Origin of the sequence: Streptomyces sp. NPDC053493 (assembly GCF_044544825.1) — a bacterium.
Taxonomy (GTDB): Bacteria; Actinomycetota; Actinomycetes; order Streptomycetales; family Streptomycetaceae; genus Streptomyces.
Genome location: NZ_JBITXS010000016.1, coordinates 1 through 56,995 on the forward strand (window position 1 = coordinate 1; position 56,995 = coordinate 56,995).

A 56,995-nucleotide genomic window follows, 5' to 3' on the forward strand; every position below is an offset into this window, starting at 1 on the left:
TTCAGGACCACCGAGGTGAGGCCCTCGGCGGGCACACCGGCCCGGCCGGCCACCTTCAGCAGCTTGGTGCCGCCGGGGCCGACCTTCCCGGCCGGCGCGCCGAGGCCCGAGCGGGTGTCGAGCAGACGGGACGGCGTGACGGGGGTGAAGGTGCCGGGTGCGGTGGTGAGCGAGCTGCCGCCGACCCGGAAGGCGCCGGAGGATCCCTGTGCGGGGCCGACGCCGTCGAGCGGACGGGTGATCAGTTCCCAGCGGTACTGACCCGACTCGATGCCACGGTCCTTGGCGTCCTTGCCGTCCCAGTGCGCGCGTACGGCGGCGCCGACGCCCTTCGTGCCGGTGAGGGTGCGGACGACTTCTCCGTTGCCCTTGACGATGCGGAGCTCCCAGGAGCCGACCGGCTTGGAGAAGCGCCACACCGGGGACCAGGTGGCCGGCGCGGGCTCGACGCCGCCGCCGGTGAGATCGAGGTCCGGGACGGACTCCTGGAGCCGGGTCATCGGCTGGGCGGCCACGCCGGTCTTCCTGACGTGGATGTTCCGCTCGGCGTCGACGTACGCGACGCCGCCGCCGAACTTGTCGACGGTCCAGGTCGAGCGGCGGCCGGAGCCGGAGGCCGCGGCCGGCAGGTCGGCGAGGTCCGTCGTCCCGCCGGTGGCCGCGTCGGTCACCTTCAGCTTGTCGCCCTCGTGGCGGACGACGAAGCCGTCGCCGAGCAGGGCCTCGCCGACGGGAACGGCGACGCTCTTGTTCGCCGTCCGGTCGTAGACGCCGGCCTTGTCGGTACCGCAGGCCCAGTACAGCCAGCGGTCGACGGCCTGGAGCTCGGTCGGCTTGCAGCCGGAGCCCAGGTCGACGGCCGGCGACGTGGTCCTCGTCCGCAGGTCGTATGCGTTGACCTTGCTGTCGGTCGTGGTGGCGGAGGCGGACTTCCAGACCTGTGCGTCCCACAGGGCGGCGGCCGAGTTGGTGAGGGTCAGCAGCACGTCGGGGGAGCTGGTGCGGTTCTCCAGGTCGACGGCGTACGTGGTGTCGCCGTTCTCGGCCAGGGCGTACCGGCCGGCGGCGTCCAGGACCTTGCTACGCGCCGGGAGTTCGGCGCTGCGCAGGCTCGAGGTGTCGATCGGCGAGTACAGGTGGCCGGATCCGGCGTAGACGGTGTCGCCGTCGCCGCCCGCCACCACGCGGGTCACGCCGGGCGTCAGCCGGTGGCGGAGGGTGGGCTCGCCGGCGGTGGCCGGGGCGGCCGTGAGGTCGGTGTCGACGTCGTAGAGGCCCGGGCCGGTGTACGGAAGGTCGTCGGCGAGGTAGCTGAGCCGGCCGCCGCCGAGGGCGAGGCCCTGGTAGGTGGCGGGCAGGGGCGGGACCTTCGTGACGGTGGTGAGCTTCGGCGTGCCGTCCGCGCCGATGGTGACGCGGCGGACGGCCCAGTCCCGGCCGTCGGTGCCGCCGACGGCGAGGACGCTGCCGTCGGGTGCGCCGGAGAGTTCGGGGGCGGCGTGCGGCAGGAGGTCCTTGACCTCGCCGGTGCCGATGCGGACGGCCTGGAGCTTCGCCCCGAGGCTCGTCGACCTCTCGTCTTCCGTCAGCGGCCGGACGAACACGACCCAGTCGCCGACGGTCTCGTACGCGGCGAGGCCGTAGAGGCCGTTCGCGGGCTTCGGCAGGTCCGTCCTGACCGTCGGAGCCGACGGGTCGCTGCGGAGGTCGGTCCACACGCTGTTGGCGTAGGACGTGTGGGAGACCTCGAGGACGTGCTGGTCGCCGAGGCTGACGGTGGTGCCCTCGCCGGCCGCCGACGCCGGCGAGAGCGTGCCCTTCGCGTAGTCGACCATGTAGCCGACGGGGAACTGGTCGCCCTCGCGGAAGAATCTCAGCAGCGCGCCCTTGGCGTCCTGGTCCAGCACGTCCATGCGGCCCTCGAAGGCCTCGCCGAGCGGGAAGGAGGCGACCTCGGTCGGCTTGTCGTCGACGAGGCGGAGCAGCTGGACCGAGTCGGGGTAGCCGTCGTCGGTCGTCACCACGGTGTCGGCGTTGTACACGCCGGTCCACCGGCGCCCTTCCGGCAGCGTCACGCGGAGGCGCTGCTCGCCGGTGGCGAGGTCCGTGACGGTGGCCTCGCGGGTTGTGGCGTCGTAGGTCGCGTACAGGCCGGAGTGTCCGTGGGCCTGTGCCTCGGTGATCGCCTTGTCGGTGCCGGTGGCGAAGTCGGTCCAGACCCAGCCGGCCGAGCCCTGCCGCTTGTGGGCGTAGCCGGTGGCGCCGACCTGGCCCAGGTCCTCCGAACGCGGCTGGAGGCTGCCCGGGTTCGGGACGACGACCTCGCCGTCGACGGCGGTGGTCAGGTGCGGTGCGGCGGCGAGCGCCGGGCTGGTGATCGCGGCGCAGAGCCCGATCGCGATGCCGAGTACGGTCGTGGCGGCGACCGTGGTGCGTGCGGTGCGTGCACGCGTGTGGCGTTGCATGGGTGTCCCCTCCCAGAGGTAGAGAACGGGCGGTGTCGAGGTTCCCCGCGCGGCCTGGCACGGCCGCCCCCTGCGGAGACCTCCCGCCCGGAACCGCGAGCGTAACAGGATTTTTCGAACCTGTTCAATTTCTTTTACCGCTTCGCCACGGAGGCCGTGTAGTCCTTCAGCGGCACCGCGTTCGCCGCCTTCTGGATCTCCTCCCGGATCTTCTTCGCGATCAGGTTCTTCCAGGGCGTCTTCGGCAGCGTGCGCACCATCAGCATGCGCAGGGCGATCTTCCAGCGGGACGAGACGGTCATCTCCTTGGCGAAGGACGCCGCGAACCGCTGGTTCAGTTCCACACCGGGCCGCATGACGTTCTCGTACGCCACGAACGCGGTCTCGTGGTCGCCGCCGGCCGCCGCGAGTTCGCCCGCGAGGACGTAGGCGCCGGTGAGCGCGAGGCCGGTGCCCTGGCCGGAGGCCGGGGAGGTGCAGTGGGCGGCGTCGCCGAGGAGGACGACGCGGCCCTTGGACCAGCGGTCCATCCGGATGGTGGCGACGGAGTCGAAGTAGAAGTCGTCGGCGCCGGCCGCGTCCGCGATCAGCCGCGGGATCTCCCAGTCGTCGCCCGCGAAGGCGTCGGCGAGGATCCGCTTCTGGGCGGCGACGTCCCGGTGGTCGTAGGGCAGTTCGGCGGGCGCGGCGAAGACGAAGCAGTTCTTCGCGGTGCCGGCCTCCTCGCCGGCCGTCGCGTAGACGGAGATCAGCTTGTTCGGGCGGGCGTGGTACGTCTCCCAGCGGGTCAGGCCGAGCCGGTTGGGCGCCGTGAAGATCGAGATGTAGGCGCCGAGGTGCTGCTTGAACCGCCGCTCGTCGCCGAAGACCAGGCGCCGGGTGTTCGAATGCAGACCGTCCGCGCCGACCACGAGGTCGAAGCGGCGGCGCAGGCCGCTGTCGAAGACGACGTCCACGCCGTCGCCGTCGTCGTGGAGTGCGGCGATCGAGTCGCCGAAGAGGTACTCGACGTCGTCGCGGGTGCGCTCGTAGAGGATGCGGGCGAGGTCGCCGCGCATGATCTCGTCGTCCTGCTCCTCGCGCCCGCCGAAGATCTCGGCCGGCAGCTCGCCGACGGTGCGGCCGCGCGAGTCGACGTACGAGCCGCCGTCCATGTCGGTGGAGTGGGCGCGGACCTCGTCGAGGATGCCCATCCGCGCGCAGATCTCGATGGCGCCGCCGCGCAGGTCGACCTTGTAGCCGCCGGTGCGCAGCTCGGGTGCCTTCTCGACCACGGTGGCGGCGAAGCCGTAGCGGTGCAGCCAGAGGGCGAGGGCGGGGCCGGCGACGGAGGCGCCGGAGATCAGGACGGTGCGGGACGCGCGCATGGCAGGACTCCTTGTCGGGTGGGGCGGGGCCGCTCCGGCCCCGCACCGATGACTATACGGATGTCCTACACGTCTGTCTATGACAGCTGTATAGATTCTTGGCGGGCGGCAGGACCCGCGCGCATTCCTCGCGAACTCCCGGCCCCGCGCGCATTCCTGGCGGCTCTCGCCCCTCCCGCTCAGCCCCGCCCCAGCACCACCGTCCCGGACGAGCAGAACCAGCCTCCCGTCCCCGAGGCCACCGCCAGTTCCGGCAGCGAGCCGTCCGGCCGCCGCACCTGCAGCCCGGGCGCCTCGCCGCGCAGCTGCCGTACCGCCTCCACCAGCAGGAACAGGCCCCGCATGCCCGGATGGCAGGCCGAGAGCCCGCCGCCGTCCGTGTTCACCGGCAGCCGGTCCTTCTCCATGAAGAACGCCCCGCCCTCGCCCTTGGCGCAGAAGCCCAGGTCCTCCAGGGTCACGAGGGTCATGTAGGTGAACGCGTCGTAGATCTCGGCGACCTCGATCTCCTCCGGCCGCACGCCCGCCCGCTCGAAGGCGAGGCGGCCGCTGACCGCCGCCGGCGAGACGGTGAAGTCCTCCCATTCCGACATCGTGGTGTGCGAGACGTGCTCGCCCGTGCCGAGCATCCACACCGGCGCCTTCGCCGTGTCGGGGACGTACTCCTCGGCCGCGAGCAGCACCGCGCAGCCGCCGTCACTGCGGATGCAGCAGTGCAGCTTGGTGAACGGGTCCGCGATCATCGGGCCGCCGAGCACCTCGTCCACCGTGACCGGCTCCCGGAACATCGCCTCCGGATTGAGCGCCGCGTTCGCCCGCGCCTGGACGGCGATCTCGGCGAGCTGCTCGAGCGTCGTGCCGTACTCGTGCATGTGGCGACGCGCGGCCATCGCGTACTTGGCGATCAGGCTGTGCCCGTACGGCACCTCGAACTGCAGCGGGCCGCGCGCGCCGAACGAGAGGTTGCCCGTGCGCCGCCGCGCCTTGATGTCGGCGCGGGCCGTGGAGCCGTAGACGAGGAGGACGGCGTCGGCGTGACCGGCGGCTATCGCGTCGGCCGCGTGCGCCGCCATGACCTCCCAGGTGGCGCCGCCGACGGCGGTGGAGTCCACCCAGCGCGGCCGGAGGCCCAGGTATTCGGCGACCTCGACCGGTGCGAGCGTGCCGAGGCCCGCCGAGGCGAGGCCGTCGATCACGGAGCGGTCCAGGCCGCTGTCCGCGAGGGCACGGCGGGCGGCCTGGGCGTGCAGGGCGTAGGGCGTGGCCTCGTCGACCCGGCCGCAGTCGGAGAGGGACACGCCGACGACGGCGACGCGACGGCGCCGGTCCCGTGTGATGGTGGCCATAAATCTGACGGTACATCAGATTCTTTGTATCTCAAGGCCCGTCGGGCTGTGCAACTGGTCCGGCCGGTCCTAGCATGACGCACCGTCAGATACGGAGGGGAGTCCCCATGCCGAGTCCCATGCGTACCGCCGCCGAGACCGAAGAACACCAGGAGATCCGCCGCACCCTGCGCGAACTCCTCGCCAAACGCGCCGGACCGGCCGGGACCCGCGCCGCCGTCGCCACCCCGGAGGGATACGACACCGGACTCTGGGCCGCCCTCGCCGGCGCCCTCGGCCTGCCCGGCCTCGCGCTCCCCGAGGCGTACGGCGGAGCCGGCTGCGGCCTCGCCGAACTCGCCCTCGCCTGCGAGGAGGCCGGCCGCGTCCTCGCGCCCAGTCCGCTGCTCGCCACCAGCGTCCTCGCCGCCCCCACGATCGCCGCCCTCGGCACCGAGGCCCAGCGCGCCGCGCTCCTGCCCCGGATCGCCGACGGCACCCTGACCTGCGCCCTCGCCCTGCCCGGCGGCTCCCTCCCGCTCGCCCTCGGCCTCACCGGCGACAACACCGCGACACCCTGGGCGGGCGGCGGACGCTCCGGCGGAATCCAGGCCGTCCCACGGCGGGGCGGCGCCGGCTGGTCGCTGTACGGAGAGGCCGGCCACGTCCTCGACGGGCACAGCGCCGGGCTGCTCGTGGTCGCCGCGCACACCGGAGGCTTCCCGCGCAGCCGGACCCTGCTCTTCCTCGTACGGGCGGACGCCGCCGGCCTCGTACGGCGCAAGGAACCCACCCTGGACCTCACCCGCTCCCAGGCGACGGTCGAACTGCGGGACGTGGAGGCGGAGCTGCTGGGCGAGGAGCCGAAAGACGCGACCGGCGGCCCGGGCGGGCACGGCGGGGGCGGTGGAAGCGGTGGAGGCGGTGAGTACGGCGGCCCGGGCGGGAACAGTGCGTATGACGGGCCGGGCGGGCACGGGTCCGGGGCGGACCGGTCGTCCGCCGCGCCCGCACCCTCGTCCTCCGCCCTCGCCGCCCTGGCCGCGACCGGTCGCGCGGCGGCCGTCGCACTCGCCGCCGAAGCCGTCGGCGCCGCCCGCGGCGCCCTCGACCTGACCGTCGAACATGTCACCCGGCGCGAGCAGTTCGGCCGCCCGATCGGCTCCTTCCAGGCGGTCAAGCACCGGCTCGCCGACCTCCTCGTACGGATCGAGTCCGCCCGCTCGCTCATGCTCTGCGCGGCCGGCGAGCCCGAGGACGGCGTCTCGGCGGGACTCGCCCTCGCCCAGGCGCTCGACGCGCAGCGCGCCGCCGCCGCCGAGACCGTGCAGCTGCACGGCGGCCTCGGCATCACCTGGGAACACGACGCCCAGCTCTACTTCAAACGCGCCACCGCCGACGAACTCCTCTTCGGCCCCGCCGCGCGCCTGCGGGACCACGCCGCCGAGCGCGGCGGACTCTTCGGAGAGGTGGCCTAGATGTCCGTCGGGCTGCGCATGATGCAGAAGGTCTCCTCGACCCGCGCCTTCGCGAAGGTCGCCCCGCACTTCATCCCCGCCATGGACCGGGCCGTGCACCGGCTGACCAGGGGAAAGGTGCTGCTCAGCGCCCGGATGCTGCCCGGCGTGGTGCTCACCGCCCAGGGCGCGAAGTCCGGCCGGCCGCGCGTGACGCCGCTCGCCTGCATGCCGCAGGAGGACGGCACCTGGCTGCTGATCGGCTCCAACTTCGGCCGCCCGGGCCACCCGGCCTGGACCGCCAATCTGCTCGCCCACCCGGACGCCTCGATCAGCTGGCGGGGCGAGGACGTTCCCGTACGCGCGCGGCTGCTCACGGGAGAGGAGCGGGCCGCGGCCTGGCGGGCGGTGCTGGCGTTCTGGCCGCCGTACGCCACGTACCAGGCGCGGATCGACCGCGAGATCCGGCTCTTCCGGCTGACGAGGACCGCGACCGAGCCGGGGGAGTGACCGGCGAAGGTGGAAAGCCGGGGGCCGGTCACGCCGGAGGGGTGAAACGAACACCGGCGGCGGTCTTCCGTACGGGATGCGCGACCGCATCCGCGTACGGGGACCGCCGCCGGAGCGACAGGACGGATGAAGGGAGCCGTGGGGCTCGCGGGGCTACCTCGTCGGCTTCTTCCCCGTGATTCCCAGGTGCACCAACAGGGCCAGGTTCGGCTTGAGTTCGGCCTGCTTCACGCCCCAGGTCTGGAAGCCCTTCTGGTGGCCGGCGACCGCCGCCAGCATCGCCACCAGCGAGCCCGCCATCGCCGCGGGGCTGACGTCCTTGTCGACCTTGCCCTTCGACTGGAGCTCCTTCACCGCGTCCGTGAGGGAGTTGGTGACCGAGTTCAGGATCTTCATGCGGATCTTGTAGAACCGCTTGTCGCCCTCCGCGGCCCCGAGGTCCACCACCCGCAGGATCGCGTCGTGCTTGCGCCAGAAGTCCAGGAAGCCCTCGACCAGTTCCTCGGAGGTCTGCCAGCCGGCCTTGCCGACCCAGGAACGGCCCGAGACCAGATCGGTCAACCCGGCGCCCTCCTTGGCCATTTCCTCCGCGATCTCGAGGACGGCGCCCTCGACGTCAGGGAAGTACTGGTAGAACGTCGCCGGTGAAGTACCCGCCTTCCGGGCCACGTCGATCACCTTGACGTCCCGGTAGGGCGAGGAGCTGAGCATCTCGCCGAGGCAGTCCAGCAGCTTCTGCCGCGTCGCCTGGCCGCGTCGTCCGGCCACGCGGCCGTCGACGGTGCGTACTTGTCCTGTCATGCCGTCAGCTTACCGAGGGGTGATCGGCGCGCGATTCGGCCGACTGCAAATGGGGTGCGGGCGCCTTTCCGGGGCTTCCCGCGCCCTTTTCGGCGAGGCGCAAGAGGGCCCGGAAATGCCGTCCACACCTCGATAAGCTTATTAACAGCCTGTGGACAACTTCGGTGGACAACCCGCGTGGAACCCGTGCGGCACAAGGGCTCCCGCCCCCATAAGCGCTCATATGTTCGGTTTTGGAAGGGTGCGGGACGCGGAAGGCGACCCCATCCTGAAGCCATGGCCGTATTCACACAGGGCACCCCGTGCTGGGTGGACGCGCAGCTTCCCGACCTCGAGGCGGGCAAGCGCTTCTACGGCGAGCTCTTCGGCTGGACCTTCGACCCCGACCGCGACGAGGCCCTGCTCCAGGGACGCCGGGTCGCCGGCCTGCTGCCCAAGCGCGACGGACGCATGCCCACCACCTGGACCGTCTACCTCGCCACCGGCGACGCCGGGACCGTCGCCGCCCGCGTCAAGGCGGCCGGCGGCCAGATGGTCATGGACCCCTATCCCGTCGGCCCCTTCGGTGTCCTCGCCCTCGCCGCCGACCCCGGCGGCGCCGTCTTCGGGCTGCGCCAGACCGGTGACGACGACGGCTTCGAGGTCACGAACGAGCCCGGCGCCTTCTGCTGGATGGAGGTCTACACCCGGGACCCGGCCGCGGTGGACACCTTCTACGCCACCGTCTTCGGCTGGCTCGGCCGCCAGGTCGACCCCGCCGCCGAGGGCCGCAGCCGCGACTTCGACTACCGCGTCTGGTCCCCGCCCGGCTCCCGCCCCGGCGACGACACCGCCTTCGGCGGCCGGGCCCTGATCACCGACGCCTTCCCCGCCGAGATGCCCGGCCACGTCCTCGTCTACTTCGCCGTCCGCGACTGCGACGAGACCTGCGCCACCGCCGTCCACCTCGGCGGCCGCGTCACCACCGACCCCTTCGACACGCCGCACGGCCGCATCGCCGTCCTCCACGACAACCAGGGCGCCCGCTTCGCGATCCTCGCCGAACCCACCCACGAGCCCGCCGACCGCCCCACGAACGCCTCCACCCGCCGACCAGCCGACACGCCCGCCCGCGAGCCCGCCGACCGCCCCACGAACGCCTCCCCGCGCGAGTCCGTCGACAGGCCCGCCCGCGAGCCCGCCGACAACCCCGACGAATCGGACCCCGACACGCCCGTCGAACCCGCTGCCTGAAGCGGCGGAAAGCCTTCCGATATGAGCCGGGACACCGTTCCTAGAGACTGAGCGGCAGGAAGTCCTGGAGCCAGGACCTGGGCTCAGCCGGACGCCCCGAGCGGTGTTGGGCGTCCTGGTTCCCCGCTTTCGCTCCGCGTCCGGCCCCGTCGCATCGTGTGCGCGGTCCGAGAACGCGGGGGCGAGGTTCCTCGCGCCCCGAGACACCGAAGCAGGCCTGGGCGGTCCGATGCCCGTGACGATCGCTCTGGTCGTCACGGGGCGGTGCCGCCCGTCGCCGGACACGGTGTCCCAAGGCGCGCCTGCCGATCGCGATGCCGGCGGCATCGTGACGGCTGGGTTTCCTGGTCTTGCTGGTGAGGGGCTTCTGCCAGTGCTCGGCTCCCCATCTGCTGGTGTAGGCGGGATCGACCGCCACCACATGGAGTCCGGCCTCGGCCGCCATCGAGACGACCCGGGCTCGAAGCTTCCCGGTCGGCATGCCGGACACCAGCCGCCGGAAGCGTTTGCGCCGGCCATGGCGCTCCCTGGACTTGTCCGTAGTGAAGTCCAGGTCCTCAATCGCGATGGCCGACACGCCGCCCCGCACGGCCCAGTGGATGAGCCGGGTGAGCGCGTGGCGGATCTGGGCGTCGCGGTGGGCGGCGGTGCCGGAAAGGTCGTAGGGGAATCGTCGGGGCCCACCCAGAGGATTGCCGTGGACGTCGAGGCGCCAGGCGGCGAGATGGTCGGCGTTCATGTCCACGCCGACCACCCCATGGGCCAGCGCGGCCGCCAAAGGCGCGACCGACACCGCGGCGCGCTGCCAGGACGCCGTCACGTACCAGCGCTCACGCGAGACGTCGTAGTGGACGCGGTACGCCACGGCTCGGTCGTTCCCCACCCGGTCAGCCCATTCTTGGCCGCGGTGCGTGAAAACGAGGTGCGCGGCAAGGACATAGCGGCCGTTCTTGTCATTGGCCAGATGAGCAAGCGGGCTGGGCAGTTTGATGCTCACCTCGCCGTCGGGCGAGACGCGGATGGTGTCGTTCCCGAAACGCTTGCCCGTTTCGCCCTCGGCCGTCAGGAACCAGCGCCGCGACTCCCACTGACGACGCCACTCCGCCTCGCTGATCTGTGCGGCGGGGAGGTGGAGCCGAGTGTTCAGCAGGCGCCTGCCACCCCGCACGATGCGCACCCGACCTGCATCGGCGTCTGCTTGTACGGCGGCGAGGCGGTCCGCGAGGAGACGCAGTCGGCGCGACTTGGCATGCCATTCCCGCTTCGACCGGTAGCCGCCGGGCGTGCGCCTCGTGCCGCCGGATCCGACGGGCAGTGACAGCCGGTGGGCGATCATGCGGATCCCCGCCCGCAAGTCCTGGACGTACGAGGCCTGGCAGCGCCGGGCGAGCGCCCATTGAGCATGGGTGGCCTTCGTCACGCTGCCCGCCCATCGCGACGACGACAGGGGAGTCAAATCGCGCTTGCGTGCTGCCCATGTCTTCGCGGAGTGCTTCAGCCCGTCGGCACAGCGCGCCTTCAGGTCGGCTGATGCCAACGCTCCCATGTGCCCGCCGACCAGGCGCAGAAGTGCCTCGTCGGCGTCCGTGAGCTGCTTGAGCCGGCCACGCACGGTCACAGCCGACGGCGCTGGCACAACAGAGGAGGGAGCGATCCGGCGGAGCTCAGTCATGCCCGACGGCCGCTTCCTTGAGCATGCTCCGGTTCTCCGCCGGAAAGGCCGGCTCGCTGACTTTCATACAAGGGACCGTAACGACATCCACTCAAACGTACGATCACTCACAAGGGTGATCTACCGTGGCAACACCCCGATCCGCCCCCGGGTTCGCAACCACCGCCCCGGACAGGAACAATCAGGGTCCACGGGGCCGTAATCTCATGGCCCTACGGGGAGGTGGCAGGCAAGTGGAGCAGCTGACGCAGCACGACCCGAGAAGGATCGGGCCCTTCGAGGTGCTGGGCCGGCTCGGTGCGGGCGGAATGGGTCTCGTGTATCTCGCGCGCTCGGCTTCCGGGCGGCGCGTGGCGATCAAGACCGTGCGGACGGAGCTCGCCGAGGACCAGCTGTTCCGTGTCCGTTTCACCCGTGAGGTGGAGGCCGCACGGGCGGTCTCCGGTTTCTACACGGCGGCCGTCGTCGACGCCGATCCGCGCGCCGCCGTGCCGTGGCTGGCCACGGCGTACGTCCCCGCGCCCTCGCTCGAGGAAATAGTGAACGAGTGCGGGCCGCTCCCGGCCCAGGCGGTGCGCTGGCTCGCGGCCGGCGTCGCCGAGGCCCTGCAGTCCATCCACGGCGCGGGCCTCGTCCACCGCGACCTCAAGCCCTCCAACGTCCTCGTCGTCGAGGACGGCCCCCGGGTGATCGACTTCGGCATCGCGTCGGGCGTCTCCAACACGCGCCTGACCATGACCAACGTCGCCGTCGGCACCCCGGCCTACATGTCGCCCGAGCAGGCCCGCGACTCGCGCAGCGTCACCGGCGCGAGCGACGTGTTCTCGCTGGGCTCCATGCTGGTCTTCGCCGCCACCGGCCACGCCCCCTTCCACGGCGCCAACCCGGTCGAGACGGTCTTCATGCTGCTGCGCGAGGGCCCGGACCTGGAGGGCCTGCCGGACGAGCTGCGGCCGCTGATCGACGCCTGCATGAAGATGGACGTCGCCCAGCGCCCCACCCCGGCCGACCTGCAGGCCATGCTGGCCCCGCACCTCTTCGGCTCCGGCGAGGACGACAGCGGTACGGCGGCGGCGTGGCTGCCCGAGCGGGCGACCGCCATGATCGAGGCCCGGCGCGGCGGCCGGTCCAGCACTCCGCCGCCTCCGCCCGCCCCGCCGATGCCGCCGCGCCCGCCGCGGCCCTCCGGCGAGTGGGCCGATCCGCGGGCCGGCGACCGTCCGGGCGGCGGCCGGCACGCGGGGCCCGCGGCCGAGCCGGTGCCCGACGCCGGTCCCGTACGGCTCGGCGCCGCCGCCGTCCCGATCGGCCCCGGCCCGCGCGTGGCCGACACCCGTGCCGCCGTCGGCGTCGGCCTGGGCGCCGCCGCGGGCACCGCCACCGGCTGGATCCGTCCGCCCGGCGGCGGCCCGACCGGCGCCGAGCCCGGCCCCGCGCCCGGCTCCCGCCCGCTGCCCGGCCCGGCCTCCGCTCCCGACGGGCAGCCGGCCCCGGCCGCCGCGGACGCGCCCGGCCACTGGCGGCCCTGGCGTTTCCGCATGTCCAACGACGTCTGGGGCACTCCCACCGTCGTCGGCGACCTGCTCTACGTCACCTCCTTCGAGGTGCACGCGCTGGACACCGCGAGCGGCCGGCGCCAGTTCAAGACCCGGGACGTGGCCTGGTCCATGGCCGTCTCCGGCGGCCGTATCCACGCCTCCGACGGGCCCACGCTCTACGCGCTGGACGCCCTCGACGGCGGCGAGCGCTGGCGGCTGCACACCGACGCCTGGGTGTACTCGCTCCGGGTGGACCGCGGCACGGTCGTCACCGGCACCCGCGGCGGCGGCGTGCAGGCGTGGGAGGCCTCCAACGGCGCCAAGCTGTGGGAGCTGACCGGCGCGCAGACCGACTTCGAGACGCCCGAGGGCGGGCCGGCGGTGCACGACGACACGGTGTACGTGTGGCGCGACGCCCGGCTGCTCGCCCTCGACGCCCGTACGGGCAGCGAGCGCTGGTCGTACCCGGTCGGCGACGCCGCCTCCTGCGCCCACGTGCCGGTGCGGGTCGCGCCGGCCGAGGACGGCTGTGTGTACGTGGCGGCCGGCACCCGCGTGCTGTCCGTGGACGTCGCGAGCGGGCACGTGCGCTGGCACTTCGAGGCGCCGGCCGTCTTCCTGTCGCCGCCCGCCTTCGCGCCGGGGCCGGCCGTCACCGGCGGCGGCGTGTACCTCGCCGACCACCTGGGCACGGTGTACGCGCTCGACGCGACGACCGGCAAGGACCGCTGGCGGATCGCGACCGAGCCGCGCCAGTCCACCGAGCCGGTGCTGGTGGCCGCGGGCCACATCCACGTGGGCAGCGGCAGCGCGCTCTACACGCTGGACGCGGTCACGGGCACGCCGAAGTGGCGGTTCGCCGCGGGCGGCGAGCTGATCGGCAGCCCGGTCGTCGCGGACGGCCGGGTGCACTTCGGTTCCGCCGACCACGTCCTCTACACGCTGGACGCGAGCGGCGGCCAGCTCCGCTGGAAGCTGGCGACCGGCGGCGAGATCACCGGCTCGCCGGTGGCCAGGAACGGTGTGGTGTACGCGTGCAGCAAGGACCGCTGCGTGTACGCGCTGGACGCGGTGAAGGGCACGGCGACCAACCGCGGCGCGTAGCCGTGGCGGCGCGGTGCCCGTGACCGGGGCCTCAGGGCGGCGGCCGGTGCCCGGGAGGCGGTGACGTCCCGTCCTGCCCGCCGGGTCCGCCGTACCCGTCCTGATCGCCGTACCCGTCCTGATCGCCGTACTCTCCGGGCCTCTCGTGGCCCGGGGACGCCCACGGCGCGTCGTACGTCCGCGTCGGCGCGTCCTGCGGCCCCGTCGGTCCGGCGGCGGGCGGTTGACCGGCCGGACCCGCGGCGGGCGGGGGAGCGCCCGGCTCACGGCCCGCGCCCGGTCCGCGGCCCGGCGCCAGCCGGGTGGCGTGCCGGCGCGGCCGCCCGGACATCACGAGGGCGCCGATCAGCAGCAGCACCCCGCCGCCGATCGCGTTCGCGACGCCGACGCCGAGGCCCTGCCCGTCGGGGCCGACGGTCAGGTTGCCCGCGGCCCGTCCGACCTGGACCATCCACAGGACGGTGAAGCCGAGCACGACCAGGCCGGCGAGGGCGACGAGCGCGCGGGAGCGCAGCACGACGCCGACGAGGGTGAGCAGCGCGGCGAAGAGGAACGGCAGCAGGATCGAGAGGAGGACGTCGGCCTTGGCGTCGGTGATGCCGGTGAACAGGTCGTCGACCGGATAGTCGCGCCCGGGACGGCCGTCGTACCAGGCACGGAAGGGGCTCCATACGGCGGCCGTCGCTCCGGCGAGGGCCAGGACCGAGCCGACGACGTTGCGGATCATCGATCGGCCTCCTCGGGTCCGGCTCCCGCCCTCGACGCTACGCCCGGTGCGGGGCCCGCGCCACGCGGCGCCGCCCGCGCCGCTAGGGTGACGCGCACACGACGAACAGGACGCACGGCACAGGGGAACGGGGGGCGCGGTCATGGTCCGCACCAGACTGAAGCTCGCGGCGACGCTCACGGTGGTCGTGCTCGCGCTGACCGGCTTCCAGACGAGCAGCAGCGGTGGCCACGGCAGCAGCGGCGGCGGCGGAAGCAGCGGCAAGAGCGGCAGCGGCAAGAGCAGCAGCAGGTCCGGTACGAGCAAGAGCAGCGGTGGCGGCGGCGGTGGCTGCTCCAGCTCCAAGAAGAAGAACAACGACTACGACGACTACGACGACGAAGGCTCCGGCAGCTCCGGCGGCTCCTCGTCCACGCCGTCGCCCACCGCCACCGCGACCCCGGACGTCGAGGCCTTCGTCGTCGAGTGCGTCGAGCCCGCCCGGAAGAAGAGCAAGGGCAAGCCGGCCCGGAAGGCCGACACCACCGCCACCCTGAAGATCGTCTCCCGGGCCGCGGCCGCGGGTACGTACACGGTGGCCCTGGAGTTCAAGGCCGCGGACGGCTCGACGGTGGACCGGGCCGAGGCGGTGGTGTCCGTCGACCGCAACGCGTCGAAGGCCTTCGACGTCCCGATGCGGAATCCGAAGGCCGTCGACCGGGTGCGGGAGTGCTCCGTGTACGAGGTACGCGAGGTCCCGCAGCCCACCGCCACGCCCACTGCCCCTGCCTCGACCACGCCCACCCCCACTCCCACACCGAGCGGCTGAGGCGGGGCGGCGGCGGTCAGTTCCAGCGGAGCAGCGACGTCCGGTGCTTCTCGGAGCCGTCGAGCGGCATGTCCACGTTGCCGATCTTCACCGGCTGGCCGCCGGAGTAGTCGCCGCGGAACAGGCCCCACTGGCGGTCGTCGCCCTTGGAGAGGAACGCGAAGCTCTTGCCGTCGGGGGAGGAGACCGGGGAGAGGTTGAGCCGGTCGTTCTCCGGGACCAGGTTCTGGGTCTTGAGCACCGCCTTGTAGTCGGCGCTGAAGGTGAGCTGCTTGAACTCGCAGACCAGGGTGGTGGCGTCGCGCCAGAAGGACGGCTCGCAGAAGACGCTCTTCTCCTCCAGGCCGGCCGTCTTGATCGGGGTCAGGTACTCGTATTCCCCGGGGGCGCTGACCTGGTTGAGGCTGAGCCCGAAGGTGGTGTTCCCCATGGCGACGGCGCCGCCGCCGGGCGCGACGGGCGCGTTTCCGTGGCCGATGGCGAGGACGGTCTGGGCCGTCTGGACGTCCTGCTTCAGGAGGCCCGGGATCTTGTCGCGGGTGAAGCGCTCCTCGGTCGACGGGCCGCCCTTCGGGTCGCGCGAGGCCACCTCGTTGTCGCCCTGCTCGAGGTCGTACCAGAGGCGGCCGGTGACCGGATGGAAGGCGGCCCCGTCGTTCTCCACGGGCTGGGAGAAGGTGTCCTTGGCGGGCGGCGAGATCTCCTTGCCGGTCGCGAGGTCGACGGCGGCGGCCCGGTCGGTGGAGGCGCTGACGATGACGGCGACCTGGGTGTAGTCCTTGTTGAACGCCGTGGCCGCGTCGTAGTCGGGGCCGTCGTCGCCGCAGGCGGACGCCGGTTCGGCGCCGTCGGGCAGGACGACGTTGCGTTCGGCGGCCACGCTGCCGTCCTTGACGGAGTACGAGCGCAGGGTGAGCCCGTAGGCGTCCTTGCCCGAGGCGCCGGGGATCGGGTGGCAGAAGGAGACGGTGAGGGTGCCGGCCTGGTCGAGCGGCGCCGTCTTCACGCCGCCGGACCCGGCCTCGCCGGCGCCGCCGTTTCGTCCGCCGCCCTCGGCGCCGCCGCTGTTCGCGACCGTCGACGGGTCGCTCCCGCCGCCGCAGGCGGCCAGCATGAGTGCGGCTCCGGCCGCGAGTCCGGCTTTGACGACACGTCGTCCCATCACAGCTCCCCGTTGCAGGTCACGGCGGCCGGGCGAGGCCCGATCCTGCTGCGAACACGGGGCTGTCCCACCGCCATTGACGGTGACTCATCAAAAGATGATCCATTAAAACAGACCTTCGCATCTGCTATCGGAGCCGGTGCGCGCCGCTCCTTCGGGTGAAAAGACCGGCCTGCCGCTCCGGCGGCAGGTTCCCGAGCGTGACCAGGTGCGGGGCGTGGGCGAGGGCCTGGGCGCGGGCGGCCTCCTTGGCCGACCACAGGGCCCGTACGGTTCCCTGGACGGCCTCGGTCGGGGAGGCGGCGACGACGGCGGCCGCCTCGCGCGCCGCGGCCAGGGCCCCGCCGCGTGCGGTCAGCTCGCTGACCAGGCCGGTCTCGTAGGCCCGCCGGGCCGAGATCCGTTCGGCGGTCCCGGTCAGCGCCATCCGGGCGACCTCTCCGAACGGCATCTTCTGCGCCATGTGGATGGTCTCGAAGGCGCTGACCATCCCGTAGGTGACGTGCGGGTCGAAGAACTCGGCGCCCTCGCCGGCGACGAGGAACTCGGCCTCGCCGAGGAGGTAGAAGGCGCCGCCGCAGGCCATGCCTTCGACCGCGGCGATCACCGGTTTCCACAGGTCGTTGGCCTTGGGCCCGATGGCGATCAGCGGGTCGTCGATCGTGTACGGGGAGGCGGGCTGCGGCAGCCCGGCGACGGCGGTGCGGTCGACGCCGGTGCAGAAGGCCCGCCCGCCGGCGCCGGTGACGACGATCGCCCGCACCTCGTCCTCGTAACGGAAGCCCCGCCAGATCTCGGAGAGCCGGCGGGCCATGCCGAGGGTGATCGCGTTGTGCTTGTCGGGCCGGTCGAGGGTGACGACGGCGACGCCGGTCTCCTTGTCCCGGTCGACGGTGACGTGCCGCGCCGGGTCGCTCATCCGCGCTCCAGGAGCCAGCGCGGGACGGTGACGCCGTCGATCTCGGTGAAGGCGACCTTCACGGCGGCGCCGATGCGCAGCCGGGCCGGGTCGACGGAGTTGAGCGGGGCGTCGGGGGCGGCGACGACGTTGCCGGCGAGACGGATGCCGGGTGCTTCGGCGAGTTCGACGAGGACCGCGTTGTAGGGCGCCTGGGCGGAGTAGTCGGGCAGCAGCGGCGGGTGCGGGACGACGAAGGACCAGATGCGGCCGCGGCCGGACATCAGGCGCCATGTGCTGTCGAAGGACTGGCAGTGCGGGCAGCAGGGTCGGGGCGGGAAGCGGAGTTCGCCGCAGCCGGGGGCGGCGCAGGCCTGGACGCGGAGTTCGCCGCGGGCGGCGTGCTCCCAGAAGGGGGCGCCGTCCTCGTCGATCACGGGAGTCAGCATGTCGGGTCTTCCACTCCTCAGGCTCGAAGCAGGATCGCGGAGGTGGGGACGCCCTCGCCGGCGGTGACGAGGCAGGTGGCGGCGTCGGGCACCTGGGCGGTGGAGACGCCGCGGAGTTGTTTCACGCCCTCGTTGATGAGGTTGAAGCCGTGGACGTAGGCCTCGCTCAGGCCGCCGCCGCCGGTGTTGAGCGGGAGCCGGCCGCCGATCTCCAGGGCGCCTCCTTCGGTGAAGGCGGCGCCTTCTCCTCTGCCGCAGAAGCCGTAGCCCTCCAGGGAGAGCGGGACGAGCGGGGTGAAGGCGTCGTAGATCTGGGCGACGTCGACGTCGGCGGGGCCGAAGTCGGCCTGCTTCCACAGGTGGCGGGCGGCGGTCCAGGCGGGGCCGGAGAGCGGGTCGTCGTTCCAGTAGTTGACCATGCCGTGGTGCTGGGCGGGCAGGCCCTGGGCGGCGGAGTGGACGTAGACGGGTTGGTGGCGGCAGTCGCGGGCGCGGGCGGCGGAGACGATCACGCAGGCCAGGGCGCCGTCGGTCTCCAGGCAGTTGTCGAAGAGGCAGAGCGGTTCGCTGATCCAGCGGGAGGTCATGTACATCTCGCGGGTCAGCGGGCGGTCGTACATGATCGCGGCCGGGTTCTGGTTGGCGCGGTTGCGGCAGGCGAGGGCGACGTTGAAGAGGTGGTCGCGGGTGGCGCCGTACTCGTGCATGTAGCGGCGGGCGAGCATGCCGATCTCGTCGGCGGGCCGGACGAGGCCGAAGGGCCGGGTCCACTGGCCGGGGGTGGGGAGCTGGACGCTGGTGTTCTTCCACGGGCGCGGTCCGCTGCCCCGCTTGCGGGAGCGCCAGGCGACGCCGACGCTCGCCTGCCCGGTGGCGACGGCGGCGGCGAGGTGGCCGACGGTGGCGCAGGATCCGCCGCCGCCGTAGCCGACCTTGGAGAAGAAGGTGACGTCGCCGGCGCCGATGGACTTGGCGACCTCGACCTCGTCGGTCTCCTCCATGGTGTACGAGGCGAAGGCGTCGACCTCGGAGGGCGCGATCCCGGCGTCGTCGAGGGCGGCCAGGATCGCCCGGCAGGCGAGGGTCTTCTCGGTCTCCGGGAGGTGTTTGGCGAAGGGTGTCTGGCCTATCCCGACGATGGCGGTGCGGTCCTTGAGCACGTCAACCCCCTCGGTGTCGTCCTTGCTGACAGCGCGTCAGGCTACAGCTAATCTGACGGATAGTCAGCTACGGGAGGGGTGGACGATGGAGTACGGCTCGATACCGGAGTTGGTGCGCTGGTCGGCCGAGCGGTACGGCGACCGCGAGGCCGTCGTCGACGGCCGCACCCGGGTCACGTACGCGGAGCTCGGCGAGCGGGTCGAACGGGCGGCGGCCGCCTGTCTCGCCACCGGTGTACGGGCCGGGGACCGGGTCGCGGTCTGGGCGCCCAACACCCTCGACTGGATCGTCTCCGCGCTCGGCGCCGTCACGGCGGGCGCGGTGCTCGTCCCGCTGAACACCCGCTTCAAGGGCACCGAGGCGGCCGACGTGCTGGCCCGCTCGCGCGCCCGGCTGCTCTTCGTCACCGGCACCTTCCTCGGCACCTCGTACGTGGCCTCGCTGCGGCGGGCCGGCGTGGAACTCCCCGACCTGGAGCGGGTGGTGGTGTTCGGCGACACGGCGCCGGACGAGGCCGGCTACACCACCTGGAAATCGTTCCTCTCGGAGGGGAACGAAACCGGCGCCGCCGAGGTGGCGGCGCGGGCCGCCACCGTGGCCCCGTCCGACACCTCCGACATCATCTACACCTCCGGCACCACGGGCCGGCCCAAAGGCGCGGTGATCACCCACGAACAGACCCTGCGCTGCTACGCGGTGTGGAGCGAGCTCGCCGGACTGCGCGAGGGCGACCGCTATCTGATCGTGAACCCCTTCTTCCACACCTTCGGCTACAAGGCGGGTGTCATCGCCTGCCTCCAGCGCGGCGCGGTGATGGTCCCGCAGCCCGTCTTCAACGTCGACACCGTCCTCGCCAACATCGCCGCCGAGCGGATCACCGTGCTGCCCGGCCCGCCCACGCTCCACCAGTCGCTCCTCGACCACCCGGCCCGCGGCGCCCACGACCTGTCGACCCTCCGGCTCGTCGTCACCGGCGCCGCCGTCGTCCCGCTCCAGCTCGTCGAGCGGCTGCGGGCGGAACTCGGCGTGGCCACCGTCCTCACGGCGTACGGCCTCTCCGAGGCGAGCGGCATCGTCACGATGTGCCGCCGCGGCGACCCGGCGGAGGTGATCGCGCGCACCTCCGGCCGCCCGATCCCCGGAACGGAGGTGCGCCTGTCGCCGTCCGGCGAGGTCCTGGTGCGCGGCTTCCACGTGATGCGCGGCTACTTCGAGGACGAGACGGCGACGGCCGCGGCGATCGACGAGGACGGCTGGCTGCACACCGGCGACGTCGGCGTCCTGGACGAGGCCGGCAACCTGCGCATCACCGACCGGATCAAGGACATGTTCATCGTCGGCGGCTTCAACGCCTACCCGGCCGAGATCGAACAGCTCCTCGGCCTCCACCCCGACATCGCCGACGTCGCCGTCATCGGCGTCCCGGACCCGAGGCTGGGCGAGGTCGGCAAGGCCTTCGCCGTGCGCCGCCCCGGCGCGCGCGTCACCGCCGACGACCTGATCGCCTGGTCGCGCCGCGAGATGGCCAACTACAAGGTGCCGCGGGCGGTCGAGTTCGTGGCGGAGCTCCCGCGCAACGCGAGCGGCAAGGTCCTCAAGGCCGCCCTCCGCGAGCGCGCGTAGGCGTCCCCGCCGGCGCAGCCCAAAGGGCCCGGGCCGGTCTCCCGGCACGGGCCCTCCCCCCTGCGCGCGCGTGGCGTGCACGACCCGGCACGACCGGCGGTCCCCACCACCTGCCGCTCCGGGCCGTGACCGATCATGTCCGACACCGAACGCGAGTACGAACCGGATGGCGCGAATCCGTCAGGTCGACGACGCCCGCCCCGGCCCACGCCGAAGGGGCCGGGCGGCTCGGCCCGGCCCCTCCTGTGCGGTCCGTACGGTACGCGGGCCGTGCCCGAGGATTCCCCCTGGTCCCCTCGGGCGTCCCCCGAGCCCACGCCCCGTCCGGCCCCGCCCGGCCCCGGCAACTCCCCCGATGGCGTCGCCGGAACCGTCCCCGTGTGGTGCGGTCCTTGTGGTGCTGTCTTCCGGGCCTGTCGTCAGATCGTCTCGCCCGTGGCGTGCGAGTCGAGCGGCTTGACCGGCTTCATCGGCTCGCTGGTCGCGTGCGAGTCCAGCGTGGTGACGCCGGCGTGCGAGTCCAGCGGCTTGATGGGCTCGCTGGTGGCGTGGGAGTCCATCGTGGTGAGGTCCTCGCCGGTGGCGTGCGAGTCAGCGGGCTTGAGGTTGTCGGCCATGGAGTCGACTCCTGAAATCGTCGGACAGGCGGATGGAAGGGCCGTCCGCCCGGCAACTCCCCCGAGAATCGCCGGGCGGACGTCCAAAGCCGATCACCTTAACGGTGAGGCCCCGTGCCGATTCGTCTGCCCCCCGACGCGACGGATCGACAACGACAAGAGTGTCGTGCCGCGATAAACGAATGATGAACGACCGGCCCGGCCCGACGCGGTGCCGGTCAGGCCGCCGCGGCCGGGTGGAGCAGGGCGCGGACGCCGTCCGCCTCGGGAGAGGCGAGGCCCTCGAAGACGGCGAGCGCGTCGCCCCAGCAGACCCGGGCGCGGTCCGTCTGGCCGAGTCCGGCGAGGCTGCGGCCCAGCACGGTCAGCACGTTCGCACGCCGCCAGTCGCCGCCGATCCCGTGCAGCACCGACAGCGCCTGCTCCGCGCTGGAGGCGGCGGCCGCGTGCCGGCGGTCGGCGAGGAACACCTCGGCGATCCGGAACAGGGTCATGCCGTGCCACAGTTGCTGGCGGCTCTCCTGGAACACGGCCAGCGCCTCGTGGAGGACGGCCGCGGCCTGGGCGGTCTGGCCGGCCGCCGTGAGGGCGAGGCCGAGGGCGTACTTGCCGTTGGCCAGACGCAGCGCCGACCCGCTGTCGGCCGCCTCGTAGATGGCGATGCCCTGCATCGCCAGGTCCACGGCCTCGCCCACCCGGCCGGTGGCCAGGTGCACCCGGGAGAGGTTGCACAGCGCGCTCGCCTCGCCCGGATGGTTGGCGTCGGCCCGGAACGCCTCCCGCGCCTTCGACAGGTACGCCTCGGCGTCGGCGTGCCGGTTCTCGTACAGGGCGAGGATGCCGCGCTCGTTGGGCGCGTTCGCCAGCGTCCACGGGTCCTTGGAGACCCGGCTCAGCTCGTCGGCGAGACGGGCCTCCTCGGCGGCCTCCTCGAACCGGCCGGCCGTGCTGTGCACCTGGCTCAGGGTGGCGCGGGCGCGGCCCTCCGAACGGGCGTCGCCGAAGGCACGGGCGGCGTCGCGGACGGCCTTCGCGGCCATCTCGTACCGGTGCGAGTTCACCCCCGACTCCGCCAGGTCCTTGGCCGCCATCAGCAGGTCGACCGCCCGGCGCAGGAACGGCCGGGCCAGCGACTGCTGGGCGCAGGCGAGGACGCAGTCCGCCTCGGCGTGCAGCCAGTCCAGGGCCTGGCCCGGGTCCGCGAAGGTCAGCCCCGCCCGCTCCGTGGTCTCCAGGTGGTCCACCGTCCGGTCACCGGGGCGTTCGATCGCGTAGACCTGGGCCGCCGTCGACAGGTAGAAATCGAGCAGCCGCGACAGCGCCTGCTCCCGCTCCGCCGGCGGCTGTTCGTCACGTTCCGCGCACGCACGCGCGTAGAGCCGGACCAGGTCGTGGTAGCGGTAGCGGCCCGGCGCGGCGGACTCGACGAGGGAGGTGTCGACCAGGGCCTCCAGGAGGTCCTCCGTCTCCCACTCCGGCAGCGCCAGCATCGCGGCGGCCGCGGCGAGCGACACGTCCGGCCCGTCGGCGAGGCCGAGGAGGCGGAAGGCACGGGCCTGGGCCGGTTCGAGCTGGCCGTAGCCGAGTTCGAAGGTCGCCTTCACGGCCAGGTCGCCGGCCTGGAGCTCATCCAGGCGGCGCCGCTCGTCGGCGAGCTTGGCGGCCAGCACCGACACCGTCCAGGTGCGCCGCGCGGCGAGCCGGGAGGCGGCGATACGGATGGCCAGCGGCAGGAAGCCGCAGGCCGCGACCACGTCGAGCGCCGCCTCCCGCTCCGCCCGCACCCGCTCCTCGCCGACGATCCGGGTGAAGAGCTGGAGCGCCTCCTCCGGCGACATCACGTCCAGGTCGACCAGATGCGCGCCGGCCAGGTCGACCATGCGGATCCGGCTGGTCACCAGCGCCGCGCAGCCGGCCGTGCCGGGCAGCAGGGGCCGGATCTGGGCGGCGTCACGGGCGTTGTCGAGGAGCACGAGCACCCGGCGGCCGTCGAGCGTGGAGCGGTAGAGCGCGGCCCGCTCGTCGAGGGAGTCGGGGATCGCCGAGTCGGGCGTGCCGAGGGCCCGCAGGAACGCGCCGAGGACCGTCTCGGGCGCGACCGCCCGCGAACCGGCGCCCTGGAGGTCGACGTACAGCTGCCCGTCCGGGAAGTGCGGGCGCGCCTCGTGGGCCACGTGCACGGCGAGCGTGGTCTTGCCGACGCCGCCGATGCCGGCGAGCGCCGACACCGCCATCACGGAGCCCTCGGCGGTGACGAGCCGGCCGCCGAGCTCGCGTACGAAGGCGGCGCGGCCGGTGAAGTCCGGCACGGTGGCGGGAAGCTGGGCGGGCCGGGCGAGCGGCGCCGCGGCCGGGGCCTGCTCCTCGACGGGCAGGGCGAGTTCGGCGTCGGCCTGGAGGATGCGCTGCTGGAGCCGGGACAGCTCGGGGTTCGGGTCGACGCCGAGCTCGTCGGCGAGCAGCCGCCGGGTGTCGGCGTACACGGCGAGCGCCTCGGCCTGCCGCCCGGAGCGGTACAGCGCCAGCATCAGCAGCTCGCGGAGGCGTTCGCGCAGCGGGTGGGCGGCGGTGAGCGCGGTCAGTTCGGAGACGGCTTCGGCGTGCGCCCCGACCTCGAGGTCGAGGTCGAGACGGGTCTCCAGGAGCTGGAGCCGCCACTCCTCCAGGCGGGTGCGCTGGGTCTCGGCGTACGGGCCGGGCACGGATGCGAGGGCCTCGCCGTCCCACAGGGCCAGGGCCTCGTTGAGCCGCTCGCGGGCGGTGGCGCGGTGCCCGCCGGCCCGCAGCTTCTCCGCCTCGGCGGCCAGCTCGTGGGCGGTGGTGAGGTCGAGCGCGGTGGTGCGGATGGCGTAGCCGCCGGACTGGCTGACGAGGACGCCGGGATCGAGGACCTTGCGCAGCCGGGAGGCGTACGTGCGGACGGCGGCGAGCGCCTGGGAGGGCGGGTCGTCGCCCCAGATGGCGTCGATGAGCTCGGCGGCGGTGGCGGTACGGCCGTCGCGCAGGAGCAGCGCGGCGAGCAGGGCCCGCTGCTGGGGCGAGCCGGTGGGCAGCGCCTCTCCGCCCCGCGCGGCCCGCACGGGCCCGAGCACCCCGAACCACAGCCCGCCCGCCGGTTCCGCGCCGGCGCGGCCGGCGCTGCCGGGCACCACGTCGCCGGCGGGACCCGCGCCTGCCGCCGCGGCCGCGCCGCTGCCGGGCACCACGTCCGCGCCGGGGCGTGGGTCGTCGGCCGGCCCGGTGCCGGTCCGGCCGGGGCCCGTCGCCGGAGTCCGCTGCCCCGGAACTCGCGGCCCGTTCTCACGGTCCATTAGCTCCCCCTGCCCGTACCGCTGGTTTCGCCCAAGACAGTCTGCCTTGTCCGGAGGGCGCGCGTCAGCATCGGGTCGGCCGATCCGGCGTCGCCGCCGGGCCGTCGCGGTGCCGCTGCGCGCGCTCCGCACCGCACGCTAGCTGACGGATCGTCAGATCGGCGCTACCGTGAAGCGCATGGAGAGCTTCCCCAAGATCATCTCGGTGGACGACCACACCGTGGAGCCCCCGCACGTCTGGCAGGACCGGCTCCCGTCCCGTTACCGCGACACCGGGCCCCGGATCGTGCGCGCGCCCCTGAAGGAAATGACCTTTCTGGGCGGAAAGTTCGCTCCGGTGATGGGCGCCAAAGGGGACGAAGGTCCCATAGGTGACTGGTGGGTCTACGAGGACCTGCACCGGCCCCTCACCCGGCTGGACACCGCCGTCGGCTACGACCGCGACGAGATCCGGCTGGAGGTGATCACCTACGAGCAGATGCGGCCCGGCTCCTACGCGGTGCCCGAGCGGCTCGCGGACATGGACGTCAACCACGTCCAGTCCGCGCTCTGCTTCCCCACCTTCCCCAGGTTCTGTGGCCAGACCTTCACAGAAGCCGCCGATCGTGAACTCGGTCTCCTCGGCGTCCGCGCCTACAACGACTGGATGGTCGAGGAGTGGTGCGGCCCCGAGGCGCACGGCCGGCTGATCCCGCTCACCCTCATCCCGCTCTGGGATCCCGAGCTCGCCGCCGCCGAGGTGCGGCGCAACGCGGCCCGCGGCGTCCGCGCCGTCGCCTTCTCCGAGATCCCGCCGCACCTCGGGCTCCCGTCGGTGCACACCGACCACTGGGACCCGTTCCTGCGCGCCTGCGACGAGACCGGCACCGTGATCGCCATGCACATCGGCTCGTCCAGCCGCATGCCGTCCACCTCCGCCGACGCGCCGCCCGCCGTCGGCTCCACCATCACCTTCGCCAACTGCTGCTTCTCGATGGTCGACTGGCTGATGAGCGGCAAGTTCGAGCGCTTCCCGAACCTGAGGATCATGTACGCGGAGGGCCAGATCGGCTGGATCCCGTACATCCTCGAACGCGCCGACGTCGTCTGGGAGGAGAACCGCGGCTGGGGCGGTGTGGCGGAGAAGGTGCTGCGCCCGCCGTCGGAGCTCTTCGCCGAGCACGTCTACGGCTGTTTCTTCGACGACGCCTTCGGTCTGCGCAACCTGGACGCCATCGGGGTCGGCAACGTCCTCTACGAGACGGACTACCCGCACTCGGACTCGACCTGGCCCAAGTCGAGGGAGGTCGGCGAGGCCCAGATGGGCCATCTGGCGCCGGACGTCGTCGAGAGGATCGTGCGCGGGAACGCCATCGAGCTGCTCGGGCTCACCGAGGACGGCCTCTGGAGGCCGTGAGGCCACGCCCGGGGACCGCCGGGCCGGCCCCCGGACCCGCCGCCGGACCGGCCCCGGGATCGGCCGCTGAGCCGGCCCCGGGGGCCGTCGTCCGTCAGTAGCTGCCGGTGCGGGTGTACTTGATGCCGCCCGCGGTGTCGGTGAAGCCCTCCGCGTACGAGGTCACGCCCGCGTCGTTGACCGCCGGCGTGTAGCAGCTGCGGTTGCCCGGGTACACCGTGCAGCCGTAGCTGCGGCCGTCGGAGTTGCGGACGACCTTCGCCTGGGCGCAGGCCTTGCCCGCCGAGGCGTTGCCGCAGTCGAACTGGGAGTAGTCGAGCGTGATGCGCGCCCAGGTGATGCGGCAGCCCGAGTTGTAGCGCAGCTCGACCGTGCCCAGGTGGGAGCCGAAGCCCGGGTCGTAGAGGGCGGCCGACTGGACGGTGCTGGTGGTGCCGCCGCAGCCGAGCGAGGCCGGGTCGCTGCCGTCGTAGGTGGCGGCCTGGGCCGAGCCGCCGGTGAGGGTGAGGGCGCCGGCGGCGAGGAGCAGGGCGGTGCCGGCCTGGGCGGTGCGGCGGAGCAGCGTGCGCATGGAGTTCTCCGGTCGTGAGGAGGCGGGAGGAGGAAGGGGCCCGGGAGCCGGGGGTGGGCTAGTAGCTGCCGGTGCGGGTGTACTTGGTGCCGCCCGCGGTGTCGGTGTAGCTCTGGGCGTACGAGCTGACGCCCGCGTCGTTGACCACCGGCGTGTAGCAGCTGCGGTTGCCCGCGGAGACCGTGCAGTTGTAGCTGCGGCCGTCGGAGTTGCGGATCACCCAGGCCTTGGGGCAGGCGACGCCGGCCGAGGAGGTGCCGCAGGCGTCCTGGGTGTAGTCCATGGTGATGCGGGCCCAGGCGGTGCGGCAGCCGGAGTTGTAGCGCAGCTCCAGCGTGCCCAGGCGGTTGCCGTGCGGGTCGGTCATGGCGGCCGACTGGACGGTGCTGGTGGTGCCGCCGCAGCCGAGCGAGGCCGGGTCGCTGCCGTCGTAGGTGGCGGCCTGGGCCGAGCCGCCGGTGAGGGTGAGGGCGCCGGCGGCGAGGAGCAGGGCGGTGCCGGCCTGGGCGGTGCGGCGCAGCAGGGTACGCATGGACGTCTCCGGTCGTGTGGAAGGCGGGAAGGGTGCCGGAGTCAGGGTGCGGGTCCGGGCCGGCGGGCGTCTTGGACGAATGCGCACACCTCGTACGGGCCGCCGCCGCACCCCTTGCCTGATGGTCCGTCAGCGGACAGCATGGGCCTCCTCGAACTGAACTGACGATGCGTCAGATAGGGGAGTCCCATGGTGGTCTACGGGATGCAGCTGCCGGTCCAGTCCCAGAGCACCCTCTACGCCGAGTCCTGGGAGGCCGCCGCCGGCCCCGCCGATCTGCTCGCCGTCGCCCGCGCCGCCGACGCGCACGGCTTCGACTACGTCGCGAGCTGCGACCACGTCGCCGTTCCGCGCCGGCTCGCCGGAGCGATGAGCACCGTCTGGTACGACCCGGTCGCCACCCTCGCCTACCTCGCCGCCGCCACCGAGCGGGTCCGGCTGCTGTCCCACGTCGCCGTCGTGGGCCTGCGCCACCCGCTCGTCACGGCCAAGGCGTACGCGACCCTCGACCACCTCTCCGGCGGCCGCCTGGTGCTCGGGGTCGGCGCCGGGCACGTCCAGGAGGAGTTCGAGGCGGTCGGCGCGGACTTCGCCGGGCGCGGCGGCGTGCTCGACGAGACCATCGACGCGCTGCGGGCCGCGCTCGGCCCCGAGGAGTACCCGGAGCACAGCGGTCCCCGCTTCTCCTTCCGTGACCTCGGCCAGCTGCCCCGGCCCGCCCAGGACCGGGTCCCGGTCTGGGTCGGCGGCTCCTCGCCCGCCGCCGTGCGCCGGGCCGCGCTCAAGGGCGACGGCTGGCTGCCGCAGGGCGACCCGCGCGACCGGCTCCCCGGTCAGATCGCGCGGCTGCGGCGGCTGCGCGAGGAGGCCGGGATCGAGGCCCCGCTGACCGTCGGCGCGATCACCGAGGCGCTGTACGTCGGCGAGCCCGGCTGGGACACCGGCCGGCGCACCCTGAGCGGCAAGCCGGAGGTGCTCGCCGAGTCGCTGCGCGCCTACGGAGAGATGGGCGTGCACCAGATCCAGGTGCGGTTCCGCTCCCGGAGCCGTACCGAACTCACCGACCAGATGGCCGCTTTCGCCGCCGAGGTCGCCGTGCATCTCACCTAGAGGAGTCGGACACATGGGCAAGCTGGACGGGCGGGTCGTCGTCGTCACGGGCGCGGCGCGCGGGCAGGGCGAGCAGGAGGCGCGGCTGTTCGCCGCCGAGGGCGCGAAGGTGGTCCTGGCGGACGTCCTGGACGCGCCGGGCGAGGCGCTCGCCAAGGAGCTGGGCGAGGAGCGGGCGGCGTACGTCCACCTCGACGTGACGAGCGAGGCGGACTGGGCGGCGGCCGTGGCCGCGGCGACGGAGCGCTTCGGGCGGATCGACGGCCTTGTGAACAACGCGGGCATCCTGCGCTTCAACGAGCTGGTGTCGACGCCGCTCGCCGAGTTCCAGGCGATCACGCAGGTCAACCAGGTGGGCTGTTTCCTGGGGATCCGCACGGTGGCGCCCGAGATCGAGGCGGCCGGCGGCGGCACGATCGTGAACACCGCCTCGTACACCGGCGTGACCGGCATGGCGGGCGTCGGGGCCTACGCGGCGAGCAAGCACGCCGTGCTCGGTCTCACCCGGGTCGCGGCCCTGGAGCTGGCCGGCAGGGGCATCCGGGTCAACGCCGTCTGCCCGGGCGCGATCGACACCCCGATGAGCAATCCGGAGGGCGTGGATCCGGCGGCGACGGCGGAGCTCTACCGCAGCCTCGTGCCGCTCGGGCGGATCGGCCGCCCGGAGGAGGTGGCGGCCCTGGCGCTCTTCCTGACGTCCGACGACTCGGCGTACATCACGGGCCAGCCGTTCGTCATCGACGGCGGCTGGCTGGCCGGCGTCAGGCTTTTCTGACGCTCCATCAGGTATTGACGCACCTGTCGCACGGTGCGAAAGTCGGGCACATCAACGAATCTGACGAGGCGTCAGAAATCTTCGAGGACGGTGAACTCCCTTGGAATTCGGGATCTTCGTACAGGGATACGTCGGCAAGCGCGCCGAGACCGATCCCGAAGCCGAGCACAAGGCCCTCATGGAGGAGACCGAGTACGTCATCCAGGCGGACCGGTCCGGCTTCAAGTACGCCTGGGCCTCCGAGCACCACTTCCTGGAGGAGTACTCCCACCTCTCCGCCAACGACGTCTACCTCGGGTACCTCGCCCACGCCACCGAGCGCATCCATCTCGGCTCCGGCATCTTCAACCCGCTGGCGCCCGTCAACCACCCGGTGAAGGTCGCCGAGAAGGTCGCCATGCTCGACCACCTCTCCCAGGGCCGCTTCGAGTTCGGCTCCGGCCGCGGCGCCGGCTCCCACGAGATCCTCGGGTTCATGCCGGGCATCACCGACATGAACCACACCAAGGAGATCTGGGAGGAGACGATCGCCGAGTTCCCCAAGATGTGGCTCCAGGACACCTACGCCGGCTTCCAGGGCAAGCACTGGTCGCTCCCGCCGCGCAAGGTCCTGCCCAAGCCGTACGGCAGGTCCCACCCGGCCATGTGGTACGCCGCCGGGTCGCCGTCCTCGTACGCGATGGCGGGCCGCAAGGGGCTCGGGGTCCTCGGCTTCAGTGTGCAGAAGGTCTCCGACATGGAGTGGGTCGTCGAGTCCTACAAGACCGCGATCAAGGAGGCCAAGGCCGTCGGCGACTTCGTCAACGACAACGTCATGGTCACCTCGACGGCGATCTGCGCCGAGACCCACGACAAGGCCGTCGAGATCGCGGTCGGCGGCGGCCTGAACTACCTCCAGTCGCTGCTCTTCCGCTACCACGACACCTTCCCGCGGCCCGAGGGCGTCCCGGAGTGGCCGGAGCTCCTGCCCGAGTACTCCGCCGAGATCATCGAGCTCCTCATCCAGGAGGAGCTGATGATCTGCGGCGACCCGAGCGAGGTGCTCGCCCAGTGCAAGCGGTGGGAGCAGGCGGGCGCGGACCAGCTGTCCTTCGGCCTGCCGATCGGCATCTCCTACGAGGACACGATGAACACGATCAAGCTCATCGGCGAGCACGTCATCCCCGAGATCGACACCGACCCGGTCCACCGCACCACCCGCTTCCGCCAGGCCGCGGGGAGCTGAGCCCCGGGGCCGGCCGGCCCCGCACCTCGAGCGCGGGGCGGTGTCTTCCCGGACCGTCGTCCCGTACCGGCCCCGGCCGGAGGCCGTTCCGCGGCGGCCTCCGGGCCGGGGCGCACCCACGTAGAGCCGCATCGCATCGCACCCGCACCGCAACCCGCGCAGGAAAGGGACGCCATGCTCGACCACCTCATCAAGGGCGCCACCGTCGTGGACGGCACCGGCGCACCCGCGTTCGTCGCCGACGTCGGGATACGCGACGGGCGGATCGTCCTCGCCGAGCCGGGCGCCGCCGCCCGCACCGAGGAGGACGCCACCGGGCTCGTCCTCGCGCCCGGCTTCGTCGACCCGCACACCCACTACGACGCCCAGCTCTTCTGGGATCCCTACGCCACGCCCTCCATGAACCACGGCGTCACCACCGTCGCCGGCGGGAACTGCGGCTTCACCCTCGCCCCGCTCCACCCCGGCCGGCCCGAGGACGCCGACTACACCCGCCGGATGATGTCGAAGGTCGAGGGCATGGCCCTCGCGGCCCTGGAGGAGGGCGTCGACTGGACCTGGTCGTCGTTCGCCGAGTACCTCGACGCCCTCGAAGGGCGGATCGCGGTCAACGCCGGCTTCATGGTCGGCCACTGCGCCCTGCGGCGTTACGTCATGGGGCCGGACGCCGTCGGCGGGCAGCCCACGCCCGAGCAGCTGCGGCAGATGGTCGACCTGCTGAAGGACGCCATGGAGGCCGGCGCCTGGGGCCTGTCCACCACCCAGTCCGCCACCCACTCCGACGGCGACGGCGCTCCCGTCGCCTCCCGCCACGCGACGCCCGCCGAGCTGATCGCCCTGTCCCGGGCCGTCGGCGAGCACGAGGGCACCCAGATCGAGGCGATCCTGGCCGGCTGCCTCGACCAGTTCTCGGACGCCGAGATCGACCTCTTCGTGGAGATGACGGCCGCCGCCGGCCGGCCCCTCAACTGGAACGTCCTCACCATCGACGCCGCCGTCCCCGAGCGCGTCCCGCGCCAGCTCCTCGCGTCCGAGCGGGCCCGCGCGTCCGGCGGCCGGATCGTCGCGCTCACCATGCCGATCCTCACGCCCATGAACATGTCGCTCGGCACCTTCTGCGCGCTCAACCTCATCCCGGGCTGGGGCGAGATCCTCGCCCTGCCCGTGCCCGAGCGAATCGCCCGGCTCCGCGACCCCGAGGTCCGGGCCGAGATGCTGCGCCGCGCCGACTCCAAGGAAGCAGGCGTCTTCCGACGGCTCGCGCACTTCGACCGCTACGTCATCGGCGACACGTACAGCAAGGAGAACCACGGCCTGACCGGGCGGGTCGTTCGGGACATCGCCGCCGAACGCGGCCAGGACGCCTTCCAGTGCCTGGTCGAGATCTGCGCCAACGACGACCTGCGCACCGTCCTGTGGCCGATGCCCACCGACAACGACCCGGCCTCCTGGGCGCTGCGCCGCGAGACCTGGCGGCACGAGGACGTGCTGCTCGGCGGCTCCGACGCGGGCGCGCACCTGGACCGGATGTGCGGGGCGCCGTACACCACCCGCTTCCTCGGCGACTGTCTGCGCGGCCGGAAGCTGGTGCCGCTGGAGCAGGCCGTGAAGATGCTCAGCGACGACCCGGCCCGGCTCTTCGGGCTGCGCGGCCGCGGCCGGATCGCCGAGGGCCACCACGCCGACCTCGTCCTGTTCGACCCGGAGCGGATCGACGCGGGCCCGGCGACGCTCGTGCACGACCTGCCGGGCGACAGCCCACGCCTGGACTCGCGGGCGGTCGGCATCGTGTCGGTGCGGGTCAACGGCGTGGAGACGGTACGGGACGACCGGGTCACGGGCGCGGTCCCGGGCCGGGTGCTGCGCTCGGGCCGCGACACGAGGACGGTGAGCACCCGATGAGGACCGAGCGGCTCTACGTGGGCGGGGAGTGGGTCGAGCCCGACGGCGGGCACTACGAGGTGACCGACCCGGCCACCGGGGAGGTCGTGGGCCTGGCGCCCGAGGCCTCCCGCGCGCAGGTCCACGAGGCGGCCGAGGCGGCCCGCGCGGCCTTCGCGACCTGGTCGCGGACGAAGCCGGAGGAGCGGGCCGCGATCCTGGACCGGGCCGCGGACCTGATGGCCCGCGACGCCGAGGCGAACACCCTGCTGGCCCGGGCCGAGACGGGCGCGACGACGGCGACGGCCCGCGGGATGCAGGTGGCCGTCGGCTCCTCCCGGTTCCGCCGCTACGCGCGCGGCGCGCTCGAGCCGGTGGAGCAGGCGCTGCCGCCGCAGATCAACGAGGCGGGCCCGATGGGCCGGGCCGGGGTGTTCGGGGCGGTGGCGGTGCGGCGCCCGGTCGGCGTGGTCACCTGCATCACCTCGTACAACAATCCCTGGGCGAACCCGGCCGGCAAGATCGCCCCGGCGCTCGCGATGGGCAACACGGTGCTGGTGAAGCCGGCCCCGCAGGACCCGCTGTCGGTGTACGCGATGACCCGGGCCCTCGACGAGGCCGGCGTCCCGGCCGGAGTGGTGAACGTGGTGACCGGTTCGGCGCCCGCCGTGGGCGAGGCGGCCGTGGACTCGCCGGCGGTCGACATGGTCTCGTTCACCGGCTCCACGGCGGTCGGGCAGGCGATCGGCGAGGTGTGCGGCCGGCAGCTGAAGCGGCAGCTGATGGAGCTGGGCGGCAAGGGCGCGGCGCTGGTCTTCGACGACGCCGACCTGGACGCGGCCGTCATGGGCATCGGGACGACGTTCTCCTTCTACAGCGGGCAGATCTGTACGGCTCCGACGCGCGTCCTCGCCCAGCGCGGGATCCACGACCGGCTGGTGGCGCAGCTGGCCGCGTACGCCGGTCATCTGAAGGTGGGGCATCCGGCGGAGCGGGGCACGGTGGTCGGCCCGGTGATCTCGGCGGCGCACCGCGACCGTGTGGAGGCGTACGTCGAGCTGGGGCGCAAGGAGGGCGCCAGGGTGGTGGCGGGCGGCGAGCGGCCGGCCGGGCCCGGTCTCGACTGCGGTTTCTACGTGGCGCCGACGCTGCTCGCGGACTGCACCTCCGAGATGCGGGTGGTGCGGGAGGAGATCTTCGGCCCGGTGGTCGTGGTGGTGCCCTTCGACGACGAGGAGGAGGGCGTGGCGCTGGCGAACGACAGCGACTACGGGCTGATCGACTACGTGTGGTCGGGCGACGTGGCCCGCGCCTTCCGTGTGGCGGGCCGGCTGCGGGCCGGCGGCGTCGGCGTGAACACGATCGGCCGGAACATGGAGGCGCCGTTCGGCGGGTTCAAGAAGAGCGGTGTGGGGCGGGACGTGGGCTCCTACGCGCTGCACGCGTACAGCGAACTGCAGGCGGTGGTGTGGCCCGGCTGAACCCGCTGCCGGAGGGCCTCGAAAAATTCCTTGGGAAAATTTGAAAACGGACATTTGGGGCAGTGCTGCGGTTCCCGCATATCGGACACTCGGCGACGTGCCTACCGGTTGGTCGGGCCGCGCCGTTAGTCGATCTTTCAATCATTGGTGCATGTCCGGATTCGCCCTGGCAATGCAAGGCGATGATCGTTCATCCGAACGGACTTCGATCTTCCGGATGTGGAAACCGCAGCATTTAACGTCCTGTTCATGACTCAGGTGGATGTACGGCCCCAGGCCGGAGACACGGTAAGGGGCGTCCCTGCCCCGGGAGACACCAGTGGCGTGCGCACCAAAGGCCTCGGCGGCAACTCCGTGGGCCTTCTCGGCAGCGCGGTCATCGGCATCTCCACCGTCGCTCCCGTCTACTGCCTGACCTCCACCCTCGGCTCCACCGCCGGCGAGGTCGGCCTGCAGATGCCCGCCGTGTTCCTCGCGGGCTTCCTGCCGATGCTGCTCGTCGCGTTCGCCTACCGCGAGCTCAACAAGCGCATGCCCGACTGCGGCACCTCCTTCACCTGGACCGTCAAGGCCTTCGGCCCCAAGGTCGGCTGGATGTGCGGCTGGGGCCTCGTCATCGCGACGATCATCGTGCTCTCCAACCTGGCCGGCGTCGCGACCTCGTACTTCTGGCTGCTCGCCGGTGAGATCAGCGGCAACGACTCCATCGCCGCCCTGGACGACAACAAGGCCGTCCACATCCTCACCTGCCTCACCCTGATCGCCGCCGCGACCGCGATCAGCTACCGCGGCATGACGGCCACCAAGGGCGTGCAGTACACCCTGGTCGGCCTCCAGCTCGCCGTCCTCGCCGTCTTCGTCGTCATGGCCTTCTCGAAGGCCGGCTCGGTCGACTTCCCGACCGGCGCGAGCTTCTCCTGGTCCTGGCTGAACCCGTTCTCCGTCGGCTCCTTCGCGGCCTTCACCGCCGGCCTCTCGCTGTCGATCTTCATGTACTGGGGCTGGGACACCTGCCTCACGGCCAACGAGGAGACCACCGACAGCGACAAGACGCCCGGCCGCGCCGCGCTCATCTCGATGGTCGTCCTGGTCGGCTCCTACCTCGCCACCGGCGTCGCCGCCCAGATGGTCGTCGGCTCCGGCGACAAGGGCCTCGGCCTCGCGAACCCGGACACCTCCGACAACGTCTTCGCCGCCCTCGCGGGCCCCGTCATGGGCCCCGTCCTCGGCATCGCGCTGTTCGTCGCCGTCCTCGCCTCCGCCGCCGCCAGCCTGCAGACCACCTTCATCCCGGTCGCCCGCACGGTCCTCGCCATGTCCAGCTACGAGGCGCTGCCGCCGTCCTTCGCCAAGGTCCACCCGGTCTTCAAGGTGCCCGGCAAGGCCACCGTCGTCGCCGGCGTCGCGACCGGCGTCTTCTACACCGTGATGACCCTGGTCAGCGAGAACGTCCTGGTCGACACCATCTACGCGCTCGGCCTGATGATCTGCTTCTACTACGCGCTGACGGCCTTCGCCTGCGTGTGGTTCTTCCGCGGCGAGCTCTTCCGCTCCGCCCGCGACCTCGCCTTCAAGGGCGTGATCCCCTTCCTCGGCGGCCTGATGCTGACCGCCGTCTTCGGCAAGACGCTGTACGACATGTGGGACCCGGCCTACGGCTCCGGCTCCGCGGTCCTCGGCGTCGGATCCGTGTTCGTCATCGGCGTCGGGCTGCTGCTGCTCGGCGTGGTGATCATGCTGGTGATGCAGCGCCGCAGCCCCGCGTTCTTCCGCGGCGAGGTGCTCACCAAGGAGACCCCGTCGCTGGTCGTCGAGGACTGACCGACCGGTGAGGGACAGCGGCGAGGTGGCGGGCCCGTGGGGGGTCCCGCCACCTCGTCTTTTCTACGATGCCGCCATGTCGCACACGCCCACGAGGACGAGCCCGCCGGCAGCGAAGGCGCCCACCGCCTGGACGCTGCGCCCGGCCCGGGCGGAGGACGTCGAGACCGTCGCCGAGCTGAAGGCGGTGGTGATGCGGGACGACCTGGAACGGCTCGGCCGTTACGACGACCACCGGGTGCGGCAGCGGCTGCGCGACGAGTTCCGGCCCGCCCACACCTGGGTGATCGAGGTGGCCGGCGCCTTCGCCGGCTGCGTCGCCTTCGCCCCGGACGCGCACGGCCCCGGCCACTACCTGTCCCACTTCTACCTCGCGCCCGAGGCCCAGGGACGGGGCCTCGGCACGGCCGTGCTCACCACGCTCCTCGACCGGGCCGACGCGCGCGCCGCCCCGGTCCGGCTGACCGTGGTCCAGGGCAGCGCGGCACGCCGGCTCTACGAGCGGGCGGGCTTCACCGTCGAGTCCGAGGACCCGGTCGACGTACGGATGGTGCGCGCACCGCGGCTCACCAGCCCGCGCCGGCCGGCTGGCGGGTCGTGACGTTCAGCCGGTTGAAGAGGTTGGTGACGCCCACCATCAGCACGATCGCGGCGAGCTGCTTCTCGTCGTAGTGGTCGGCGGCGGCGTCCCACACCGCGTCCGGCACGGCGTCCGAGGCGTCGGCGAGCCGCGTCGCCGCCTCGGCGAGCGCGAGCGCGGCCCGCTCCTCCTCGGTGAAGTACGGCGTCTCCCGCCACGCGGCGACGGCGAACAGCTTCTCGTCGCTCACACCGTTCTTCCGCGCGCTCCTCGCCCCGAAGTCCACGCAGAACCCGCAGTTGTTGATCTGGCTCGCCCGCAGGTGCACCAGCTCCAGGGTGCTCTCCGGGACACCGGCCTCACGGGTGGCCTTCATCAGCTCCATGATCGCGGGCATCGCGGTCGGCAGGACGGTGGCGGGGTTGCTCATCCGGGCCTTGGTCTCGTGCTGCATGGGGTGCGCTCCTCGCGTCTGCTGGTGCGTGGTCTGTCGTTGCCTTCACCGCACCGACGGAGCGCGCGGGGAGAGTGTGACCGCTTCGGGGAAGTTTTTTTCTGCGCGTGTTCGCCGGGACCCGGGGCCCGTCACGGACGGCCCTGGAACGTGCGCTACCCGGCCTGTCCCGGCGGCTCCGCGATCAGGGCCGTGCCGGCCGTCCGGAAGCCCAGGCGGGCGTAGAGGCGGGCGACGGTGGCGTCCGTCGCGGTGAGGAAGACCGTCTCGACGCCGAGGGCGCGGGCGTCGGCGACCAGGGCGGCCGTCACGGCGAGGCCCAGGCCGCGGCGGCGGGCCTCCGGGCGGGTGCCGACGCCGACGACCTCGGTGACCGGGCCGACCGGCTGGTGCTGGCCCGCCGCGAGCGCGGTGCCGGAGCGGTCGAAGGCGGCGGCGAGGCGGGTGAGGCCCGCCTCGATCCGGGCCGCGACCTGAGTCTCGACGCCGGGAGCGGGCGTGGCGCCGAACGCGGCGTACGGGGCGGCGACGGCGCTGCCCAGTGCCGGGTCGGCCGCGCCCACCATGCGGACGGTGACGTCGTGCGGCGGACTCGGCCGCGCGTCCGCGTCCGCCGTCAGGACCATCAAAGGGTGCTCGTGCACCTCGAGCCCGCTCGCCTCGATCGCCGCCCGCAGGCCCGGCGTCGTCTCCGCGACCCACTCGAACGCCTCCGGCAGGCCCAGTTCCCGCTGCCGGGCCCGCACCTTCTCGACCGTCCCGCCGGACGCCGGGCGCCGCCCGCCGGGCGCGGGCCCGTCGCATCTCAGCCGCACCTCTCGGAAATCCACGCCCCAGCCCCTACCGTGCCCCCATGCGGATCTCGACCACGATCTTCCTGACCGACGAGACCATCACACCCGTCCGGCTCGCCCGCGAGCTGGAGCAGCGCGGCTTCGCCGGGCTCTATCTGCCCGAGCACACCCACATCCCGGTCTCCCGGGACACCGAGCACCCGGCCGGCGGCCCGCTCGCGCGCGAGTACGGGCGCACCCTCGACCCGTTCGTGGCCCTCGGCCAGGCCGCGGCCGTCACCGAGCGGCTCGGGCTCGGGACCGGCGTCACGCTGGTCGCCGAGCACGACCCGATCGCCCTCGCCAAGCGGGTCGCGACCCTCGACCACCTCTCCGGCGGCCGCTTCACCCTCGGCGTCGGCTTCGGCTGGAACCGCGAGGAGGCCGCCGACCACGGCGTCGTCTGGTCCACCCGCCGCGAGCGCACCCGCGACGCCGTCCACCTGATGCGCGCCCTGTGGGCGCCCGAACCCACCGCGTACGAGGGCTCCTTCGGGCACGCGGTCCGCGCCTCCGAAGCCTGGCCGAAACCGCGCCACGGCGCACCCCGCACCCTCGTCGGCGGCGCCGCGGGACCCAAGCTCTTCTCCCACGTCACGGACTACGCCGACGGCTGGATGCCCGTCGGCGGCCGCGGCCTGACCGAGACGCTCCCGGTCCTGCGCACCGCCTGGGAACAGGCCGGCCGCGACCCGAAGGCCCTCCAGGTCGTGCCCTTCGCGGTCCTCCCGACACCGGGCAAGCTCGCCCACTACGAGGCCCTCGGCTGCGAGGAGGTCGTCGTCCAGCTCCCGCCGGCGCCGGAGCGCGAGGTCCTGGACGTCCTCGACGACTTCGCCCGGTACCTGTGAGCCGCTCGTATGCTCGGTCCATGACGGATCACCAGGCGGCACCCAGCTCCGGACCCACCGAGAACGCCATGCGGCGGGCGCTCAGGCGGGCCAGGGACGGAGTCGCGCTCGATGTCGGCGAGGCCGCCGTGCTGCTGCGGGCGCGGGGCGCGGATCTCCAGGCGCTGGTCGAGGTGGCCGGGCGGGTGCGGGACGCGGGGCTCGCCGAGGCCGGCCGGCCCGGGATCATCACGTACTCGAAGAGCGTGTTCATACCGCTCACGCGACTGTGCCGGGACAAGTGCCACTACTGCACCTTCGCGACCGTGCCCGGCAAGCTGCGCCGGGCCGGGCACGGGATGTTCATGTCGCCCGACGAGGTGCTGGACATCGCGCGCAAGGGCGCCGAACTCGGCTGCAAGGAAGCCCTCATCACGCTCGGCGACAAGCCGGAGGACCGCTGGCCCGAGGCCCGCGAGTGGCTGGACGCGCACGGCTACGACGACACCGTCGCGTACGTACGGGCCATGGCGATCCGGATCCTGGAGGAGACCGGGCTCCTCCCGCACCTCAATCCCGGCGTGCTGTCCTGGACCGACTTCCAGCGGCTCAAGCCCGTCGCGCCCAGCATGGGCATGATGCTGGAGACGACCGCCGAGCGGCTGTGGAGCGAGCCCGGAGGCCCGCACCACGGCTCGCCCGACAAGGAGCCCGCCGTGCGGCTGCGCGTCCTGGAGGACGCCGGCCGCTCCTCCGTGCCGTTCACCAGCGGACTGCTGCTCGGCATCGGCGAGACCGTGGAGGAGCGCGCCGAGTCGCTGTTCGCGCTGCGCCGGATCGCCCGCGCCTACCACGGCATCCAGGAGCTGATCATCCAGAACTTCCGCGCCAAGCCGGACACGGCGATGCGCGGCATGCCGGACGCCGAGCTCGACGACCTGGTCGCCACCGTCGCCGTCGCCCGGCTCATCATGGGCCCCGCCGCCTGCCTGCAGGCGCCGCCCAACCTGGTCGACGCCGAGTACGGCCGGCTCATCGCCGCCGGCATCGACGACTGGGGCGGCGTCTCGCCGCTCACCATCGACCACGTCAACCCCGAGCGGCCCTGGCCCCGGATCGAGGAGCTGGCCGAGAAGTCCGCCGCCGCCGGCTTCGAGCTGCGCGAACGGCTCTGCGTCTATCCCGAGTTCGTCACCCGCGGCGAGCCCTGGCTCGACCCGCGGCTGCTGCCGCACGTCCGCGCCCTCGCCGACCCGGACACCGGCCTCGCCGACCCGGACGCGCCGGTGCGCGGCCTGCCCTGGCAGGAGCCCGACGAGACCTTCACCGCGACCTCGGCCGGCACCGGCCGCACCGACCTCCACCGCACCATCGACACGACCGGCCGCACCGGCGACCGCCGCGAGGACTTCGACCACGTCTACGGCGACTGGGACGCCCTGCGCGAGGCCGCCGCGCCCGGCATGGTCCCCGAGCGCATCGACACCGACGTGCGCGAGGCGCTGCGCGTCGCCGCCGACGACCCGACGAGGCTCACCGACCCGCAGGCCCTCGCCCTGCTGCACGCCGACGGGCCGGCCCTCGACGCGCTGTGCGCCGTCGCCGACGACGTCCGCCGGTCGGTCAACGGCGACGACGTCACGTACGTGGTCACCCGCAACATCAACTTCACCAACGTCTGCTACACCGGCTGCCGCTTCTGCGCCTTCGCCCAGCGCCGTACCGACGCCGACGCCTACACCCTCTCCCTCGACCAGGTCGCCGACCGGGCCGCGCAGGCCTGGGACGTGGGCGCGGTCGAGGTCTGCATGCAGGGCGGCATCCACCCCGACCTGCCCGGCACCGCCTACTTCGACATCGCGCGGGCGGTGAAGAAGCGCGTTCCCGGCATGCACGTGCACGCCTTCTCGCCGATGGAGGTCGTCAACGGCGCCTCCCGCACCGGTCTGTCGATCCGCGAGTGGCTCACCGCCGCCAAGGAGGCCGGGCTCGACTCGATCCCGGGCACGGCCGCCGAGATCCTCGACGACGAGATCCGCTGGGTGCTCACCAAGGGCAAGCTGCCCACCGCCACCTGGATCGAGGTGATCACCACCGCCCACGAGCTCGGCATCCGCTCCTCGTCGACGATGATGTACGGGCACGTGGACCAGCCCCGTCACTGGCTCGGCCACTTCCGCACGCTCGCCGGCATCCAGCAGCGGACCGGCGGCTTCACCGAGTTCGTGACGCTGCCCTTCATCCACACCAACGCGCCCGTCTACCTCGCCGGCATCGCCCGCCCCGGCCCGAGCGTCCGCGACAACCGGGCCGTGACCGCCATGGCCCGGCTGCTGCTCCACCCGCACATCCCGAACATCCAGACCAGCTGGGTCAAGCTCGGCGCCGACGGCGCCGCCGAGATGCTCCGCTCCGGCGCGAACGACCTCGGCGGCACGCTGATGGAGGAGACCATCTCCCGTATGGCCGGGTCGAGTTACGGCTCGTACCGCTCCATCCGCGACCTGGAGGCCATCGCGGAGGCGGCCGGCCGCCCGGCGAGGCCGCGGACGACGCTGTACGGCGAGGTCCCGGAGGAGCGGCGACGCACGGCCCGCGCCTCCGACGGCCACCTGCCGGAGCTGCTGCCGCTGCTGCCCGCGGAGTAGCGGCGGGACGCGACACGAACTGCGGTCAAAAGCGGACCGAAGGGCGTCCGAACTTAAAACGTTCCGCCCCCCGAACGAGCGCATCCGGTCTATTACAGTGCTGCGCAGACCGGTTCACGGGACCTCGGACGGGGGGAGGGCACGTCGTGACCACCACAGCCGCGGTCGTGTGGGGCCGCACCGAGCAGCAGGACTTCCGGGCCAGGGTCCGCGGCTGCCTGCTCGGCGGGGCGGTCGGCGACGCGCTCGGCGCCGGGGCGGAGGGGCGGACGCTCGCCGAGCTCCGCGCGGCCCACGGCCCCGAGGGCCTGACCGAACCGGTCCCGGCGCACGGCCGCCGGGGCGCCGTCACCGCCGCCACGCAGATGTCCCTGTTCACCGTCGACGGCCTCGTCCGCGCCCAGGTCCGGCGCGACACCGGCGCCTGGCACCCGCCCACCGACGTCCACCGGGCGCACCTGCGCTGGGCCGCCACCCAGCGCGACTGGGGCCCCGACGAGCGGCGCCCCGACCTGGGCTGGCTGGGCCGCGAGGAATGGCTCTACGCCCGCCGGAACCCGGCCCGGGCCTGCCTGACCGGCCTCGGCGACGAGGTCCTCGGCACCCTGGACCGGCCCAAGAACCCGGAGGCGGCCGACTCCGGCGCCCTGGTCCGCTCGGCGCCCTTCGGGCTGCTCGTCGGCTGGGAGCCGCAGCTGGTCTGCCAGCTCGCGGTGGAGTGCGCGGCGCAGACGCACGGCGCGCCGGCCGCCTTTCTGTCGGCCGGCGCCCTCGCGGTCGTCGTGCACGGCCTGGCCCGCGGCGACAGCGTGGACGGTGCCGTCCGCACGGCCGTCGCCCAGCTGGCCCCGCGCCCCGGCCACGAGCCGGTGACGGACGCCCTGGAGGCCGCGCTCGGAGCCGTACGCCAGGGCATGCCGGACGCGGAGCGGGTGACGGCGCTCGGGGCGGGCGAGGACCGGGCCGAGGGCCAGCTGGCGGCGGCGGTCTACTGCGCGCTGGTCGGCGAGGACATCCGGCACGGCCTGCGGCTCGCGGTCAACCACGACGGCCCGTCGGCGGCGACCGGCGCCCTCACCGGCGCGCTGCTCGGCGCCCTGCACGGCGAGACGGCCCTCCCGCCGGCCTGGGTGGCCGGACTCGAGGGCCGCGCCACGGTCCTGGAGCTCGCGGACGACTTCGCGATGGAGATGACCCAGGGCGCCGCCCTGCACGGGCCGGGCACGGACGAGACCACGTCGGGCTGGCTGGCCCGCTATCCGAGAGGCTGACCGGCCCGCCGTCCGAGCGGCCGGCCGGACCGCTAGGCGAGAGGCTGACCGGACCGGTCGCCGGCCTGCGCCGGGACGGCGGCCGCGCCGTCGCCGTCGCCGTTGATGCGGTCCAGGAGCGCGTCCCGCTCGGGCGTGGCCTCCGGCCTCACGTAGCCGATCAGCACGTACAGCACCAGCGAGGTGGCGAGCGGCGCGACGATCTGGATCTGGAGCTCGACGCCGTCGAGACCGTAGTGGGTGAGCCAGAAGGCGAGGAGCCCGGCCGCCCAGGACACGAGCGCCGCCGTCGGCCCGGACCTGCGGAAGGCGCGCAGCAGCCCGAGCATGAACGGGATCGCGATCGGCCCCATGAGCCCGGCCACCCACGTGATGACGACCGTGATGATGTCCTTGAAGGCGGGCGAGTTCACCTGGGTGGCGACCGCCATCGACAGGCCGAGGAAGGCGACCGTCGACCAGCGCGCCGCGAGCAGACCGGCGGCCTGCGACCAGGTGCGGGCGGCCTTGCTCAGGACGGGTGCGATGTCCCGGGTGAAGACGGCCGCGATGGCGTTGGCGTCGGAGGAGCACATGGCCATGGTGTGCGAGAAGAAGCCGACGACCACGAGGCCGAGCAGCCCATGCGGCAGCAGCTGCTCGGTCATCAGCGCGTACGCGTCGGAGGCGTCGGGCTTCGTGGGCCGCACGAGCAGCGGCGCGCACCACATGGGGAAGAAGAGGACGAGCGGCCAGACGAGCCACAGCGCGGCGGAGAGCCGGCCGGAGCGGGTGGCCTCGCGGGCGGTCGGCGTGGCCATGTAGCGCTGGGCCTGGTTCCACATGCCGCCGCTGTACTCGAAGGTCTTGATGAAGAGGTACGCGAGGAGGAAGGTCAGCGTGTACGGGCCGGCCGTCGGCGCCGTGTGGCCGTGCAGTTCGGGCCGGTCCCAGACGGTCCACAGCGCCTCGATCCCGCCGAGCCGGCCGAGCACGGCCACGAGCATGGCGACGCCGGCGAGCAGCTGGATGACGAACTGGCCGAGTTCGGTGAGCGCGTCCGCCCACAGGCCGCCGACCGTGCAGTAGATGCCGGTGACGACGCCGGTGACGAGGATGCCCTGATTGAGGGAGATCCCGGTGAAGACGGACAGCAGGGTGGTGATGGCGGCCCACTTGGCGCCCACGTCCACGATCTTCAGCAGGACGCCGGACCAGGCGAGGGCCTGCTGGGTGGGCAGGTTGTAGCGGTTCTTCAGGTACTCGAGCGGCGAGGCGACGTGCAGCCGGGAGCGGAGCCGGTTGAGGCGGGGCGCGAAGAGGTGGGCGCCGACGGCGATGCCGAGCGCGATGGGGAAGGACCAGGTGACGTAGGAGGTGACGCCGTAGGTGTAGGCGATGCCCGCGTACCCGGTGAACATCACGGCGCTGTAGCCGGACATGTGGTGGGAGATGCCGGAGAGCCACCAGGGCATGCGGCCGCCCGCGGTGAAGAAGTCGGAGACGTCGTCCACGCGCTTGTGGGACCAGACGCCGATCGCGACCATGACGCCGAAGTAGCCGATGAGCACGGCCCAGTCGAGACTGTCCATTGCGTCCCCTCCATGAGGTCCGGTCCGCCTTCTGAACGCGGTTCATGGTGTGGGGAGTTGAAAGGCGGCCACAATGCAGGGGAGGGTCAAGGGACGGTAAAATCGTTCGGTTTACTGACCCTTGTTCATGTCCATGAACATGTGATCCGGCTCCGGGAAGGGCGTCAGCGCATCAGCTCACCCGCGTTCACCAGCAGCGACTGACCCGTGATCGCCCGCGCCCGGTCCGAGGCCAGGAAGGCCACCGCCTCCGCCACGTCCCCGTCCGTCGCCAGCTCCGGAAGCGCCATCCGCTCGGTCAGCCGGCCCAGCACCTCCGTCTCCGGCACCTGCTCGGTGTGCGCCGTGAACTGCACGTACGCCTGGACCGGCGGCCCCCACATCCAGCCCGGCAGCACGGTGTTGACCCTGATCCGGTGCGGGCCGAGCTCGTGCGCCAGCGAGTACATGGCCGAGGTCAGCGCGCCCTTCGAGGCCGCGTACGCCGCCTGCCGCACCTGGGAGGGCGCGGCCACCGCCGACTGCGTGCCGATCAGCACGACCGAACCGCCGCCCCGCGCCTTCAGGCCCGGCAGGCAGGCCCGGGTCATCCGCAGCGTGCCGAGCAGGTTCACGTCCAGGACGCCCTGCCAGGTCGCGAAGTCGGCGTCCTCGAGTCCGCCGAAGTACGAGTCCCAGGCGGCCACGTGCACCACCGCGTCGATCCCGCCGAAGCGCTCGACCGCGAGCGCGGCCAGCGCCTCGCACTGCGCCTCGTCGGTGATGTCGGTGGACAGGAAGGCGGTCCTGGTGCCCTCCGGGTCGATCTCCGCGGCCGACTTGGCCAGATTGGCCTGGGTGCGCGCCCCGAGCACCGCCCGGCCTCCGTCCCGTACCACCGTCTCGGCGACCCGGTGTCCGAGCCCGGCGCCGACACCGGACACGACGACGGTCTTTCCCTGAAGAAGCATCGTCTCTCCTTGAGGCTGGCCATCTATCTGACGGCCCGTCAGAGTAGGTGGCAGTCGCCCACAAGGGAAGGGGAGAAGAGTGAGCGAGGAGACGAGGAACGGGACGGGGAGCGGGACGGGGAGCGGGGCCGGTGGCGGGGCGGGAATCGAGGCGTACGCGGAGCTGGCGTCGGCCGGCCCGTACGGCGTCCGGCCCGGCCACGCCCTGATCACCATGGTGGAACCGCATCCCGGCCACGAGTACGCCTACAACCGCTGGTACGAGGACGACCACTACTACGCCGGCGCCATGGCCATGCCCTGGATGTACGCGGGCCGCCGCTGGGTCGCCACCCGCGAACTCCAGGCGCTCCGCGGCCCGGAGAAGTCCGCGGTCGCCCAGCCGGTCACCGCCGGCTGCTACCTCTCCACCTACTGGATCACCGACGGCCGCTACGACGAGCACATGAAGTGGACCGTCGCCATCAACAAGCGGCTGAACCGCGACGCGCGGGTCTACCACGACCGGACCCACGTCTTCACGTCGTTCCAGGACCACGAGGTGACCGTCTACCGCGACGGCGCCGCCGGGCCGCGCGACGTCCACGCGCTCGACCATCCCTATGCCGGCCTGATCCTCCAGGTGATCGACGCCGAAGGGCCCGAGCGGCGGGCCGAGCTGGTGGAGCGGCTGCGCTCGCGCGAGCTGCCGCGGCTGCTGGCCGGATCGCCCGCGGCCATGGTGACGGTCTTCCGGCCGACGCCGCTGCCGGGCGACCGGATGACCTACGTGAAGCAGGTGGAGGGCGTCGACACCCGGCTGACCCTGCTGTGGTTCCTGGAGCGCGATCCGCGCGACTGCTGGCAGGACCACTTCACCGGCCTGGAGGCGATGGCGCGGGACGGGGGAGGCGGCTGCCGGGTGGAGCTGGTGGCGCCGTTCGTTCCCACGGTGCCGGGGACCGACCGCTACGTCGACGAGCTGCGCTAGCCGCACGGGGGCGGGGCGGGAGGGGGAGGGTCCGGGGCGGGTCAGGACGGGGCGGGTCAGGGCGGGGCCGGGACAAGAGCCGAGCCCCCTCGGCCAGGACGGCGGACCGGTCGAGAGGGCTCATTCCATGACGCGCTGGGACAGCGGCGCGGGGTCACAGGGCCCCGGCGCTCACCTCGCCCACGAACGCGCTCCACGAGTCCGGTCCGAAGGAGAGGGCGGGACCCTCGGGAGCCTTCGAGTCGCGCACCGCGATCGCGGTCACGACGGGCGACTTCACTTCGACGCAGGCTCCGTTGCCACCGGAATACGAGGACTTCGTCCAGGTGTCCGTTCCGCCCTTAACAATGGCCATGTTTCTCACTCCGGTTCTGCCAGTGCTGCCAGTAGGTGTCGCGCCAACTTCTTGCTTTGGCGTGATCGACGCTACTGCCCCGGTCCCGTGGTGCGGGACCGTCGTTCACTCGACCGGATGGCATATTCCAACCGCGCTTCCGCCGGGGCGAGTCGAGGGTGTACCGTACCTGCCTCTTCCCTCCCGCCCCGGCCGAATGTCGGCATTCAGGCGGTGTCGCCCTCAGTCGCCCGTGGTCGCCCTCATTTGCCGCTCGCGTACGCCTTCGCAATGTCCATCACGAACTCACGCGTGTCCTCCGCATTCAGCGCCTGCGCCCGCAGGTGCTCGTACATCACGCTGTACTTGCCGACGTCCTGCGCCTTCTCCAGATACAGGTCGCTCGTCACGCCCTCGATGTAGACCACGGACGAGTCGGAGGTGTCCGGGAATTCCAGGATCGCGTAATGCCCGCTGATGCCCGGATGCGCGCCCATGTGGAACGGCAGCACCTGCACCGTCACGTGCGGCAGGTGCGACTGCTCCACCAGGTGCTCCAGCTGCTCCACCATCAGCTGCTTGTTGCCCACCACGCGGCGCAGCGCGCCCTCGTCGATGACCGCCCACAGCCGCAGCGGACGCTCCTCGTCCTTGATGCGGTCCTGGCGGCGGGTGCGCACGGTGACCCGCTTGTCGATGTCGGCCGGCGTGGACTCCGGCAGCGCGCCGCTGATCACGGCCTCGGCGTACGCGTGGGTCTGCAGCAGGCCCGGGATGATCTGCGGCTCGTACACGCGCAGGCTCTCCGCGTCCGTCTCCAGACCGATGTAGACGCTGTACGGGATGTCGCCGAAGGCGTGCCACCAGCCCTGCTGGCGCGAGTCCTTGGCCATCTGCATGAGCGAGTTGACCATGTGCTCGTCCTCGACCTCGTACACCCCGCACAGGTCGCGGACGTCGCGCTGGCTGATCGAGCGCCGGCCGTTCTCGAGGCGGCTGATCTTGGACTGGGAGACGAGGAGGCGCTCGGCGACCTGCTCGGCGGTCATGCCCTTCGCCTCACGGAGCTTGCGCAGCTCCTGGCCCAATCGGCGTCGCCTGACGGTGGGGTTGACACTGGACGCCACGAAAACTGCACCTCCGGCTGTCTGCTGCGCGTAGCTGTGAGTATCTACTGCTTGGCAGACTGCCACCAAAGGTGCGGTGTGCGCTGGGAAATGGCGACAACGCAACGGGACGACGCAACGGTGCGGGGCGGCCGTGGGGACGGCCGTCCCGCACGCGTATGCGGTGCCGGTGGTGCGCCTTCGGACGTGCCTGAGCGTGTGTCTGAACGTGTGGCTGTGCGTGTGGCTGTGCGTGTGCCTGCCCGGGTGCCGGTGGGTCACATGGCGACGCGCGCCATGGTGCCTCGGCGTGGCTGGGACGGCACGCCTCCGGCCGCCGCCGCCGGGTTACGGCGGGGCTGGGCGCCCACGCCGTTCTGGACGTCCATCACGGCGTGCGCCACGAGACCGCCCATCGGGTCGTGCCGGATCAGGTCGCGCAGCCGGGACCGCGACGACCGTCCTTCGTTGCCGGGGTAGAGGTGCTTGCCGAGACCGACCGCGTGGGCCAGCGCGGCGAGCGCCGCGGTCCGCGGGTCCGGCGGTACGCCGGTGCGGATCGCACTGTCCAGCCGGGTCCTGATCTCCCGGCTGATCGCCGTGTCCGTCGCCTGGTAGCGAGTCGTCGGCAGCACCCCGCACATCTGGCCCTCGACGGCATGCACCATGCCGCACCGTTCCAGATGCGAGAGATACGTCTGGCGCAGCCCCAGCCGGGGCCCGCCGATCCAGTGGACGGCCCGAACCGGACTGCCGCGACGGCGCAGCAGTTCCAGCGCGGAGTCCAGAGTCGGATCTCCGGTCGGCCGTGGCATCACCACGGCGATACGATCCCCGTCAGGGGCTATCCGTCCTGCCAGAGCCAGCTCCACTAGCTGTGCTCCGGCCAGGCCGAGGTCGAGCGACTGCGGCTGCGCTGTGGTACCCGTGGCCGGGTCCAGAGCGAGCAGCAGAAGCTCCTCCGGAATTGTTCTGCGGCTCCTGCCCATCCATGCCTCCCCGCGTGGATGAATGACAGGGTGACCCCTCTCACATTCATCTGTCGAGAGTGCCTGGGTGCTTCGTACGGGAACCGGTAGGTATGTCGTTCTCGTCTAGCACGGGAGCCAAGGGGTTCACACAGGACACTGGTAGATGGTTCGGACGTACGCATGAGCGATGGAGGAGGCACGGTGGCGGGCGAGTCCCCCGACGAGGCGGCGGAGCAGCGGGAGAACGCGGTCGGCGGAGACGGCAAGGACCCGCGACTGTCCGTCCTCCAGGGCCGGGTGGACGAGCCGACGGCCGTCTTCCGGGCCCTGGCGCCCCGGACGGCGCCGGAGGACGAGCCCTCGGTGACCGAGGACGCGGCCGAGGACGCGACGGTCGCGGAGAAGCCGGCGGCGGACGCGGAGGTGTCCGGGGACGGCGCCGAGGCGGCCCGGACGCCGGAGCCGAAGGCGGGCGCGGAGGAGCCCGGCCGCGAGCCTGGGGCCGCGGCGGTCCGGGAGACGGCCGACGAGGCACCGGCGGCCGCCGAGAAGGCCGCCGGGGCTAAGGAGGCTCCGGAGCCGGAGCGGTCGAAGGCGGCCGCCGAGGTGTCCGGAGACGGCGCCGGGGCGAAGGCCGCGACGGACCCGGAGACGGCCGACGAGGAGCCGGAGGCGGCGGAGCCCGAGGCGAAGGCCGCCGGGGCCGCGGAGCCGTCCGAGGGCCGCGCCGAGGACACCGGGGCGGCTCCCGCCGAGTCCTGGTTCGCCACGCGCAAGCCGGCGGAGCCGAAGGCCGACGCGAAGCCCGCGTCCGGGTCTTCGCCCGAGTCCGCCGCCACGTCCTCGCCCGAGCCGAAGCCGGCGCCGAAGGCCGAGCCGAAGCCGGAGCCGAAGGGCGGGCCCGTCGACCAGCCGACCGCGGTCTTCAAGGCGGTCAAGCCGCCCGTCGACCAGCCCACGACGGCCATCAAGATGCCCGTCGACAAGAAGCCCGTCGACCAGCCGACGACCGCGCTCAAGCTGCCGCGCTCGACCTTCCGCCCGCTCCAGGGCGACATCACCCAGGAGCAGCCGAAGCCCACGCCGGAGCAGCCGAAGCCGGCGCCGGCGGAGTCGAAGGACCCGAAGGACGCGAGGGCCCCGAAGCCGGAGGCCAAGGCACCCGCGCCCGCCGCAGCGCCCGCGCCCGGTCCCGTACCCGCGTCCCTCACCGAGGCCGAGCGGACCAAGCAGCAGCCGCTGCCGCCCCGCCCGCCGCTGGAGATCCTCGCGGAGCTGACCAACACCCCGCCGCCGCCCGAGACGCCGCTGCGCACCACCTTCCGGCGGGTGAAGATCTGGACCCCGCTGGTCCTGCTCCTCGTGATCGTCTTTGCGGTCGTACAGTTCGTGCGCCCGCTCCCGGACGCCAGGCTCGTGCTGTCCGCCTCGCCCACGTACACCTTCGAGGGCGGCGAGCTGAAGATGCCGTGGCCCGGCGAGGGCCAGGGCGCCGCCGAGGTCGAGGGCGTCGGTTCGCTCGGCACGTACGGACCGCAGCGGCCCGCGCCGATCGCCAGCGTGGCCAAGACCATGACCGCGTACGTGATCCTCCGCGACCACCCCATCAAGGGGAAGGACAAGGGCCCGCGGATCGAGGTCGACAAGACCGCCGGCGAGCAGGCGAAGGCGAAGGACGAGTCGACGGCTCCCATCAAGGAGGGCCAGTCCTTCACGGAGAAGGAGCTCCTCGAGCTCCTGATGATCCCGTCGGGCAACAACGTGGCCCGGCTCCTGGCCCGCTGGGACGCCGGCTCCGAGGCCACGTTCGTCGAGAAGATGAACGCCGCGGCCAAGGAGCTGGGCATGACCGGCTCGACGTACACGGACCCGTCCGGTCTGCAGTCGAGCACCGTGTCGACGCCGCTCGACCAGCTGAAGCTGGCGAAGGCGGTCATGCAGTACGACGTGTTCCGCGAGATCGTCGACATGCCGAACGTGACCGTCGACGGCATCCCCGGCCAGATCGAGAACAACAACAAGATCCTGCTGGAGCCGGGTGTGGCCGGCATCAAGACCGGTTCGTCGACCCCGGCCGGCGGCAACCTGCTGTGGGCCGCGTACACCGTCGTCGACGGCGAGAAGCGCCGCATCCTCGGCATCGTCATGGGCGCCAAGGACGCGCCGCAGCTCTGGCAGAAGCTGGACCTGGCGATCGCGAACAGCCTCACCCTCATCCAGAAGGCGCAGGCCGACGTCACCTCCGCCGCGGTCGTCAAGAAGGGCCAGGTCGTCGGCTACGTCGACGACGGCCTCGGCGGCCGGACGCCGGTCGTGGCCACCAAGGAGCTGCGGGCGGTCGGCTGGCCGGGCCTGAAGGTGAGCCTGCGGCTCGGCGACGGCGGCAAGACCGTCCCGCACACGGGCAAGGCCGGGGACGTCGTCGGCAAGGTGTCGATCGGCACCGGAACGGGTGAGGTCAGCGCGCCGGTGGAGCTGAAGACGGACCTCGCGGAGCCCGGTTTCGGCGACAGGCTGACCCGACTGGGCTGACGCGGACGGGCGTCCGGGGGCTCCCCGGGCGCCCAGCTGTTAGCGTTCCCCCGGGGACGAGCAGAAGGGCAGCCACGGGAAAGGGCCGCAGTTGACCACCGCCGAGGGGACCCGTGAAGCCGGAGGCCAGAACGACGTGTCTTCACCTTCGCGAATAGAACTTCCCGGGCAGCGGCCGGCCACCGAGCCGCCCGTGCCGCCGTCCGGTCCCCGCCCCCCGCGGCGGAAGCGCCGTCACACGGTGTTCGCCGCGACCGGCGCGGCCGCGCTCCTCCACGTGCTGTGGTTCTTCTTCTTCGCCAACAGCGGCGGGGACCTCGCGGCGCAGGACGCCTGGGCCGAGTTCGTCGGACGGCACCCGGACTCCGCGTACAACCTCGCCTGGTACGGCGGGATGCACCCGGTCTCGTACAGCGTGGTGTCGCCGTACCTCATGTCCGTGCTCGGCGTCCGGACCACGATGATGATCGCCGGGACGCTCTCGGCCGGTCTGACCGCGCTGATCCTGGTGCGGGTGCGGGCGGTGCGCAATCCGATGGCGTGCGCCTTCGCCGGAGTCTTCGCCTTCCTCTGCAACGCCCTGTCGGGACGGGTCACCTTCGGCCTCGGCATGATGTTCGCGCTCGGCGCGGTCGCGGCGGTCTTCTGCTGGCCGCACCGCTGGCGCTACCGGCGCTGGGCGAAGGCCGCGGTCGCCGCGCCGCTCGCCGGGATCGCGACCGCGTGCAGCCCGGTCGCGGGCCTGTTCCTCGGCGTGGTCGCGGCGGCGCTCTTCCTCAACAAACGGCGCCCCGGCGCGTACGCCCTCGGGCTCGCGCCGGTCGCGGTGGTCGCGCTCTCCTCCTGGCTGTTCCCCTTCTCGGGGACGCAGCCGATGAGCCTGATGTCGACCTCGCTGCCGTTCCTCTTCGGCGTCCTCGTCCTCGTCCTCGTGCCGCGCGAGTGGCGCACCGTGCGCACGGCCGCGGCCGTCTACGCGGCGGGCACGCTGCTGACCTGGCTGATCGACTCGCAGATCGGCTCGAACGTCTCGCGCCTCGTGATGCTCTTCGCCGGCGTCGTCCTGCTCGCGGCGCTCCCGTACGCCCGGCCGCGCTCGCGCCGCTGGTACGCGCTCCTGCTGGCCTTCGCCGGCCTCAACGTCTGGATCGGCTACAAGGGCGTCGACGACGTCATCCGCACCGCGCCCGACGCCTCCTGGGCCCGCGAGGTCGCGCCGCTGATCAACCAGCTCCAGGTGCGCGGCGCCGAGAAGGCCCGGGTCGAGGTCGTGCCGGCCTCCAGCCACCGCGAGTCCTCCGCCCTCGCCCCGTACATCAACCTCGCGCGCGGCTGGAACCGGCAGGCCGACATCGAGCGCAACCCGCTCTTCTACGACGACACGCTCAACGCCGTGAACTACCACGACTGGCTCGACCGCTGGGCCGTCCACTACGTCGTCCTGCCGACCGGCGCCCCGGACTCGGGCGCGCAGCGCGAGGCCGAGCTCGTCGACGTCGGGCTGCCCTATCTGAAGCAGGTCTGGTCCGACGCCAACTGGCGCCTGTACGCGGTCACCGACCCGACACCGCTCGCGGACCCGCCCGCCCAGGTCCAGCGCGCCGAGGCCAACGAGGTCGTCCTGCGCCTCGACGCCCCGGCCCGCATCAAGATCCGCGTTCCTTACTCGCCGTGGCTCGCCCTCCTCGACGACCACGGCGGCAAGATCGAACCGCCGCAGGAGACCGAGGCGTCGAAGAAGGCCCGCGAGGCCTCCGAGACCGACCTGCCGAAGGTCTTCGCGAACAAGGAGGGCTGCCTGCTGAAGGCGGAACCGGACGCGGAGGGCGACGAGTGGACCGAGCTCCTGGCCCCCAAGGCCGGCACCTACCGCCTCGCGGCCCCGTACAAGCTCTTCCCCCGCGGCACCACCTGCCCGGACGAGCTCCGCTGACCGTTTTGGCCCGGCGTGCTGGGGGGCCCGCGGGGTCGGGGCTGACGCGGCGCGCGGGGCGCGGGGCGTGGGGCAGCGGCTTGCCCGGCCCCGCGGCGGCTTACCGGCCCGCGGCTCGGCGGCGGCTTACCCGGCCCGCGGAGGCATCAGCGTGACCGGCCAGCGCGTCTTGTCGGTGTACTTGCTCAGCAGCTTGTCGATCTCGGTCGCCCACTCCCCGCCCTTGGCGAGCACACCGAGATCCTGGACACCGGTGGCCTTGGCGGCGATCTGCCTCCGCTCGATCACCCACTCGTAGACCCGCCCGAGGAAGTCCGAGTCGAGCAGCGAGATGTCGAGGCTCGCCACGGCCTTTCCCTGCGGGCGGGACGAGCGGAGCGCGAACGCGGTGGCGGCCCGCGCCAGATGGAAGCGGACGTTCGAGCGGTCGTGCGCACCGCTGAGTCCGGCCTCCGCCAGCAGGAAGGCGTCGATGGAACGCATGACGAGGACACTGCGGAGATAGGCCTCCAGCGGAGTCGTGTTCTTGAAGACCCGCTCGTACTTCCCCCGGACCAGGCTCGACGGCGCGCTGCGGGCGATGTGGGGCTGCTGGAGCAGGATCGTCCCGACGGCCTGGGCCAGTTCGAGGACCTCGACGATCTGGGCGCGCGGCTTTCCGAGGTTCTTGTAGTGGTTCCGCTTCCGCTCGTAGTAGAAGCCCTGGCGCTGGAAGTACTCCTCGATGCTGCGCTGGAAGGGGTCCCCGGAGCGGAGCGAGGCCGCCGAAACCCGGTTCTGGCTGTTCGTGGCCTTGATGACCTGCGTGGTGATGGCCTCGTCCCTGGTCTCGACGACCCGTACGAGAATCTGCCGCATGCGCCCCTCGGGCCCCGCGCCGACACCCTCGGGCGCGGCCCGGCCGGACCGGAAGTAGGCGTGCACGTTACGGGAGGTCTGCAGGCCGTTGACGATCTGCGGGTCCTCGATGTGCAGCATCTTCCCGGAGGGCTGCACCCGCTTGCCGATGACGGTCACGCCGTTGTTGAGCCACCAGAAGTCGGCGGCGGCGTCGTCGCCCTGCCGCAGCGACTCCGCGATACCGCGGTTGATCACGGTGGCGCCCTCGTAGCCGCGGATGTTCTCCTCGAAGATCTCGTCCCGCAGCCGCCCGTTCTCGTCGGAGATGAAGCTGTTGTAGTCCTCGAGCCGCACCAGCGACACGAATCCGCCCTTCTCGGGCGACATGGGACTCTCCGACAGCCGGAGCGTGAGCGTGGTCGACTTCCGCTGCCGCGCCAGCGTGTTCAGCTCACCCGCGCCGATGAGGTCCACCGCGACCTTGGCGTCCGGGAAGAGCTCACTGACACTCTTCTCGAGCCGGGCGGCCTTGCGCCGCACCTTGGCGTGCGGAATTTCCGAGGACCGCGTCACGTAACGAATGCTGATGGAGAGCTCGGGAAAACGACTGGAGGCCGCCAGATACGTATCCCGGAACGAGTCGAACCGCTCCAGGAGCCGCGGATTGAACTCCTCCTCGAGACCGTCCGGCCGGTCGAGACGCAGCAGCAGCGGAAGATGGTCGATCAGGAGCTGCAGCGGCACCTCCTTGAACCCGCTCTCGTCCTTCGTCTGGATGATCTCGAGCTCGAGCTGCGGCGTGTGCCCGTGCGTCGTCTCGGACGCGTCCTCCACGATCTGACCGTCGACGAAGAGGTAGACGGCATCGATCCCGCCGTCGTTGGTGCCGTCGGTGATGCCGTCCTCGATCTGCCGCGAGGAGAGGCCCTTGTGGCGCAGAACGGTGTCCGTGGAACTGATCAGGAAATAATCCTGGTCGGAAATGCCCGGATAGGATTCGGCCTTGCTCTGCTTCAGCCGCTCCGTCAGAAGCATGACCTCGTTGGAAACAGGCTGGGCTGCCTTGGACATGAATCCTCCCCGTTGACTCGGCCGATAAATATACCGACCGCCCTCCACCCCCACAGAAAATAAAAAGAATCCCGCCACCAACCCCCCAAAACCAGCCGCCCCTGCCCCCCGCTCCCGGGCCGCCGCCCCCGGGGGAGCACCCCATGAGCCGGCCCCGCTCCGCTGTGGTGTTTACCGGCCGGAGATGCGAAGGGGTGGCCGCGCCCAGGTGATCGAGGTGGCGGCGCCGAGGACGAGGGCTCCGGTCATGAATGCGATCGCGAGTGCTGATCCTGCGTCGTGGAGGAGCCAGGCCCAGGGCTCCGGTGTGCCGTTCGGCCTCCAGCCGCCTGCGGCCAGCACGAGAGGGATGGCGGAGAGAGCGGCGGCGGCAAGCTGGGTGCCCACGAGGGGGTGGAGAAGCAGGGCCAAGCCCACGTAGCTGGCCTGGTTTCGGCCGAGGACCACGGCCAGGTCGGAGTCGAGGGCCAGGTAGCAGACCGCTGCGGCGAGCATTCCGGTGCCGGCCGTGAGTAGCCCCAGCGCTGCGTCCCATGCACTGATGTGGCGCACGGCCGTGTTGGTGCTCCGGATGTCGGCGCGCCCGAGTCCGTACAAGAGGGTCACCGCTGGGATGAGCGTCATCAGGTGTGCCAGGAGAAAGCGTCCGGACTGCCCGGTCAGTACGGGAATCGGTAACTCGATGTTGCCGATCGCCAGGCCCGTCAGGATTGTGCCGAATGCGGCCAGCGCGAGGAGGGGGACGGCGCGGGCTTTGCACCACCAGGTCATCCTCGGCCCCCTGAGATGGTCAGCGGCGGCTTCGCGCCGCAGGTACTCATCGCCTTGCGGTTGCTCTCGTACCAGGCGAGCTGTTCCTTGGTGGGAAGGGCTCGCACCCGCTTCAGCAGACGAGCTGTTTCCGGTCCGAAGCTTGTCCCGATGGTGCTCTCCGGGGCGCCGGCGCTGACCTGGAGCCAGGCTCCGATCGGTGCGGCAGCGTCAGCGGCCGGATAGGGCTGGCCCTCCAGGGCGCAGGCCGGAGGCGGCGGAAGGATGGCGGAGGCGAGACCGCTGGGGATGTCCTGCGGTCGTGCGTTCGGTGCGATGCCCAGTTTGCCGGCGCCGTCCTGGGGATGAGCGGCCATGGTGAGCGTCCGAGGTACAGCAACGCCGGCCTGCTCCAGCTTCTCTGCTGCGGTGCGGGTGTCCTGGCGCACTCGCGTGGGCTCTTCGACCTCTGGCCAGAGACAGATCTGGTACCGGCCAGTGCCGTCGCAGAGGAGTTCACTCGTCGCACGGCTCTTGACGGGATCAGGGCCAAGGTCACGCACGAGGAGCCAAGCCGTGGTCAACCCGGCGCCGGCGCATGCTCCGGCGGCGACCAACGCGATGGCCTTGCCTCGCAAACGAATGAGAACCAAGGCGGCGGCGGATGCGCTGGTGGTGAAGGTGATGGTGCCGAGCAGCGCTGTGCCGTCGACGGATGTGTCGATGGAACAGCAACTGTTGAGACCGCCCCCGACGAGGTGGCGCAGCCAGAAGACGTTCCACGAGGCGGGGTAGGCGTTGGCGAAGAAGCTGCCGATGAGGGCGAGCGGGGCAGCGAGGACCCCGGGCATGACGCGGCCGACGATGCTGCCGACGAGGATATTGGCCACGAGTACGGCGACAACGGCGGCCAGGATGCCCGGTTGGGGCAGGCCGAAGGGAACATCGGCAGCAAGGGCCGCGAGGGTGAGAGCGGTCAGGATGCCGAGGAGACCCGTGGCGAGAACGGGCAGTGCAAGCGAGAGCGTGACGGCCACGGGACCTCGGACCGGGGCCTGGTCGAAGACCCTTCCCTTGGTGAGCCGGGCTCCTTCCCACGCGGCGGCGCCCGCACACGCCGCTGCCACGAAGGGAAGGGCGAACGCGGCGCTGCCTGTGGCCGAGACCCAGTAGTGGGGTGTGATCCAGGCGGTGAGGTCATCGCCCAGGAAGAAGACGACGAAGCCGATGAGGAACGGCAGCAGGATGGTGGCAGAGGAGGACCGTACGACGGTACGCAGGCGCATCGTCATGCCTCCCGGGTGACAAGCCGGGTGTAGGCGGCCTCGGCGCGTTCGCGAGGTGACGGCGCCGGCCCGGCCAAAGCATGGAACTCATCGGTGCTGCCCTGGAACCGGACCGTGCCCTGGTCGAGGACGACGACCTCGCTGTACAGGTCGGCGAGGTCCTCGGTCTGGTGGGTGGACACCAGGACGTGCACGGACTGGCTCAGCTCAGCGACCAGGTCCCGGAACATGCCCCGCTGAGTGGGGTCGAGTCCGGCGGTGGGCTCGTCCATCAGGATGATCTCGCTGCGGTGGGTGAGGGCCCCGGCGATGCCCATGCGACGCAGCTGGCCCCCAGACACCTCGTGGCTCTTGCGGCTGGCCAACTCGGCGAGCCCGACCCGTGCGATTGCTTTCGTGGACGCCTCCCAAGCGTCTGCCCTCGTCATGCCTTTCAGCCATCCTGCGTAAGCGATCTGCTCGCGGACAGTGAGGCCGGGCACGGGCGTGATCTGCTGCGGGATCCAGGCAACTGCTCGGCGGTAACGAGCGCGTGCGCGCCGGTTGGATGCGTCGATACGCTTCCACGCGACACGCCCTTCGGACGGCGCCAGGTGGGAGGCAGCCAACGCCATCAACGTGGACTTGCCGGCCCCGTTCGGGCCCAGCAGCACGGTGGAGCGGCTCTCAAGACGCAGAGAGAAGTCAGAGAATACCTCCGCTCCTCTCCCGTACCGGAATGACAGACCTTCAAATATCAGAGACATGCCGCGCATTCCGCTGCCCTATTTGTCGGCGGCAGCTTTCTTGGTTCGATTCAGGGTGGTGCTCCGCGGGACGGCCCGCGGAGCACCTGAAGCCGGCTTTCCTCAGTAAACGATCCCCACCGAGCTCACTGAGAGAGAGCCGCCGGTGGTAAATCCGTCGACCGAGAAGTAGTAGCTCCCGGAGGACTGGTCACCCCAGTAGACCCGGTTGCAGTAGTTGGTCTTGACGCCCTGGCTCGGGTCAGGACCGAAGACATCCTTCCAAAGGATGAGGGTGGCCGCCTTGAACCCGTTCCAAC

At 72.3% G+C, this 56,995-nt stretch carries 45 protein-coding genes and 1 pseudogene (1 of these 46 cut by a window edge); 20 read left to right on the forward strand and 26 right to left on the reverse strand.

The annotated features are described in order from the left end of the window. From ACIGO8_RS31080 to ACIGO8_RS31090, 3 genes are all read right to left on the reverse strand, one after another. Nucleotides 1-2,465 (reverse strand): hypothetical protein (locus ACIGO8_RS31080; RefSeq protein ID WP_399737612.1); only part of this gene is annotated, 2,465 nt, incomplete at its 3' end. Nucleotides 2,466-2,599: 134 nt separating this feature from the next. Then, nucleotides 2,600-3,832: an FAD-dependent monooxygenase gene (locus tag ACIGO8_RS31085; RefSeq protein WP_399737614.1), complete on the reverse strand. Its 1,233-nt coding sequence runs from the start codon at nt 3,830-3,832 to the stop codon at nt 2,600-2,602. Nucleotides 3,833-4,011: 179 nt separating this feature from the next. Beyond that, on the reverse strand, nt 4,012-5,178 hold the full coding sequence (locus ACIGO8_RS31090) for a thiolase C-terminal domain-containing protein (protein WP_399737616.1): 1,167 nt from the start codon (nt 5,176-5,178) through the stop codon (nt 4,012-4,014). 107 nt (nt 5,179-5,285) lie between these two features. Between ACIGO8_RS31090 and ACIGO8_RS31095 the strand changes: the two genes are divergently transcribed. Then, complete coding sequence (locus ACIGO8_RS31095) at nt 5,286-6,635, forward strand: acyl-CoA dehydrogenase family protein (RefSeq protein ID WP_399737618.1); 1,350 nt, start codon at nt 5,286-5,288, stop codon at nt 6,633-6,635. Continuing rightward, complete coding sequence (locus tag ACIGO8_RS31100) at nt 6,636-7,124, forward strand: nitroreductase family deazaflavin-dependent oxidoreductase (RefSeq protein ID WP_399737620.1); 489 nt, start codon at nt 6,636-6,638, stop codon at nt 7,122-7,124. 153 nt (nt 7,125-7,277) lie between these two features. Here ACIGO8_RS31100 and ACIGO8_RS31105 read toward each other — a convergent pair whose 3' ends face one another. After that, nucleotides 7,278-7,925 (reverse strand): TetR family transcriptional regulator, encoded by a 648-nt coding sequence (locus ACIGO8_RS31105; RefSeq protein ID WP_399737622.1) that lies wholly within the window; start codon nt 7,923-7,925, stop codon nt 7,278-7,280. Nucleotides 7,926-8,201: 276 nt separating this feature from the next. Between ACIGO8_RS31105 and ACIGO8_RS31110 the strand changes: the two are divergent. Then, nucleotides 8,202-8,978 (forward strand): annotated as a pseudogene (locus ACIGO8_RS31110) (VOC family protein); the annotation flags it as partial. A 220-nt stretch (nt 8,979-9,198) separates the two neighbouring features. Here ACIGO8_RS31110 and ACIGO8_RS31115 read toward each other — a convergent pair. Next, a complete protein-coding gene (locus ACIGO8_RS31115; protein WP_399737624.1) occupies nt 9,199-10,830 on the reverse strand; it encodes an IS200/IS605 family accessory protein TnpB-related protein in 1,632 nt (543 codons plus the stop codon). Nucleotides 10,831-11,063: 233 nt separating this feature from the next. On the opposite strand from ACIGO8_RS31115, the gene ACIGO8_RS31120 reads away from it, so the two are divergent. After that, a complete protein-coding gene (locus ACIGO8_RS31120; RefSeq protein WP_399737626.1) occupies nt 11,064-13,472 on the forward strand; it encodes a PQQ-binding-like beta-propeller repeat protein in 2,409 nt (802 codons plus the stop codon). Nucleotides 13,473-13,503: 31 nt separating this feature from the next. Here ACIGO8_RS31120 and ACIGO8_RS31125 read toward each other — a convergent pair whose 3' ends face one another. Beyond that, a complete protein-coding gene (locus ACIGO8_RS31125) occupies nt 13,504-14,199 on the reverse strand; it encodes a hypothetical protein (protein WP_399737628.1) in 696 nt (231 codons plus the stop codon). A gap of 142 nt (nt 14,200-14,341) precedes the next feature. Between ACIGO8_RS31125 and ACIGO8_RS31130 the strand changes: the two genes are divergently transcribed. Beyond that, entirely contained in the window at nt 14,342-15,007 is a 666-nt protein-coding gene (locus ACIGO8_RS31130) for a hypothetical protein (RefSeq protein ID WP_399737630.1), read from the forward strand. 16 nt (nt 15,008-15,023) lie between these two features. Here ACIGO8_RS31130 and ACIGO8_RS31135 read toward each other — a convergent pair whose 3' ends face one another. From ACIGO8_RS31135 to ACIGO8_RS31150, 4 genes are all read right to left on the reverse strand, one after another. Next, complete coding sequence (locus tag ACIGO8_RS31135; RefSeq protein WP_399737632.1) at nt 15,024-16,169, reverse strand: hypothetical protein; 1,146 nt, start codon at nt 16,167-16,169, stop codon at nt 15,024-15,026. A gap of 127 nt (nt 16,170-16,296) precedes the next feature. Then, complete coding sequence (locus ACIGO8_RS31140; protein ID WP_399737633.1) at nt 16,297-17,088, reverse strand: enoyl-CoA hydratase/isomerase family protein; 792 nt, start codon at nt 17,086-17,088, stop codon at nt 16,297-16,299. Continuing rightward, nucleotides 17,085-17,516, reverse strand: a complete 432-nt coding sequence (locus tag ACIGO8_RS31145) for a Zn-ribbon domain-containing OB-fold protein (RefSeq protein WP_399737635.1) — start codon at nt 17,514-17,516, stop codon at nt 17,085-17,087. The genes ACIGO8_RS31140 and ACIGO8_RS31145 overlap by 4 nt, the downstream gene beginning before the upstream one ends. Nucleotides 17,517-17,533: 17 nt before the next feature. Next, nucleotides 17,534-18,676, reverse strand: a complete 1,143-nt coding sequence (locus ACIGO8_RS31150; RefSeq protein ID WP_399737637.1) for a lipid-transfer protein — start codon at nt 18,674-18,676, stop codon at nt 17,534-17,536. Nucleotides 18,677-18,761: 85 nt separating this feature from the next. On the opposite strand from ACIGO8_RS31150, the gene ACIGO8_RS31155 reads away from it, so the two are divergent. Next, nucleotides 18,762-20,300, forward strand: coding sequence for a FadD3 family acyl-CoA ligase (locus ACIGO8_RS31155; protein WP_399737639.1), 1,539 nt, complete (start codon nt 18,762-18,764; stop codon nt 20,298-20,300). Between the two features lie 419 nt (nt 20,301-20,719). Here ACIGO8_RS31155 and ACIGO8_RS31160 read toward each other — a convergent pair whose 3' ends face one another. Together ACIGO8_RS31160 and ACIGO8_RS31165 are read right to left on the reverse strand one after the other, a co-directional pair. Continuing rightward, complete coding sequence (locus ACIGO8_RS31160; protein ID WP_399737641.1) at nt 20,720-20,917, reverse strand: hypothetical protein; 198 nt, start codon at nt 20,915-20,917, stop codon at nt 20,720-20,722. A 218-nt stretch (nt 20,918-21,135) separates the two neighbouring features. Continuing rightward, entirely contained in the window at nt 21,136-24,228 is a 3,093-nt protein-coding gene (locus ACIGO8_RS31165; RefSeq protein ID WP_399737643.1) for a BTAD domain-containing putative transcriptional regulator, read from the reverse strand. 178 nt (nt 24,229-24,406) lie between these two features. Between ACIGO8_RS31165 and ACIGO8_RS31170 the strand changes: the two genes are divergently transcribed. Continuing rightward, a complete protein-coding gene (locus ACIGO8_RS31170; RefSeq protein WP_399737645.1) occupies nt 24,407-25,624 on the forward strand; it encodes an amidohydrolase family protein in 1,218 nt (405 codons plus the stop codon). 94 nt (nt 25,625-25,718) lie between these two features. Here the strand turns inward: ACIGO8_RS31170 and ACIGO8_RS31175 are convergent, their stop codons facing one another. Next, the gene (locus ACIGO8_RS31175; protein WP_399737647.1) at nt 25,719-26,195 is read right to left on the reverse strand and encodes a DUF2690 domain-containing protein; all 477 of its coding nucleotides are present in this window, start codon (nt 26,193-26,195) and stop codon (nt 25,719-25,721) included. 58 nt (nt 26,196-26,253) lie between these two features. Beyond that, nucleotides 26,254-26,727 (reverse strand): DUF2690 domain-containing protein, encoded by a 474-nt coding sequence (locus ACIGO8_RS31180; RefSeq protein ID WP_399737649.1) that lies wholly within the window; start codon nt 26,725-26,727, stop codon nt 26,254-26,256. 189 nt (nt 26,728-26,916) lie between these two features. Here ACIGO8_RS31180 and ACIGO8_RS31185 point away from each other — a divergent pair, with 189 nt between their 5' ends. The 7 genes from ACIGO8_RS31185 (at nt 26,917) to ACIGO8_RS31215 (ending at nt 35,621) form a co-directional block, all read left to right on the forward strand. Further along, nucleotides 26,917-27,837, forward strand: coding sequence for a TIGR03619 family F420-dependent LLM class oxidoreductase (locus tag ACIGO8_RS31185; protein WP_399737651.1), 921 nt, complete (start codon nt 26,917-26,919; stop codon nt 27,835-27,837). 13 nt (nt 27,838-27,850) lie between these two features. Next, the gene (locus ACIGO8_RS31190; RefSeq protein WP_399737653.1) at nt 27,851-28,612 is read left to right on the forward strand and encodes an SDR family NAD(P)-dependent oxidoreductase; all 762 of its coding nucleotides are present in this window, start codon (nt 27,851-27,853) and stop codon (nt 28,610-28,612) included. 100 nt (nt 28,613-28,712) lie between these two features. Then, complete coding sequence (locus ACIGO8_RS31195; RefSeq protein WP_399737655.1) at nt 28,713-29,837, forward strand: LLM class flavin-dependent oxidoreductase; 1,125 nt, start codon at nt 28,713-28,715, stop codon at nt 29,835-29,837. Nucleotides 29,838-30,011: 174 nt separating this feature from the next. Next, a complete protein-coding gene (locus ACIGO8_RS31200; RefSeq protein WP_399737657.1) occupies nt 30,012-31,739 on the forward strand; it encodes an amidohydrolase family protein in 1,728 nt (575 codons plus the stop codon). Then, nucleotides 31,736-33,199 carry an aldehyde dehydrogenase family protein gene (locus ACIGO8_RS31205; protein WP_399737659.1) on the forward strand — a complete coding sequence of 488 codons (1,464 nt, stop codon included), beginning with the start codon at nt 31,736-31,738 and terminating at the stop codon, nt 33,197-33,199. The genes ACIGO8_RS31200 and ACIGO8_RS31205 overlap by 4 nt, the downstream gene beginning before the upstream one ends. A gap of 249 nt (nt 33,200-33,448) precedes the next feature. Beyond that, nucleotides 33,449-35,020 carry an APC family permease gene (locus tag ACIGO8_RS31210; protein ID WP_399737661.1) on the forward strand — a complete coding sequence of 524 codons (1,572 nt, stop codon included), beginning with the start codon at nt 33,449-33,451 and terminating at the stop codon, nt 35,018-35,020. Nucleotides 35,021-35,096: 76 nt separating this feature from the next. Then, nucleotides 35,097-35,621, forward strand: coding sequence for a GNAT family N-acetyltransferase (locus ACIGO8_RS31215; protein WP_399737663.1), 525 nt, complete (start codon nt 35,097-35,099; stop codon nt 35,619-35,621). On the opposite strand, the gene ACIGO8_RS31220 is transcribed toward ACIGO8_RS31215, so the two are convergent. Both ACIGO8_RS31220 and ACIGO8_RS31225 read right to left on the reverse strand, forming a co-directional pair. Then, nucleotides 35,587-36,054 carry a carboxymuconolactone decarboxylase family protein gene (locus ACIGO8_RS31220; RefSeq protein ID WP_399737666.1) on the reverse strand — a complete coding sequence of 156 codons (468 nt, stop codon included), beginning with the start codon at nt 36,052-36,054 and terminating at the stop codon, nt 35,587-35,589. The genes ACIGO8_RS31215 and ACIGO8_RS31220 overlap by 35 nt on opposite strands. Nucleotides 36,055-36,209: 155 nt before the next feature. Further along, a complete protein-coding gene (locus tag ACIGO8_RS31225; RefSeq protein WP_399737668.1) occupies nt 36,210-36,884 on the reverse strand; it encodes a GNAT family N-acetyltransferase in 675 nt (224 codons plus the stop codon). 23 nt (nt 36,885-36,907) lie between these two features. On the opposite strand from ACIGO8_RS31225, the gene ACIGO8_RS31230 reads away from it, so the two are divergent. From ACIGO8_RS31230 to ACIGO8_RS31240, 3 genes are all read left to right on the forward strand, one after another. Continuing rightward, nucleotides 36,908-37,738 carry a TIGR03619 family F420-dependent LLM class oxidoreductase gene (locus ACIGO8_RS31230; protein ID WP_399737671.1) on the forward strand — a complete coding sequence of 277 codons (831 nt, stop codon included), beginning with the start codon at nt 36,908-36,910 and terminating at the stop codon, nt 37,736-37,738. A 20-nt stretch (nt 37,739-37,758) separates the two neighbouring features. Next, complete coding sequence (locus tag ACIGO8_RS31235; RefSeq protein WP_399737673.1) at nt 37,759-40,365, forward strand: bifunctional FO biosynthesis protein CofGH; 2,607 nt, start codon at nt 37,759-37,761, stop codon at nt 40,363-40,365. A gap of 146 nt (nt 40,366-40,511) precedes the next feature. Further along, nucleotides 40,512-41,636: an ADP-ribosylglycohydrolase family protein gene (locus ACIGO8_RS31240; RefSeq protein WP_399737675.1), complete on the forward strand. Its 1,125-nt coding sequence runs from the start codon at nt 40,512-40,514 to the stop codon at nt 41,634-41,636. A gap of 32 nt (nt 41,637-41,668) precedes the next feature. Here the strand turns inward: ACIGO8_RS31240 and ACIGO8_RS31245 are convergent, their stop codons facing one another. Both ACIGO8_RS31245 and ACIGO8_RS31250 read right to left on the reverse strand, forming a co-directional pair. After that, the gene (locus tag ACIGO8_RS31245) at nt 41,669-43,207 is read right to left on the reverse strand and encodes a sodium:solute symporter family protein (RefSeq protein ID WP_399737676.1); all 1,539 of its coding nucleotides are present in this window, start codon (nt 43,205-43,207) and stop codon (nt 41,669-41,671) included. Nucleotides 43,208-43,371: 164 nt separating this feature from the next. Beyond that, nucleotides 43,372-44,157, reverse strand: a complete 786-nt coding sequence (locus ACIGO8_RS31250; RefSeq protein ID WP_399737678.1) for an SDR family oxidoreductase — start codon at nt 44,155-44,157, stop codon at nt 43,372-43,374. 79 nt (nt 44,158-44,236) lie between these two features. On the opposite strand from ACIGO8_RS31250, the gene ACIGO8_RS31255 reads away from it, so the two are divergent. Beyond that, on the forward strand, nt 44,237-45,127 hold the full coding sequence (locus ACIGO8_RS31255) for a hypothetical protein (RefSeq protein WP_399737680.1): 891 nt from the start codon (nt 44,237-44,239) through the stop codon (nt 45,125-45,127). 154 nt (nt 45,128-45,281) lie between these two features. On the opposite strand, the gene ACIGO8_RS31260 is transcribed toward ACIGO8_RS31255, so the two are convergent. The 3 genes from ACIGO8_RS31260 to ACIGO8_RS31270 all read right to left on the reverse strand — a co-directional run bounded on the left by ACIGO8_RS31260 (nt 45,282) and on the right by ACIGO8_RS31270 (nt 47,556). Next, nucleotides 45,282-45,482 carry a DUF397 domain-containing protein gene (locus ACIGO8_RS31260; RefSeq protein WP_399737682.1) on the reverse strand — a complete coding sequence of 67 codons (201 nt, stop codon included), beginning with the start codon at nt 45,480-45,482 and terminating at the stop codon, nt 45,282-45,284. A 242-nt stretch (nt 45,483-45,724) separates the two neighbouring features. Beyond that, a complete protein-coding gene (locus ACIGO8_RS31265) occupies nt 45,725-46,588 on the reverse strand; it encodes a helix-turn-helix domain-containing protein (protein ID WP_399737684.1) in 864 nt (287 codons plus the stop codon). Between the two features lie 257 nt (nt 46,589-46,845). Further along, nucleotides 46,846-47,556 (reverse strand): GPP34 family phosphoprotein, encoded by a 711-nt coding sequence (locus ACIGO8_RS31270; RefSeq protein WP_399737686.1) that lies wholly within the window; start codon nt 47,554-47,556, stop codon nt 46,846-46,848. Nucleotides 47,557-47,718: 162 nt separating this feature from the next. Between ACIGO8_RS31270 and ACIGO8_RS31275 the strand changes: the two genes are divergently transcribed. Then, on the forward strand, nt 47,719-50,070 hold the full coding sequence (locus ACIGO8_RS31275) for a D-alanyl-D-alanine carboxypeptidase (protein WP_399737688.1): 2,352 nt from the start codon (nt 47,719-47,721) through the stop codon (nt 50,068-50,070). A 241-nt stretch (nt 50,071-50,311) separates the two neighbouring features. After that, the gene (locus tag ACIGO8_RS31280) at nt 50,312-52,003 is read left to right on the forward strand and encodes an MFS transporter (protein WP_399737690.1); all 1,692 of its coding nucleotides are present in this window, start codon (nt 50,312-50,314) and stop codon (nt 52,001-52,003) included. 126 nt (nt 52,004-52,129) lie between these two features. Here ACIGO8_RS31280 and ACIGO8_RS31285 read toward each other — a convergent pair whose 3' ends face one another. The 5 genes from ACIGO8_RS31285 to ACIGO8_RS31305 all read right to left on the reverse strand — a co-directional run. Next, the gene (locus tag ACIGO8_RS31285; protein ID WP_399737692.1) at nt 52,130-53,914 is read right to left on the reverse strand and encodes an AIPR family protein; all 1,785 of its coding nucleotides are present in this window, start codon (nt 53,912-53,914) and stop codon (nt 52,130-52,132) included. 171 nt (nt 53,915-54,085) lie between these two features. Further along, entirely contained in the window at nt 54,086-54,685 is a 600-nt protein-coding gene (locus ACIGO8_RS31290) for a hypothetical protein (protein ID WP_399737694.1), read from the reverse strand. Further along, nucleotides 54,682-55,956, reverse strand: coding sequence for a hypothetical protein (locus ACIGO8_RS31295; protein WP_399737696.1), 1,275 nt, complete (start codon nt 55,954-55,956; stop codon nt 54,682-54,684). Before ACIGO8_RS31295 ends, ACIGO8_RS31290 begins: the two co-directional genes overlap by 4 nt. Further along, nucleotides 55,953-56,705: an ATP-binding cassette domain-containing protein gene (locus ACIGO8_RS31300; RefSeq protein WP_399737698.1), complete on the reverse strand. Its 753-nt coding sequence runs from the start codon at nt 56,703-56,705 to the stop codon at nt 55,953-55,955. The genes ACIGO8_RS31295 and ACIGO8_RS31300 overlap by 4 nt, the downstream gene beginning before the upstream one ends. A gap of 93 nt (nt 56,706-56,798) precedes the next feature. Then, nucleotides 56,799-56,995 carry the end of a hypothetical protein gene (locus ACIGO8_RS31305; protein ID WP_399737700.1) on the reverse strand. Its footprint extends 208 nt past the window's final position, so 197 of the gene's 405 nt are visible here — the last part of the coding sequence; its start codon lies off the right edge, out of view — the gene reads right to left on this strand; the stop codon is at nt 56,799-56,801.

What these genes read in the sequence shown, in the direction of transcription:
- ACIGO8_RS31085 (WP_399737614.1), bottom strand. Translation starts at nt 3,832, where the DNA reads ATGCGCGCGTCCCGCACCGTCCTGATCTCCGGCGCCTCCGTCGCCGGC.
- ACIGO8_RS31090 (WP_399737616.1), bottom strand. Translation starts at nt 5,178, where the DNA reads ATGGCCACCATCACACGGGACCGGCGCCGTCGCGTCGCCGTCGTCGGC.
- ACIGO8_RS31095 (WP_399737618.1), top strand. Translation starts at nt 5,286, where the DNA reads ATGCCGAGTCCCATGCGTACCGCCGCCGAGACCGAAGAACACCAGGAG.
- ACIGO8_RS31100 (WP_399737620.1), top strand. Translation starts at nt 6,636, where the DNA reads ATGTCCGTCGGGCTGCGCATGATGCAGAAGGTCTCCTCGACCCGCGCC.
- ACIGO8_RS31105 (WP_399737622.1), bottom strand. Translation starts at nt 7,925, where the DNA reads ATGACAGGACAAGTACGCACCGTCGACGGCCGCGTGGCCGGACGACGC.
- ACIGO8_RS31115 (WP_399737624.1), bottom strand. Translation starts at nt 10,830, where the DNA reads ATGACTGAGCTCCGCCGGATCGCTCCCTCCTCTGTTGTGCCAGCGCCG.
- ACIGO8_RS31125 (WP_399737628.1), bottom strand. Translation starts at nt 14,199, where the DNA reads ATGATCCGCAACGTCGTCGGCTCGGTCCTGGCCCTCGCCGGAGCGACG.
- ACIGO8_RS31130 (WP_399737630.1), top strand. Translation starts at nt 14,342, where the DNA reads ATGGTCCGCACCAGACTGAAGCTCGCGGCGACGCTCACGGTGGTCGTG.
- ACIGO8_RS31135 (WP_399737632.1), bottom strand. Translation starts at nt 16,169, where the DNA reads ATGGGACGACGTGTCGTCAAAGCCGGACTCGCGGCCGGAGCCGCACTC.
- ACIGO8_RS31140 (WP_399737633.1), bottom strand. Translation starts at nt 17,088, where the DNA reads ATGAGCGACCCGGCGCGGCACGTCACCGTCGACCGGGACAAGGAGACC.
- ACIGO8_RS31145 (WP_399737635.1), bottom strand. Translation starts at nt 17,516, where the DNA reads ATGCTGACTCCCGTGATCGACGAGGACGGCGCCCCCTTCTGGGAGCAC.
- ACIGO8_RS31155 (WP_399737639.1), top strand. Translation starts at nt 18,762, where the DNA reads ATGGAGTACGGCTCGATACCGGAGTTGGTGCGCTGGTCGGCCGAGCGG.
- ACIGO8_RS31160 (WP_399737641.1), bottom strand. Translation starts at nt 20,917, where the DNA reads ATGGCCGACAACCTCAAGCCCGCTGACTCGCACGCCACCGGCGAGGAC.
- ACIGO8_RS31165 (WP_399737643.1), bottom strand. Translation starts at nt 24,228, where the DNA reads ATGGACCGTGAGAACGGGCCGCGAGTTCCGGGGCAGCGGACTCCGGCG.
- ACIGO8_RS31170 (WP_399737645.1), top strand. Translation starts at nt 24,407, where the DNA reads ATGGAGAGCTTCCCCAAGATCATCTCGGTGGACGACCACACCGTGGAG.
- ACIGO8_RS31175 (WP_399737647.1), bottom strand. Translation starts at nt 26,195, where the DNA reads ATGCGCACGCTGCTCCGCCGCACCGCCCAGGCCGGCACCGCCCTGCTC.
- ACIGO8_RS31180 (WP_399737649.1), bottom strand. Translation starts at nt 26,727, where the DNA reads ATGCGTACCCTGCTGCGCCGCACCGCCCAGGCCGGCACCGCCCTGCTC.
- ACIGO8_RS31185 (WP_399737651.1), top strand. Translation starts at nt 26,917, where the DNA reads ATGGTGGTCTACGGGATGCAGCTGCCGGTCCAGTCCCAGAGCACCCTC.
- ACIGO8_RS31190 (WP_399737653.1), top strand. Translation starts at nt 27,851, where the DNA reads ATGGGCAAGCTGGACGGGCGGGTCGTCGTCGTCACGGGCGCGGCGCGC.
- ACIGO8_RS31200 (WP_399737657.1), top strand. Translation starts at nt 30,012, where the DNA reads ATGCTCGACCACCTCATCAAGGGCGCCACCGTCGTGGACGGCACCGGC.
- ACIGO8_RS31205 (WP_399737659.1), top strand. Translation starts at nt 31,736, where the DNA reads ATGAGGACCGAGCGGCTCTACGTGGGCGGGGAGTGGGTCGAGCCCGAC.
- ACIGO8_RS31210 (WP_399737661.1), top strand. Translation starts at nt 33,449, where the DNA reads ATGACTCAGGTGGATGTACGGCCCCAGGCCGGAGACACGGTAAGGGGC.
- ACIGO8_RS31215 (WP_399737663.1), top strand. Translation starts at nt 35,097, where the DNA reads ATGTCGCACACGCCCACGAGGACGAGCCCGCCGGCAGCGAAGGCGCCC.
- ACIGO8_RS31220 (WP_399737666.1), bottom strand. Translation starts at nt 36,054, where the DNA reads ATGCAGCACGAGACCAAGGCCCGGATGAGCAACCCCGCCACCGTCCTG.
- ACIGO8_RS31230 (WP_399737671.1), top strand. Translation starts at nt 36,908, where the DNA reads ATGCGGATCTCGACCACGATCTTCCTGACCGACGAGACCATCACACCC.
- ACIGO8_RS31235 (WP_399737673.1), top strand. Translation starts at nt 37,759, where the DNA reads ATGACGGATCACCAGGCGGCACCCAGCTCCGGACCCACCGAGAACGCC.
- ACIGO8_RS31245 (WP_399737676.1), bottom strand. Translation starts at nt 43,207, where the DNA reads ATGGACAGTCTCGACTGGGCCGTGCTCATCGGCTACTTCGGCGTCATG.
- ACIGO8_RS31250 (WP_399737678.1), bottom strand. Translation starts at nt 44,157, where the DNA reads ATGCTTCTTCAGGGAAAGACCGTCGTCGTGTCCGGTGTCGGCGCCGGG.
- ACIGO8_RS31260 (WP_399737682.1), bottom strand. Translation starts at nt 45,482, where the DNA reads ATGGCCATTGTTAAGGGCGGAACGGACACCTGGACGAAGTCCTCGTAT.
- ACIGO8_RS31270 (WP_399737686.1), bottom strand. Translation starts at nt 47,556, where the DNA reads ATGGGCAGGAGCCGCAGAACAATTCCGGAGGAGCTTCTGCTGCTCGCT.
- ACIGO8_RS31275 (WP_399737688.1), top strand. Translation starts at nt 47,719, where the DNA reads ATGAGCGATGGAGGAGGCACGGTGGCGGGCGAGTCCCCCGACGAGGCG.
- ACIGO8_RS31285 (WP_399737692.1), bottom strand. Translation starts at nt 53,914, where the DNA reads ATGTCCAAGGCAGCCCAGCCTGTTTCCAACGAGGTCATGCTTCTGACG.
- ACIGO8_RS31290 (WP_399737694.1), bottom strand. Translation starts at nt 54,685, where the DNA reads ATGACCTGGTGGTGCAAAGCCCGCGCCGTCCCCCTCCTCGCGCTGGCC.
- ACIGO8_RS31295 (WP_399737696.1), bottom strand. Translation starts at nt 55,956, where the DNA reads ATGACGATGCGCCTGCGTACCGTCGTACGGTCCTCCTCTGCCACCATC.
- ACIGO8_RS31300 (WP_399737698.1), bottom strand. Translation starts at nt 56,705, where the DNA reads ATGCGCGGCATGTCTCTGATATTTGAAGGTCTGTCATTCCGGTACGGG.